The 57,671-nt window shown below is 43.2% G+C and carries 48 protein-coding genes (1 of these 48 running past the window's edge); 27 read left to right on the forward strand and 21 right to left on the reverse strand.

Translation table 11 applies throughout. The annotated features are described in order from the left end of the window. The first annotated feature begins 106 nt into the window (after window positions 1-106). The 3 genes from CXF61_RS12785 (at window position 107) to CXF61_RS12795 (ending at window position 3,833) form a co-directional block, all read left to right on the forward strand. The gene (locus CXF61_RS12785; protein ID WP_227526704.1) at window positions 107-1,039 is read left to right on the forward strand and encodes a TatD family hydrolase; all 933 of its coding nucleotides are present in this window, start codon (window positions 107-109) and stop codon (window positions 1,037-1,039) included. A 100-nt stretch (window positions 1,040-1,139) separates the two neighbouring features. Next, window positions 1,140-2,000, forward strand: coding sequence for a tRNA threonylcarbamoyladenosine dehydratase (locus CXF61_RS12790; protein ID WP_165598478.1), 861 nt, complete (start codon window positions 1,140-1,142; stop codon window positions 1,998-2,000). A gap of 30 nt (window positions 2,001-2,030) precedes the next feature. Further along, the gene (locus tag CXF61_RS12795) at window positions 2,031-3,833 is read left to right on the forward strand and encodes a GAF domain-containing hybrid sensor histidine kinase/response regulator (RefSeq protein ID WP_227526698.1); all 1,803 of its coding nucleotides are present in this window, start codon (window positions 2,031-2,033) and stop codon (window positions 3,831-3,833) included. Window positions 3,834-3,991: 158 nt separating this feature from the next. Here the strand turns inward: CXF61_RS12795 and efp are convergent, their stop codons facing one another. After that, window positions 3,992-4,564, reverse strand: coding sequence for an elongation factor P (efp, locus tag CXF61_RS12800; protein ID WP_160022040.1), 573 nt, complete (start codon window positions 4,562-4,564; stop codon window positions 3,992-3,994). Between the two features lie 160 nt (window positions 4,565-4,724). On the opposite strand from efp, the gene epmB reads away from it, so the two are divergent. From epmB to CXF61_RS12840, 8 genes are all read left to right on the forward strand, one after another. After that, window positions 4,725-5,732, forward strand: a complete 1,008-nt coding sequence (gene epmB, locus CXF61_RS12805; protein ID WP_165598480.1) for an EF-P beta-lysylation protein EpmB — start codon at window positions 4,725-4,727, stop codon at window positions 5,730-5,732. Between the two features lie 367 nt (window positions 5,733-6,099). After that, complete coding sequence (locus CXF61_RS12810) at window positions 6,100-7,857, forward strand: hypothetical protein (RefSeq protein ID WP_165598481.1); 1,758 nt, start codon at window positions 6,100-6,102, stop codon at window positions 7,855-7,857. 322 nt (window positions 7,858-8,179) lie between these two features. Continuing rightward, window positions 8,180-10,267, forward strand: coding sequence for an EAL domain-containing protein (locus tag CXF61_RS12815; protein WP_165598482.1), 2,088 nt, complete (start codon window positions 8,180-8,182; stop codon window positions 10,265-10,267). 88 nt (window positions 10,268-10,355) lie between these two features. Then, window positions 10,356-10,790, forward strand: coding sequence for a c-type cytochrome (locus CXF61_RS12820; protein WP_228706802.1), 435 nt, complete (start codon window positions 10,356-10,358; stop codon window positions 10,788-10,790). Window positions 10,791-10,832: 42 nt separating this feature from the next. Continuing rightward, window positions 10,833-11,858, forward strand: a complete 1,026-nt coding sequence (locus CXF61_RS12825) for an AAA family ATPase (protein ID WP_165598483.1) — start codon at window positions 10,833-10,835, stop codon at window positions 11,856-11,858. A gap of 247 nt (window positions 11,859-12,105) precedes the next feature. Then, on the forward strand, window positions 12,106-13,122 hold the full coding sequence (locus CXF61_RS12830; RefSeq protein WP_165598484.1) for a DUF58 domain-containing protein: 1,017 nt from the start codon (window positions 12,106-12,108) through the stop codon (window positions 13,120-13,122). Then, window positions 13,119-15,383 carry a transglutaminase TgpA family protein gene (locus CXF61_RS12835; RefSeq protein ID WP_165598485.1) on the forward strand — a complete coding sequence of 755 codons (2,265 nt, stop codon included), beginning with the start codon at window positions 13,119-13,121 and terminating at the stop codon, window positions 15,381-15,383. Before CXF61_RS12830 ends, CXF61_RS12835 begins: the two co-directional genes overlap by 4 nt. A 95-nt stretch (window positions 15,384-15,478) precedes the next feature. After that, window positions 15,479-15,766 (forward strand): DUF4031 domain-containing protein, encoded by a 288-nt coding sequence (locus CXF61_RS12840; protein ID WP_057761296.1) that lies wholly within the window; start codon window positions 15,479-15,481, stop codon window positions 15,764-15,766. A gap of 90 nt (window positions 15,767-15,856) precedes the next feature. Here the strand turns inward: CXF61_RS12840 and CXF61_RS12845 are convergent, their stop codons facing one another. Continuing rightward, a complete protein-coding gene (locus CXF61_RS12845; protein ID WP_165598486.1) occupies window positions 15,857-16,375 on the reverse strand; it encodes a DUF302 domain-containing protein in 519 nt (172 codons plus the stop codon). A gap of 111 nt (window positions 16,376-16,486) precedes the next feature. Further along, window positions 16,487-17,407, reverse strand: a complete 921-nt coding sequence (locus tag CXF61_RS12850; RefSeq protein ID WP_165598487.1) for a LysR family transcriptional regulator — start codon at window positions 17,405-17,407, stop codon at window positions 16,487-16,489. A 292-nt stretch (window positions 17,408-17,699) separates the two neighbouring features. On the opposite strand from CXF61_RS12850, the gene CXF61_RS12855 reads away from it, so the two are divergent. Further along, a complete protein-coding gene (locus CXF61_RS12855; protein WP_165598488.1) occupies window positions 17,700-18,830 on the forward strand; it encodes an S-(hydroxymethyl)glutathione dehydrogenase/class III alcohol dehydrogenase in 1,131 nt (376 codons plus the stop codon). A gap of 124 nt (window positions 18,831-18,954) precedes the next feature. Here the strand turns inward: CXF61_RS12855 and CXF61_RS12860 are convergent, their stop codons facing one another. Next, window positions 18,955-19,650 (reverse strand): haloacid dehalogenase type II, encoded by a 696-nt coding sequence (locus CXF61_RS12860; RefSeq protein ID WP_165598489.1) that lies wholly within the window; start codon window positions 19,648-19,650, stop codon window positions 18,955-18,957. A gap of 44 nt (window positions 19,651-19,694) precedes the next feature. Then, the gene (locus tag CXF61_RS12865) at window positions 19,695-20,348 is read right to left on the reverse strand and encodes a DsbA family oxidoreductase (RefSeq protein ID WP_057761286.1); all 654 of its coding nucleotides are present in this window, start codon (window positions 20,346-20,348) and stop codon (window positions 19,695-19,697) included. Between the two features lie 411 nt (window positions 20,349-20,759). Here CXF61_RS12865 and nfsB point away from each other — a divergent pair, with 411 nt between their 5' ends. From nfsB to CXF61_RS12900, 7 genes are all read left to right on the forward strand, one after another. After that, complete coding sequence (gene nfsB, locus CXF61_RS12870; RefSeq protein WP_165598490.1) at window positions 20,760-21,416, forward strand: oxygen-insensitive NAD(P)H nitroreductase; 657 nt, start codon at window positions 20,760-20,762, stop codon at window positions 21,414-21,416. A 334-nt stretch (window positions 21,417-21,750) separates the two neighbouring features. Beyond that, complete coding sequence (locus tag CXF61_RS12875) at window positions 21,751-22,422, forward strand: 2Fe-2S iron-sulfur cluster-binding protein (protein ID WP_165598491.1); 672 nt, start codon at window positions 21,751-21,753, stop codon at window positions 22,420-22,422. Next, window positions 22,419-23,411 carry an FAD binding domain-containing protein gene (locus CXF61_RS12880; RefSeq protein ID WP_165598492.1) on the forward strand — a complete coding sequence of 331 codons (993 nt, stop codon included), beginning with the start codon at window positions 22,419-22,421 and terminating at the stop codon, window positions 23,409-23,411. Before CXF61_RS12875 ends, CXF61_RS12880 begins: the two co-directional genes overlap by 4 nt. A 2-nt stretch (window positions 23,412-23,413) precedes the next feature. Then, the gene (locus tag CXF61_RS12885; protein ID WP_165598493.1) at window positions 23,414-25,852 is read left to right on the forward strand and encodes a xanthine dehydrogenase family protein molybdopterin-binding subunit; all 2,439 of its coding nucleotides are present in this window, start codon (window positions 23,414-23,416) and stop codon (window positions 25,850-25,852) included. A 111-nt stretch (window positions 25,853-25,963) separates the two neighbouring features. After that, window positions 25,964-27,313: an XdhC family protein gene (locus CXF61_RS12890; RefSeq protein ID WP_165598494.1), complete on the forward strand. Its 1,350-nt coding sequence runs from the start codon at window positions 25,964-25,966 to the stop codon at window positions 27,311-27,313. After that, window positions 27,310-28,032 carry a nucleotidyltransferase family protein gene (locus CXF61_RS12895; protein WP_165598495.1) on the forward strand — a complete coding sequence of 241 codons (723 nt, stop codon included), beginning with the start codon at window positions 27,310-27,312 and terminating at the stop codon, window positions 28,030-28,032. Before CXF61_RS12890 ends, CXF61_RS12895 begins: the two co-directional genes overlap by 4 nt. A 48-nt stretch (window positions 28,033-28,080) precedes the next feature. Then, entirely contained in the window at window positions 28,081-28,656 is a 576-nt protein-coding gene (locus CXF61_RS12900; protein ID WP_165598496.1) for a GNAT family N-acetyltransferase, read from the forward strand. Window positions 28,657-28,675: 19 nt separating this feature from the next. Here the strand turns inward: CXF61_RS12900 and CXF61_RS12905 are convergent, their stop codons facing one another. The 6 genes from CXF61_RS12905 to CXF61_RS12930 all read right to left on the reverse strand — a co-directional run bounded on the left by CXF61_RS12905 (window position 28,676) and on the right by CXF61_RS12930 (window position 33,063). Beyond that, on the reverse strand, window positions 28,676-29,356 hold the full coding sequence (locus tag CXF61_RS12905) for a class I SAM-dependent methyltransferase (protein WP_165598497.1): 681 nt from the start codon (window positions 29,354-29,356) through the stop codon (window positions 28,676-28,678). A gap of 418 nt (window positions 29,357-29,774) precedes the next feature. Then, window positions 29,775-30,389, reverse strand: coding sequence for a hypothetical protein (locus CXF61_RS12910; RefSeq protein WP_165598498.1), 615 nt, complete (start codon window positions 30,387-30,389; stop codon window positions 29,775-29,777). A gap of 140 nt (window positions 30,390-30,529) precedes the next feature. After that, the gene (locus tag CXF61_RS12915; RefSeq protein WP_165598499.1) at window positions 30,530-31,153 is read right to left on the reverse strand and encodes a hypothetical protein; all 624 of its coding nucleotides are present in this window, start codon (window positions 31,151-31,153) and stop codon (window positions 30,530-30,532) included. Window positions 31,154-31,276: 123 nt separating this feature from the next. Further along, window positions 31,277-32,026, reverse strand: coding sequence for a PhnD/SsuA/transferrin family substrate-binding protein (locus CXF61_RS12920; protein WP_165598500.1), 750 nt, complete (start codon window positions 32,024-32,026; stop codon window positions 31,277-31,279). Between the two features lie 3 nt (window positions 32,027-32,029). Beyond that, a complete protein-coding gene (locus tag CXF61_RS12925; protein WP_101205202.1) occupies window positions 32,030-32,524 on the reverse strand; it encodes a PAS domain-containing protein in 495 nt (164 codons plus the stop codon). 176 nt (window positions 32,525-32,700) lie between these two features. Then, window positions 32,701-33,063, reverse strand: a complete 363-nt coding sequence (locus tag CXF61_RS12930; RefSeq protein WP_010201036.1) for a roadblock/LC7 domain-containing protein — start codon at window positions 33,061-33,063, stop codon at window positions 32,701-32,703. Between the two features lie 623 nt (window positions 33,064-33,686). On the opposite strand from CXF61_RS12930, the gene gdhA reads away from it, so the two are divergent. Further along, window positions 33,687-35,033 carry an NADP-specific glutamate dehydrogenase gene (gdhA, locus tag CXF61_RS12935; protein ID WP_165598501.1) on the forward strand — a complete coding sequence of 449 codons (1,347 nt, stop codon included), beginning with the start codon at window positions 33,687-33,689 and terminating at the stop codon, window positions 35,031-35,033. Window positions 35,034-35,148: 115 nt separating this feature from the next. Here gdhA and hutI read toward each other — a convergent pair whose 3' ends face one another. The 4 genes from hutI to hutU all read right to left on the reverse strand — a co-directional run bounded on the left by hutI (window position 35,149) and on the right by hutU (window position 40,950). Then, window positions 35,149-36,426 (reverse strand): imidazolonepropionase, encoded by a 1,278-nt coding sequence (gene hutI, locus CXF61_RS12940; RefSeq protein ID WP_227526706.1) that lies wholly within the window; start codon window positions 36,424-36,426, stop codon window positions 35,149-35,151. A gap of 110 nt (window positions 36,427-36,536) precedes the next feature. Continuing rightward, a complete protein-coding gene (hutG, locus tag CXF61_RS12945; RefSeq protein ID WP_227526699.1) occupies window positions 36,537-37,571 on the reverse strand; it encodes a formimidoylglutamase in 1,035 nt (344 codons plus the stop codon). 44 nt (window positions 37,572-37,615) lie between these two features. After that, entirely contained in the window at window positions 37,616-39,178 is a 1,563-nt protein-coding gene (gene hutH / locus CXF61_RS12950; protein ID WP_165598504.1) for a histidine ammonia-lyase, read from the reverse strand. Window positions 39,179-39,240: 62 nt separating this feature from the next. Beyond that, window positions 39,241-40,950 (reverse strand): urocanate hydratase, encoded by a 1,710-nt coding sequence (hutU, locus tag CXF61_RS12955; protein ID WP_165598505.1) that lies wholly within the window; start codon window positions 40,948-40,950, stop codon window positions 39,241-39,243. Between the two features lie 304 nt (window positions 40,951-41,254). Between hutU and CXF61_RS12960 the strand changes: the two genes are divergently transcribed. The 4 genes from CXF61_RS12960 to CXF61_RS12975 all read left to right on the forward strand — a co-directional run bounded on the left by CXF61_RS12960 (window position 41,255) and on the right by CXF61_RS12975 (window position 44,873). Further along, the gene (locus tag CXF61_RS12960; protein WP_165598506.1) at window positions 41,255-42,028 is read left to right on the forward strand and encodes a UTRA domain-containing protein; all 774 of its coding nucleotides are present in this window, start codon (window positions 41,255-41,257) and stop codon (window positions 42,026-42,028) included. A gap of 447 nt (window positions 42,029-42,475) precedes the next feature. Continuing rightward, window positions 42,476-43,312, forward strand: a complete 837-nt coding sequence (locus CXF61_RS12965; RefSeq protein WP_057761253.1) for an amino acid ABC transporter substrate-binding protein — start codon at window positions 42,476-42,478, stop codon at window positions 43,310-43,312. A gap of 74 nt (window positions 43,313-43,386) precedes the next feature. Continuing rightward, complete coding sequence (locus tag CXF61_RS12970; protein WP_179797881.1) at window positions 43,387-44,070, forward strand: amino acid ABC transporter permease; 684 nt, start codon at window positions 43,387-43,389, stop codon at window positions 44,068-44,070. Between the two features lie 59 nt (window positions 44,071-44,129). Next, window positions 44,130-44,873, forward strand: a complete 744-nt coding sequence (locus CXF61_RS12975) for an amino acid ABC transporter ATP-binding protein (protein ID WP_057761251.1) — start codon at window positions 44,130-44,132, stop codon at window positions 44,871-44,873. 112 nt (window positions 44,874-44,985) lie between these two features. Here the strand turns inward: CXF61_RS12975 and CXF61_RS12980 are convergent, their stop codons facing one another. The 5 genes from CXF61_RS12980 to CXF61_RS13000 all read right to left on the reverse strand — a co-directional run bounded on the left by CXF61_RS12980 (window position 44,986) and on the right by CXF61_RS13000 (window position 49,540). After that, window positions 44,986-45,939, reverse strand: coding sequence for a DMT family transporter (locus CXF61_RS12980; RefSeq protein WP_165598507.1), 954 nt, complete (start codon window positions 45,937-45,939; stop codon window positions 44,986-44,988). A 299-nt stretch (window positions 45,940-46,238) separates the two neighbouring features. After that, window positions 46,239-46,973, reverse strand: a complete 735-nt coding sequence (locus tag CXF61_RS12985) for a lysozyme inhibitor LprI family protein (RefSeq protein WP_193834237.1) — start codon at window positions 46,971-46,973, stop codon at window positions 46,239-46,241. A gap of 18 nt (window positions 46,974-46,991) precedes the next feature. Next, entirely contained in the window at window positions 46,992-47,639 is a 648-nt protein-coding gene (locus tag CXF61_RS12990; protein WP_165598509.1) for an anthranilate synthase component II, read from the reverse strand. A 92-nt stretch (window positions 47,640-47,731) separates the two neighbouring features. Further along, window positions 47,732-49,150, reverse strand: a complete 1,419-nt coding sequence (locus CXF61_RS12995; RefSeq protein ID WP_165598510.1) for an anthranilate synthase component I family protein — start codon at window positions 49,148-49,150, stop codon at window positions 47,732-47,734. A 114-nt stretch (window positions 49,151-49,264) separates the two neighbouring features. Continuing rightward, a complete protein-coding gene (locus CXF61_RS13000) occupies window positions 49,265-49,540 on the reverse strand; it encodes a Trp family transcriptional regulator (RefSeq protein ID WP_165598511.1) in 276 nt (91 codons plus the stop codon). Between the two features lie 496 nt (window positions 49,541-50,036). Here CXF61_RS13000 and CXF61_RS13005 point away from each other — a divergent pair, with 496 nt between their 5' ends. The 3 genes from CXF61_RS13005 (at window position 50,037) to CXF61_RS13015 (ending at window position 56,814) form a co-directional block, all read left to right on the forward strand. Then, complete coding sequence (locus CXF61_RS13005) at window positions 50,037-52,109, forward strand: TonB-dependent receptor domain-containing protein (protein WP_165598512.1); 2,073 nt, start codon at window positions 50,037-50,039, stop codon at window positions 52,107-52,109. An 888-nt stretch (window positions 52,110-52,997) separates the two neighbouring features. Further along, a complete protein-coding gene (locus CXF61_RS13010) occupies window positions 52,998-55,319 on the forward strand; it encodes a FepA family TonB-dependent siderophore receptor (protein ID WP_165598513.1) in 2,322 nt (773 codons plus the stop codon). 163 nt (window positions 55,320-55,482) lie between these two features. Continuing rightward, window positions 55,483-56,814 (forward strand): PepSY-associated TM helix domain-containing protein, encoded by a 1,332-nt coding sequence (locus CXF61_RS13015; protein WP_165598514.1) that lies wholly within the window; start codon window positions 55,483-55,485, stop codon window positions 56,812-56,814. Between the two features lie 429 nt (window positions 56,815-57,243). Here CXF61_RS13015 and CXF61_RS13020 read toward each other — a convergent pair whose 3' ends face one another. Further along, window positions 57,244-57,671: the 3' portion of an iron ABC transporter ATP-binding protein gene (locus CXF61_RS13020; RefSeq protein ID WP_165598515.1), read on the reverse strand. Its footprint extends 343 nt past the window's final position; only the last 428 of its 771 coding nucleotides appear in the window; its start codon lies off the right edge, out of view; the stop codon is at window positions 57,244-57,246.

A 57,671-nucleotide genomic window follows, 5' to 3' on the forward strand; every position in this document is an offset into this window, starting at 1 on the left:
ATAAAAATACTAATATAGAAAAAATTGTTCAGTGTTTATTACTCAATTCTATGTTCTGAAAAGTCAGTTTTGGAGTTTATTGATGTGTGGCAACGAATCAGCGACTATGGCTGAGAGAATATACGCTAGAGAAGCTTTAAAAAATATCTATCCTCTTATAGATACGCATACACATTTTGACGCTCCTGTATTCGATACTGACCGAAGGCAGCAGGTAGAGCAGGCTTATAGTCAAGGTGTCTGTCACTTAGTGCTAGTAGGTTATTTATACCATTATTTTGATCGAATGTACGATACTCAAGACTCCATCAATGAACTGTCGCAATCGTCTGCGACCAAGGCAAACAACCAAGATAAATGCAATGTTACAGCCCATATCGCACTTGGCTTACACCCATTTTATATTGAGCAGCATACTTACGATCATTTGATACAACTTGAGCAAATGGTGATAGAGCGTCGTCCATTAGCTATTGGTGAGATTGGATTAGACACCTTTACCGATGCAATGAAGCAGCCTGATGTATTTGTTAAACAAAAAAGGTTCTTTGCGGCGCAGTTGGATATAGCAGTGGCCCATCGACTTCCAGTAATGCTGCATATTCGTAAAGCGCATGCTGAAGCGCTCGCAATATTAAAAGCGCATAAATACGATGCGCATAAATTAGGTGGTATTGCCCATAGCTTTAGTGGTGGCGAACAAGAGGCGAAGGCTTTTGTAAAATTGGGGTTTAAGCTCGGTATTACTGGTCAGATAACCAATCCGAATGCCAAAAAACTGCGCCGTGCTATTCAAGTAGCAGTTGAGAGTCATGGCATCGAATGCTTGGTCATTGAAACGGATTGTCCAGATATGACACCTATTATGTGTCAGACAACGGATAATACTGATTCACATAATAGGAATGTACCAGCCAATCTCCCATGGGTATTGGCAAGCTTGAGTGAGCTATTAGAAATACCACATGATAAACTTGCTAAGCAGTTATGGCAAAATAGCTGTGATGCTCTGAAAGTAGACTGGGCTTATTCAACGTAACTATACTATTTATAAGAAAAGCATCGTTGTAATTAGACGCTAAAAAGTACTAGCCAAATAAATGACAACCAAAATATTTGAAAAGAGAATTTGATCTGTTATGAGTGACACGCGACAATTTGAACAACCAGAATCCGTCGAAGACAGTCTTGCACAAGACGAATCGAGCCAACAAGATGAGCAGTACGATCGTCGTTTTCAAGGTACACGGACACTCTATGGTACCTCAGCGGTTGATACTTTTTCGGCAGCTCATGTCTACATTATTGGTGTAGGAGGAGTGGGCTCTTGGGCAGCAGAGGCGCTGGCTCGGACAGCAGTGGGAACGATTACGCTGATTGATTTGGATGTATTGGTTGCGTCTAATGTCAATCGCCAACTGCCTGCACTAGACAGCACGTTTGGACAAAGTAAAATTGAAGCAATGGCAACTCGTATTAGAGAGATTAATCCCACAGTAACCTTAAATTTAATCGATGACTTTTTGACAGTAGATAATGTCGCTACACTCTTACCAAGTCGTGAAGCAGTTAAATCTGCCAATGCTCAGGGGAAACCGATTGTTATTTTAGATTGCGTAGACGATATGAATGCGAAACTAGCAATCGCTTTACACTGTCGTTTTAATAAACTAAAGTTGGTCTGTGCGGGTGGTGCAGGTGGTAAGATAGATCCAAGTCAGATTAGAGTAAGTGATTTGCGTGACTGTTATCAAGACCCACTATTAGCAAAGTTACGCAACAAGTTACGCCACGAAAAAGGCATTAATAGTGCTTTAAAAGAAAAATTTGGTATCAAATGTGTCTATTCGACAGAGCCACCGATTGTAGATAAAAGCTGTCAAACAGGCGGTTTACAGTGCGGTGGTTATGGCTCAGCAGTGGTCGTTACGTCAGTGGTGGCGATGATTATGGTGAGTGAAGCATTACAATTATTAATAAGACAGACGAGTCGTAACTAATGTGTCTGATATTATTTAATGGAGTTTACCTTGTCTATATCTAACTCACCTCAGCAGAGCTATCCAGTAACGGCAGATGAATCAGAACGTGTTCATAAACTGAGAAAATATGATGTGCTCAACAATAACGAGGAGTCTGCATTTGAGCGTCTCATTGATCTTGCCAAGCTGTTTTTTGATGTGCCAGTTGTCATGATCAGCTTTATGGATGAGAAAACCCAGTATCTAAAAACAGGCCGTGTACCCGATCGCTTGTTTGGTAATATCTGTCAAACACCACGTAATATTGCTTTTTGTAATTATACGGTACTGACAAATGATGTCTTCGTCGTACCAGATGCATTAGAAGATAGCCGTTTTAATCAAAATCCACTTGTCATAGAGCCTCCTTATTTACGGTTTTATGCAGGTGCACCCATTATTTTATATGAAGACAATAAAACCTATCGACTGGGTTCATTATGTTTGATGGATATCAAGCCTAATCATAGTTTTAATGAACAACAATCAGAGATCTTGGCAGAGTTTGCCAAAATGGCAGCTGATGCTTTGCAATTACAGGATAAGCAGCGTGATGCTAAGCGTGCTAATGAAATGAAATCGAGCTTTTTGGCTAATATGAGTCATGAAATTCGCACACCGATGAACGGTATTATCGGTATGGTAGAGATGTTAGGCGATACCCAACTCAGTAATGAACAGCGAGAATACGTTGATAATATAAAAGTTTCTAACGAGCATTTGATGGTCATCATTAATGGTATTTTGGACTTATCAAAAGTTGAGTCTGGAAAAATGACGATTGATTCTATTCCATTGAATTTATCTAGCTTATGTAATGAGGTCGTCAGTTTATTTGCAATAAAGGCACGTCAAAGAGGCCTGACCTTAGATTATAATTATACTGAAACGCTATCACCTTATGTAAACGGTGATCCTGTACGTCTAAAACAGATTATTGCAAACTTGGTCAATAACGCGATTAAATTCACGCGTGAAGGTGGTCAAGTAAGTATCGATGTTAAACATATGGACAATTGCTACTGTCCAAATAACATCGATGAAAAATTTGTGAGTACGAGTAAAGAAAAAGAGGCAAGCAAAATAGAATGCGATAAAACTGGTCAGAACATGACTTTGTGTATAGAAGTGAAAGATACGGGTGTTGGTATCAAAGAAGAGTCATTAGAGGCGATATTTGATGCTTATGACCAAGCAAATAAGTTTACCCATCGTATTTATGGTGGTACTGGACTTGGACTGTCTGTTTGTAAGTCCCTAGTCGATTTGATGGGTGGTCAGATTCACGTAAACAGTGAAGTAGGGGTTGGTACGACATTTAGTGTTTTATTACCGTTGACTACTATTGATGAAGACAAGTATGAGGTATGGCAAGACTCTAACGATATGACGATGATTGAACCTACGCATGAGCGGTCTGGCCATATCTTGTTGGTTGAAGATGATACTGTTAATGCGATTATTGCCAAAAAAGCACTAACCAACAGTGGTCATACCGTCACTCATGTTACTGATGGTCAGCAAGCAATTGAGGCTTTTGCTTTATTCCCTGAGCGTTATGATGTGATATTAATGGATCATCACATGCCGATTTTGGATGGGGTACAGGCGACTATTAAATTGCATGAATTATATGATCCTCAAGTATTGCCGCCCATTATTGCCTTGACTGCCAATGCAATGGACGGCGAGCGTGAGAAATATCTGAAAGTTGGTATGCAGGATTATTGCACCAAACCTTTTAAGCAAGAGCAGCTAAATGCCTTAGTACAGTATTGGCTGATACAAAAGCAATCATTGGAAGAAGAGTAACTTACTAAATATTAGTATTGGCGCCATTGATTAGCATTTTAATGTAACTATGATCGGTAAATATAAAAAAAGCTTAACCGCCTATATGGTGGTTAAGCTTTTTTATTGATGATAAAGATATCAGTAAATATCAACTACCAGTCATGTTTAGAGCGATATTAGTTCACGCGAGTTTGGTAGTCGCCAGTACGCGTATCAACACGTACCACTTCACCTTGTTGCACGAATAATGGCACACGTACAACAGCACCTGTCTCTAATTTAGCAGGTTTGCCACCACCGCCTGAAGTATCGCCGCGTACGCCAGGATCTGTTTCTACAATTTCTAACTCAACGAAGTTAGGCGGCGTGACTGACAGAGGAGCGCCATTAAATAACGTAATGGTACATAGAGCATTGCTGTTTTCTTTTAACCACTTGATTGAATCACTCATTGCGTTTTTGTCCGCTTGAATCTGCTCAAAGCTCTCAGGATGCATAAAATGCCAAAACTCGCCATCGTTATATAGATAGTTCATTTCAGTATCCATCACATCAGCAGCTTCTAGGCTGTCACCTGACTTGAAAGTTTGTTCCAGTACTTTGCCACTACGAAGATTGCGCAACTTAACACGGTTAAAGGCTTGACCTTTACCAGGTTTGACAAACTCGTTTTCAAGAATGGCACAAGGGTTGCCATCAAGCATCACTTTTAGACCAGCTTTAAATTCATTAGTAGAAAAACTTGCCACAAGAAACTCCTAGGGGTTGTAAATATAATAGTAAGACATAGGGCTGACTGTACCAAAATTTTCTGTTATGCCAAGTATTTACGGATTAACGAGGATACTTTGATAGGCTAGACACTAAGGGCGTATAATATCGGATTTTGGGCACAGGTAATAGGCTGTCATGATAAACCATTTAATCACACAAAAAAACTGGCAAACGCAATTATCGGAAGCTATTACATCTGTTGATGAGCTATTGAGTAACCTACAGCTTGAATCAATGCGTGCAGAAGTTTACGTACCTAAGCATTTTGAACTGCGTGTGCCGCGTGGCTTTGTGGCAAAAATGGCTATTGGCGACCGTAATGATCCCCTGCTTAAACAAGTGTTGCCAGACCAGCAAGAGCAAATCAATGTCACAGGCTACGTAGCAGATCCGCTAAGCGAAAACACTCAAAACCCTGTGAAAGGCTTGCTTCATAAATATCAGTCGAGAGTATTGTTAACGATTACAGGCGCGTGCGCTATTCACTGCCGTTACTGCTTTCGTCAGCATTTTGACTATAGTGCCAATATGCCGACTGCTGATGCAAAAGAAAATATCATCAATTATATTAATGCAAATCCTGAGGTCAATGAGGTAATTTTAAGTGGTGGTGACCCACTAAATGTGACCAATCGACGTTTGTTTTCATGGTTAGATACTTTGGAATCTCTTCCGCAGATTACTACCATTCGGCTGCATACGCGTTTGCCATTGGTGATACCCGCACGCTTGGACGCTGCATTGTTAGAGAGGTTATCTCAAAGTCGCTGTCATATTGTCATGGTCATTCACTGTAATCATGCCAATGAGCTAGATGTACCAACCGCTGAGTATTTGCAACGTGCTAGAGCAGCTGGAGTTACGCTATTAAACCAAGCCGTGTTGTTAAAAGGTGTCAACGATACTCTTGACGGGCAAGTGAAGCTTAGTCAGCGTTTGTTTGCTTCTGGCGTGCTACCATACTATTTACATGTGTTGGATAAAGTAGCTGGTGCAGCGCATTTCGATAGTAGTGAGCAAGTAGCGATTGAGCTGTATTGGGCGTTACTAGCATCATTGCCAGGCTACCTCGTCCCTAAGTTGGTCAGAGAGTTACCGAATAGACCTTTTAAAGTACCGATTGATATTTACAGCAATAGCTAATGTAGGGCACTATATTAGCTTAGAGAAATTAGTAAACAAAGAGCGGCTCTTAAAAAAGATGCGGATAGTATCTTTAAAAATCAAAATCTAGGATTTATGCTTTTTTATAAGTGTAAATAGATATATGATTGGAACAGAATATAGGTTGTCGATATACCAGTTAATCAAAAGCATATAACGCTAGTTTCAAGACTCTGCCAGTATGTAGGTATTGTCAGAGCGTACTGCTAGATTTAGGCTCACAATAAATAGATATCATCACTTTTCTATAGTCGAGCTTGACAAACATTTTTTATGCCATGCATGTATTTGTACTGCTGCATATTACTGATTGCTTCAGAGTGACTAATAGAGAGTAAAGATACTGATGATAACGTTATCAATGCTTCAAGAGCATTTAGATTCTACAGAGCCACTACCTCCGCTATCTAATCGCTCAGTAAATGGTCAAGAACGTTACTTGTTAAAAATGTTGGCAACGCTACCGGCGCTCAGCCAAGAGCAGCAAACAGAACATTTAGAGAGTCTACTGACAGTATTACGTGAATCCAATATGGATGAACAACAGCGTCTTAAATTAATGGCAACAGTCATTGATGCTTCAGACCGGCTGATTGCAGCTTTTAGGCAGCACTATATCTATGAGACAGGTGCGCTTAGTCAGGATCAGATGTCTTATATCGCTCAAATGCAATCGCTGCATTATTTAATTATTATGGTTTACGACAAAGTCATACGTCGTGAGACGCAGTTGTCAGAAGCCTCCTTAAACCAATCTTCTGGTAAAGGTTGGCAGCGTTTTTTTGGTGCTGAGACTACACCTGATAGCACGCTTGCTATTGCGATTTATCAATCACTATTAAGATACCAAAAACTATTAGCAGAAGAAACACTGTGCTATCGAAAGCCATCAGATTACCTGTGGTCTAAAGTCAATCAGTTATATTATCTGGCTCATCAGAAAAAAGTAGCTGATATGGATTTAAGTCTACATACTGTCACCAATCAAACAAACAGTATCCATCAGCTATATTGCCAAATCTGTTTGCATCACTTGTTAAATTTGCGTGCTATGAGGCGCCCGAATATCTTACTCGTACAGCGTCTATTGCCTGACTGGGCTAAACACATGGTCGCGACAATGGAGCCCGCCACCGAGACAAAAGTTTTCGTTGATCTTCATAGTAGTAAGCCACCAAGCTATTTGACCGTCAACTCTCATATCAACCCCTATGAAGATCGTCATGACTGTCTATTTATAGAACTGACACCGATAATTGAATATTTTGAGTCACGTAAAAAAGCCTTTATCGATGAAGGCAACACAGCAGAATATAGTCTGCTTAATGCTATTTCGATGACCATTAGCTATCGCTATTTGCAGCCGCCACCTACCTTACCAACCAAATATACTAGCAAGCAGCAGGCAAAATTAATCACCAATTTTAATGATATACACTACCATGTAGGTCATTCAAAAACTTTTGCCAATTTGATCGCTATCAAACATCTACGAGAAGAAGACAGGCCTTTATACGATACATTTGATAGCGAGCGTAGTCGCAGTAGCGTTATAAATATTGAGATATTTGACGACTATGAAAGTTCTTCAGCATATCGCAAACTGCATTTGTTGCCAAAAAATGGTAAGCCTAATGAGAAGGTTGCAGACAAAAATATTTTCAATAAAGAGAGGCTTATTGTAGAAAAACATGACTCTGACCTTTCTCTAACGGCACCGCAGCCCTTACACATAATGAGTTTAATTTTGGTCTATGGCTCTGAAAATACAGAACAACCTGATTGGTCAATAGGGGTGGTACGCTGGTTCAATGTAGATACTAAAAATCCAGAAGTGGAATGGCAAATACTCGGGCATAAAATTGTGGCATGTGGATTACGTTTGGAAGGCAGTAAAACGCGAAGTCATCATTTTGTACCGGTATTTATTCTCGGTAAAGATGAACAGCTACAGACGACTGGCACGCTAATCGTACCGCCTTTTTACTTTCAAGCTGATGATAGAGTCGTCATGCGTATTGGTAATAAACAAACCACTCTACGATTAGGACGCAGGCTAATGATGACTGATAAGTTTAGTCAATATGAGGTGGCGCAGTTATAGCGCTTAGAGGTACTTAGATGCGACAAGTATTTCAGGCCATAACGGAGAGTTTATACAGATTTTCGTCAGTAATATAGTAGGCGACAAAGGGCATAAGTTAATCTGCAGTTGGTCTAATTATTGTCTATAATGATAAATATTGTTACTCTGACTTTTATGATATCTCTAACTATAAAATAATTATCATAGTGAAAACTCAGTCTATACTGATAGGGTTAATAGAATATTAACGCTAGCATGTTTTATGTGCTAGGTTAGTTTTAGGCAAAGATGTAAAGTAACAAAATAAAAGATAACAATACGTACGACTAAAAGGCTCCTTATGCGCTCTCAATCTCTTTTAAATTTATTGGTAATCAATGATGATCAGCTCTACGCTGAACGTCTTGTGCAGTTATTGAGTCCTTATTACGATAATGTAAATTTAGGGTTTTTGGACGATAAAGAAGAGCTATTGAAACTCTTACGCCAACCGTGGGATATCTTGGTATTTGGTAAGGCTTATGATATGAGCTTTACGGATGTAGTGAGCCTAGTACAAGAGCAAAATATTGATCTGCCGATGATTTGTCTAGTGAACGAAGAGATAGCGACGACAGCTTGTAATGAGGAAGGACTACCTACTGTTATTAGTGGCACAATGGTCAAAGCGCTCACCATCGATCAAGAAATGCCTGTCGTCATGGCTATTTGTCTACAGCATAGTAGTTTGCGCAGTCGTCGTGAGCTAAAAACTTTACGTCAAGTACTGTCTGAAGCAGAACAACGTGCTAATGTGCTGATTAAGAACTCCAAGAGCGCGGTTGCTTATATTGATGAAGGGATTCATATCTTTGCTAATGATCCCTATCTCCAATTATTCGGTTTCAAATCAATGAATGAAGCGGTAGGCGTGCCTATTATTGATCTGATTTCGGGTGGTGATAGTGTCAAAGGATTTAAACAGTTTTTACGTCAGTTTGACAAAGGCAGTCGCCAAGACGTTGAGTTTAATTTTGAAAGTGTGCGGACAGATGGCAGCACTTTTGAAGCGAAACTACAATTAGCATCAGCCACGTTAGAGGGCGAGCCAGTCATTCAGATTATTATTCAGCAGAATAGTAATAATAGTGCGGAGGTTGCTAAGCGTTTAGCTGAAGCTGAACGTAAAGATAATTTAACTGGCTTAGATAATCGTCGTGGTTTTGAAGAGCAGATGATAGCAATACATCAGCAGGCGTCCCAAGGACTAATGACCGCAGCCCTGCTATATGTGCAGGTTGATAATGTAGGAAAAATAAGAAGTAGTTTAGGTCTACAAGGAATAGATGCAACGGTCAAACAAGTTGCCCACACATTAACTGAGCTAGTACCTGATGGGCATGTGAGCCGTTTTAGCGATACAGCATTTACGATTTTAGTAAAAAACAAGATGACGAGTGATCTTGAAGAGATTGCTAAACATATCGGTTCGTCAATCAAGGGTATGTTTATTGAAGTTGATAAACGTACAACGAGTACAACAGTCAGTATTGCTGTTGTCAAAATTGAAAAAAATCCTGTAGAGCCTGTCATTATATTAGAACGCGCCATGGATGCTATCAGCCAAATCATGGTAGAGACTTCTAATAGTGGCGGGTCTTACCGTATATATGACCCAAGCGAACATGCCAATAGTGACGATCATGCACTTGCTGAGTCATTAGTGGATGCTATTACTAATAACCGCTTTGAGCTATCATTTCAGCCAATATACGACATCAACAACGATCGTAGCGACTTCTTTGAAGTGTATCTAAGGCTACCATTGTCCGATGCTGACAATACGGTATTAACCCCTGATCAATTTATGGCAGTGGCTAAAAAGCATCAACTGTTAGAGAAGATTGACCGATGGGTGCTTATCAATGCCTGTAAGAAAATCAACGATGTCCGCAAATTTCATCCTGAAGCCAAATTGTTAGTACAATTAACCAATGCTTCACTGGTTGATAAAAAATTGCCGATTGTTGCCAGTCAATTAATAAAAGCAGTAGGCGGTGCAGCTGGTGTATTGACACTCCAGTTCAATGAAATAGATATCTCTGATCATCTAACCGTCGCAAAATCTCAATTTTCCGCGCTTAACGATGTCAATTGTCAAATCGGTGTTAATAACTTTGGCTCGTCTGCCAAATCTATCGAAATTGCCAATTTTGTCCAGCCTGATATGGTACGCTTGGCACGCAGTTATATTCAAGACATTGGTTCAGCAGAAAATTTAGAAACGGTCAAGTCTATCATCATGCGCACTAATGATATCAAAGTTGATGTGCTCATGCCTTATATCGAAGATGCAGCAACGATGTCGGTCGCTTGGAGTGTGGGCGCACGCTATTTGCAGGGGTATTATTTAGAAGAGCCTAGTAGCACAATAAAGGTAGCGAGTTAAAAGGCCAATATGTCATATCGTTTATGTCATAGCGATAATATTCTTCAACTAAAGATTGCTAAAAATGTCCCTTATTAGTAGATATCAAATGAGCAGCCTTTTGGCTGCTGTTCTGTTGCTCACAGCTTGTGAGAAAACACCACCTGACCACCGCGCTCCTGTGATTCTGCCCTTATATACCGACGGGGATGCGGACAACGGCTCAATAATTTATAAAGATGCTTGCGGTCAATGCCATCAACGTAATGCAGGTCTGAATAAAAAAGGCCCACAATTAATGAATATATATGGTGCGCCGGCTGCCGAGTTAAAAGACTATACCTACAGCAAAGGGTTAGAAGATTCAGGTTGGGTATGGGATGCAGAGACACTCGATCCATACATTGCAGATGCACAAAAAGCCATGCCAGACTCCAAAATGCTGTCTGACCCGATGCCAGATGCGAAAGAGCGTGCTGATATTATTGCTTATTTATCTACGCTCCGTGCCGCTGCACCAACCGTTACAGATGATGTAAACTGACTTATCATCGTTATGACCTAAAAAATGAGCCAATAACCTACTATGACCCATGCAGCTAACGATAGATCATTATCTACCTCTCATATAACAGCGAATCCGCTTAGCCAGTCCATCCCTAGTACGGCTGATTTTCAACGCAATCAGCAGCAAATTGCACAGCTGTTAGCGCAATTAAATCAGATTGTATTGGACAAGCCGCAAGCAGTTAGGCTAGCACTCAGTTGTATCTTAGCAGGTGGTCATTTGTTATTGCAGGACTTGCCTGGTATGGGTAAGACGACTTTGGCACAGGGCTTGGCACAGCTGTTAGGTTTGAGCTTTAGCCGAGTGCAATTTACCAATGATATGTTGCCTGCTGATATTTTAGGTATGAGCATCTACGACCAAAGTAAACAGCAATTTGAGTTTCGTCCGGGCGCTATCTTTACACAGTTATTACTTGCTGATGAAATAAACCGTTCCAGTCCCAAAACGCAGAGTGCGTTGCTTGAAGCGATGGAAGAGCGCCAAGTCACACAAGATGGCCAGACTTATCCTTTGCCACAGCCATTCTTTGTCATTGCCACCCAAAATCCATTGCAACAAGCAGGTGTTTATCCGCTCCCAGAGTCGCAGTTAGACAGATTCTTGTTATGTTTATCGTTAGGTTATCCATCGCCTGCCGCAGAGCGTGAGCTGCTAAAAGGTAAAGATCGTCGCGAGCTGCTCAAAGATTTGGATACGGTGCTTGATACTGAAGCTGTACTATTGGCTCAGCAGGGTGTCAGGCAGGTTTATGTGGCAGATACTGTATTGGATTATTTGCAAAGACTGGTTGCAAAAACTCGTGCAAGCCAAGAGTATCATGGTTTATCACCTCGCGGCGTATTGTCACTACAACGTGCTGCCCAAGCGCATGCCTATGTATCGGGATATATGGAAGTGACCCCTGAAGATATCCAAGCGGTGTTTGCTGCGGTCACTGATCATCGCCTCGGTCAGCGTTTCGTACCTGCACATGTGACTGGTGGACAAGCGACAAAAACCATCGCCCAACGTATCCTAGCAGAAGTGTCAGTCGTTGCTTAGCAGCTGGCAGACTGTTTGACCGTATTGATTAACTGCATCGGTGAAACGTAGTTCTACACATAGTCAAAGCTATATAACTTAGAAAAAATATCAAAGTCACTCAGTTTACTATTTACGGTATTTTCCCCCGCTTTTCTTGTATTCAAATTGTCCTGAATCAACTGTATCGTTCTATTCGTGAGTTTGTTTGTCAGTCAGATACAAATACTGACAGCATTGTTATTTAGATGGTAATAATAGGGTAGTCATGAGCTTGTTACCAAAGACATTAACCGCACCAATAAAATCAGCTCTGAGCCGCTGGTTTGCCGCGCGTGCACCTAAGAGTGATAGTGCTACGCTTAATTTGCGTAATGTCTATATTTTCTTTAGTCGTGAAGGAGTGCTATTCGCCGTATTGTTAGTAATTACCTTTATCGCGGGTATCAACTATGGCAACAACTTAGTGCTTGGTTTGTGCTTTTATCTGGTCAGTATTTGGCTAATTAGTTTTCATGTTACTTTTGCTCATATATCTGGTCTGCAAGTGCGTCTGCTAGAAGTCACTATGACAGAAGCTGGCTTGCCTGTTTGGGTTACGCTACAGTTGAATAGTGATAGTCGCCAACCAAGGCGCCAGTTGCTATTTGAATTTGAGCAGATAACCAATAAAAAAACCAAAAATGGCACAAACACGCAAAGCTCAATACTCATCACACGATTACAAGGTGAGCAAGTCATTCGACTTCCTGTCCAGACTTACAACCGTGGCCAACTTGAACTACCACGGTTAAAAATAAAAACAGTTTATCCCTTAGGTATCATGCGTGCATGGTCTTATGTCTACTTTGCGCGTACAGCTTGGGTATATCCAAAACCTGAAGTCTTCGACTGGCAAGCAAAATATGCAATCGCAAGCTTAGAGGACTTACCAACAGGTGGACAGTATAGACAGGGTCAGGACGACTTTGAGCGATTAGATAACTATGTCGAGGGTGAGTCATTGGCCCGAGTCTCTTGGGGGCATGTAGCGCGGGGACAAGGCATGCTGACCAAGCACTTCGCTGATCCGGTCGGTCATGAGCAAACGCTTGATTATGCAGATATGCCAGCTGCACATCACGAGCAAAAACTTGCACAATTGGCTTATGGCGCATTGACGCTAGGTCAGCTAGGCGTGCCGTTTCAAATGCGTTTACCTAGTGATACTCCTGCTACTACGGAGATGGGTAACGGAGAATCCTTTGCGCAAGCATGCTTGCTAAGGCTTGCGAAAGCACCATGACCAATTCTAAACGCTTATCTTCTGCTGATGTTGATACACTGTCCACAGAGTATTCTGCGGTCGATGCTACAAAAACGGCCAGCTTTGAGCAGTTGGCTTTAGGTCAAAAAGTCTCAATTCGACCTGAGCGAAATGACGCTAAATGGTATCGTAAATTATTTGCACTGCCAGCTTATTATTGGGTATTAATTGCTCAAGTCGTCGTTGTGTTACCGCATGCCGCACATTTGCCATTATGGCTGATAGGATTTGCCGCCGTCAGTATCGCCGCTCAATTGCCTCATATCAAAGCTAAATTCAAGAAACTATCGCACCTAAAACGTATTTATCAAAGTGTACAAATGCTAGGCTTTCTGCTGGGGCTATTAGGTCTGTGGCTAACCTACAATACAGCGTTTGGATTGGATATGGGCGTGGCGTTTTTAGTACTATGCTTAGTTAGTAAGCTATGGGAGCTATATAAGCGCCGCGATGCCTATGTGGTTTTGAATTTATCATTGTTCGTGCTTGCGGCATTATTTTTGATGGACCAAGGTTTACTGACTACTTTAGAAGTGATCGTTGGCGCAGTCATTGTATTGCTAGCATTTATTGCGCTTAATGATGATAGCAATGCTAGCGGTGATGGACGCTTGCGTACATTGGGTGTGTTAGGGGTTGGCGCGTTACCATTATTGGTGGTGCTATTTCTGTTTTTTCCGAGACTGCCGCCGCTGTGGTCAGTGCAGCTCTCAGGTCAGCAAGCCGTTACTGGCGTCTCTGACAGTATGTCGCCTGGTGATTTTGCTAATTTAGGACAGTCTACTGAGCTGGCTTTTCGGGTAGAGTTTGCAGATGAGCGTCCACCGCAGCAGCAGCTGTATTGGCGTGGTTTGGTATTTAGTGATTTTGATGGGGTTACATGGCGACTAGCCTCTCGAAGGGATCAATGGTCGTCGAGATTGCAAGCACCTGCATGGATTCAGAATGCCTTTGCTACTGTACCTGACGAATTAAGGGCGGCACCTGTCAATTACAAGGTTATCTTAGAACCCACTCAGCAAAATTGGCTATTTGGTCTTGATTATCCGTTCTCTGAGCAGCCAGATATCAATACTACCTCTGAATTTACCTTATCAAAGGGTCAACCTGTTACGCAGCAGCTTCGCTATGATGTGCTGCAGTTTGCACAGATGCGTATTGATCCAGTTCTGATAGAGGCATCAAGACGTGAGAACCTTGCCTTGCCTAACGAAGGTAACCCTCAATCGCGCGCGCTTGCTAAGCAGTTATTTGAGCAGTCAGGTTCAGACCCTGTTCGCTACATCGCTGCTATTGAGCAATGGATTAATCGAACAGAGTTTCGCTATACGTTGTCGCCACCACGGCTCAATACCAATCGTATTGACGAATTTTTATTTGAAACCAAAGCAGGGTTTTGTGAGCATTATTCGTCAAGCTTTACCTTTATGCTACGCGCCGCTGGTATTCCTGCACGAGTAGTAGCGGGCTATCAAGGCGGTGAGCCGAGTCGCAATGGTAACGTATGGGAAGTGCGGCAAATGGATGCGCATGCATGGACTGAGGTTTGGCTTGAGGGTCAAGGCTGGGTACGTGTGGATCCGACAGCCTTTGTGGCGCCTGAGCGAGTAGAGCAAGGTATGAATACGATGACCCAGCAGCAAGGGGCGGCTATGTTTGGCAATGGCGCCAGTGCACAAATCAGCTATCAGCAGTATCAAATGCTGCAAACGCTACGCCGACTATCAGACCAAGCGAGCTACTACTGGCAAAAAGACGTAGTCGGCTATGACCAAGACAAACAGGTCGACTCGCTACTCAAATGGTTCAATATCAGCTCAATCATGCAGCAAATCATTTGGTTAGCCACCAGTGCGGTTTCCGTTATGGCTATCTTAGTATTTGTCATTTGGTATCGCCGCCGCAAGCGTTGGCATCCAGCAGACCTACCTCTTGCTCAGCTCTCAAAACGTGTTGCCAAACACGACAAATTATTAGCCCGCAATGATAATGAAGGGCAGCTAGCGTGGCTGGAACGTTTGGCATCAGCTATTGATAGCCGTCAGGGTGACAATACCCAATCTGCTACGAGTCAGCTAACAGATAGTAGCGACCCAATCGTTATTCAGACAAAGCTTATTGAAATTAGACAAAACTACCGTCAGTTACGCTATGGACGACTGAGTACATTTGATAGCAGTCATAGCGAGTATCAAGAACGACTCAAACAACTTAAAAAAGATGTACGCGCATTATTATAGAGATTTTTGATCATAGTGTTATTAACTTGCTAAGGTGTTTTGAGCTAATTAAAAAATAGATAAGCGAATTAGTGAATAAGTAGAGAGGTGGTTATATGGCGATATATGTAGATTTTGTACAGATAAAATTCAAAGGCCATAAGTGGTGTCATATGTTGGCGGATAGCTTGCAAGAGCTGCATGATTTTGCGGCATTTATTGATGTGGATGCGCGTCTATTTCATCGTAACGCTAGCTATCCTCACTATGATATCACGGTTCAAATGCGTGAAATCGCTATTGCACAAGGTGCTATTCCTGCCGATAGAAAAAAGATTATCGAGTGTGCAAAGAAATTAAAAGTAGAGCTGAATGACCAGATAGAGCAATCTAGTCATTCTTAATATGAGGATTTTTCAAGTAAATAAGTAATGTTTCAATTGTCTGTTCACTTATCTAATCGAATGTATATTTATTCAACTATACCAAACACATTATTTTGCCGTTGCTGCAGTACTGATAGCGTTAAGTGCTTTTGAAATATTAGCAATCTCAGTATCGCAACCTTTGATATTGTGACGTGTCTTGAGGTAGTCAGGGTTGTTGTATGACAGCCATACTTTCTTATCAGCATCTTCGCTAATTAAGATTTTTTGCGGCAAATCAATGGCAACGGTTTGCTCACAGTTCATTAATGGCGTACCCGCTTTAGGGTTGCCAAACATAACGACTTGCGTTGGTCTCAATGATAAGTCGGCACTCTGTGCATTTTTCTGATGATCGACTCGTGCAAATACTTTCATACCCTTGCTTTCGATCACTGAGACCAGTTTGTCTGCGGTATCTTGGACGGAGTGATTACTTTGCATGGTCACCAAGCCTTTTTCAGCATTGATAGAGGTTGTTGTGTCTGTCATAGCACCAGTGCTATTGGTTTTATCCAGCAGCGTATCGATACTGGCACAAGAGGAAACGGCCACTGCTAGCGCAGCTATAGAGACGATTTTAATCATAATTACACCTTTAAGTTATCTGTAGTATGGTCAGTCCTAACTATAATGAGCAACACCGAATATTCATTGTGCGTAATCAGGTTTGTGATTGCAATACGTCTTAATAGAACGTTAAACCAAATGTTCTGCCAAATAATCTACGAGCAGCCTAATCTTTGGTGATAAATGGCGGTTATGCGGATAAATGGCCCAAATGCTTTCTTCGGGCTCTCTATAGTCATCAAGTAAACTAACTAACTCGCCAGACGCTAAGTACTTTTGCACATAATAATCAGGCAGCTGTACGATACCCAGCCCTTTTAGCGCAGCATCGACCAGACTATAGCCGCTGTTATATTGCACCGTACCAGAGACACGCAGGTTCCTTTCTACGCTCGTTTGTTGGTTGTCCGTCTTACCATGAGTATTACTGTTCTCTTTTGTTTTAGTGGTATCTATAAAGTGCCAGTAGTCACGAGTACCCAATAGGCAGTTATGTTGACTTAAATCACTTAAATGATGTGGTATGCCGTGTTTTTTTAGATAAGAGGGCGCCGCGCAGACAAAATTAGTACGCAAGCTAAGTTTCTTTGCCATCATCGTCGAGTCGTGCAATTTGCCAATACGAATGGCCAAATCATAACCCCCTTCAATCAAGTCGATTTTCTGATTACTCAAAAAGGCAGTCACTTCGATATCGTGATACTGCATCATAAAATCATTGATCAGTGGTAATAACTGCTGCTCACCATAAGTAACGGGTGCTGTTAGTTTTATCCTGCCTTGAGGCTTTGACTGTAAGTTGCTTACGGCTTGCTCAGCGGCATCCAAGCCATCAAGTACACTGCGGCAGTGCTGATAGAATACACGGCCTTCTTCAGTTAGTGAGACCTTACGCGTGGTTCGATATAGCAGCTTTATGTTTAAACGTTTCTCTAACGCGCTGATCTGGCGGCTGACTTGTGCAGTCGAGATACCCAGCTCTTTCGCACCACGTGTAAAGCTCTCGTATTCTGCAACATAGACAAACTCACTAATCCCTTCCCAGCGCATGATTATTACCAATATGTAAAAGATATTTGCAAATATAGCATATTGTTATCTGCTCAGAAATAAATATAATGGTTAGTATCAATGTAAATAGATGCTGCTTTATGGTCATCAATGCTTGCCTACAGAGGGCAGGCAAGATAAGCTCAGTCTATCTTTATTTGTTTTAACTGTAGATATAGTGACCGCTAAAATCCATAAGATGGGTTAGCAAACTTTTAGAACTGCTTGTACTTATAACAAAACTGTTATGTCGTCACCCATAAATAACAATCAATTAAAAAGAGAGATTCTTATGTCTGATAAATTTATCAAATCAAAAGCCGCCATCGCGTGGGGTCCAAAGCAGCCACTATCTATCGAAGAAGTGGACGTCATGCTGCCACGCAAAGGCGAAGTATTGGTCAAAATCGTCGCCAGTGGTGTCTGTCATACCGATGCATTTACCTTATCTGGTGAAGACCCAGAAGGCGTGTTCCCTGCGATCTTGGGTCATGAAGGTGGCGGTATCGTTGAGCAAGTCGGCGAAGGCGTGACCAGCGTGCAGGTCGGTGATCATGTTATCCCGCTATATACCGCAGAGTGCGGCGTTTGCAAAATGTGCCGCTCAGGCAAAACCAATCTTTGCTCAGCAGTACGCGAGACGCAAGGTAAAGGCTTGATGCCAGATGGCACGACGCGTTTTTACAAAGACGGCGAGCCTATCTACCATTATATGGGTTGCTCGACTTTTTCTGAGTACACGGTTTTACCAGAAATCTCATTAGCCAAAGTCAATAAAGAAGCGCCATTAGAAGAAGTTTGCTTGCTTGGTTGCGGCGTGACTACCGGCATGGGCGCAGTCATGAATACAGCAAAAGTCGAAGAGGGCGCAACCGTGGCTATCTTCGGTATGGGCGGTATCGGACTGTCAGCAGTGATTGGTGCGGCGATGGCAAAAGCCAGCCGTATCATTGTCATTGATATCAATGAAAGCAAGTTTGAATTGGCCAAAAAACTAGGTGCAACTGACTGCATCAATCCAAAAGACTATGACAAACCAATTCAAGAAGTCATCGTTGAGCTAACCGATGGCGGGGTTGATTATTCGTTTGAATGTATCGGTAACGTTGATGTCATGCGTTCTGCGCTAGAGTGCTGTCACAAAGGCTGGGGCGAGTCAGTCGTCATCGGTGTCGCTGGTGCTGGTCAAGAAATCTCAACGCGTCCATTCCAGTTAGTGACAGGCCGCGTCTGGAAAGGCTCAGCATTTGGCGGTGTAAAAGGTCGTACAGAACTACCAGGCTATGTCGAGCGCTATCTAGCGGGCGAGATTCCTTTACAGGATTTCATCACGCATACGATGCCAATAGAAGATGTCAACGAAGCGTTTGACCTGATGCACAAAGGTGAGAGTATTCGTACGGTTGTACATTTCTCGGAGTAATCAACAAAGACAGCAACGACGTTATTGTCTTAGAAATACTTTATTAAAAACAAAAAGGCTGCTTCAATATTGAGGCAGCCTTTTTGTAATATTATTTCCACACATAGCTTAGTGATTGAAAGTCTCAAGCACTCTTTTTGCTAATGATTTGATCCGCTAATGTCGATAAGTCTGATGAGGTCAAGTCTGGAACTGGTACATTTGGCGCGTTTAGCATCGCATTATAAGGACGGGTCAAAAATGCACCGCGACAACCTGCCGCTTGTGCGCCTATGGTATCCCAGAGGTGACAGGCGACAAGGCATAAATCTGACGTATCAACGGCTAGCGTATCAGCCACCAATTGGTAAGTATCAGGTGCTGGCTTGAATTTGCCAACAGTCTCAATACTAAAGTGCTGCTCAAAGAATTGACTGAGTCCTGCTTTTTCTAATGGCGTTGGAGACGCACTGCTTGCTGAATTGGTCAGCGTGACCAGTCGAAACCCTGCATCACGCAAACGAGTCAGTGCTGGCGCTGCATCAGGATGCGCAGGCAACGCACTCATTCTTTCTTTGAACTCATTGATATCATCGTCTGTCAAAGTCACTTGTCTGATATCAGCAACCATTTGCAGAGCACCAACGCCAAGTTCACCAAAAGGCGTATAGAGGCCAGACAATGTCATAGTCTGTGAGTACAGTACTAGCTGAGCGAACCATTCTCGCAGTACTCTTTGCTTGCCAAAGACGCGCGTGAATAAAGGCGTTAGCGTGTCGATATCGAGCAATGTTTCATTGACGTCGAACACAATAATCGAGGGAAAGCGTTCAGAAGACATAAAGTATCCTTTTATAGAGTGACATTTTTATAACGTCAGGTGGTTTACTCAGTCATGTTGGCCAACTGCTCTAAGATACTGATGTAGTTCTCGACCCCTTGCGCGCCGCTGACCAGATGACGCTCATTAAAGATAATCGCTGGTACACTTTGGATGCCTTGCTGTTGCCAATGCTGCTCTTCTGCTCGTACTTCTTTTGCAAAAAATTGACCTTCTAACACTGCCAATGATTCACTACGATCAAGCCCAGTCTCTGCTGCAATATCGGCAAGCACATTAATATCTGAGATGTCTCTGTTATTGGTGAAATGTGCGGCAAACAAGGCTTGCTTTAATTCATGCATGCGGCCTTGTTGATCAGCGAAATGTAGCAGCTGATGCAAATTAAAGGTGTTGTGCATACGTGTATCATCATTGAAATTAAATTCAAAGCCAACTTCCTGTCCAGCTTCAGTCATTCTGACTCGGCTAGCATCTGATTCTTGCTTGGTAGAGCCGTACTTTTCAATAATATGCTCACGTAGATTTTGACCTTCGCTTGGCATGTTTGGGTTTAGCTCAAACGGATGCCAGTGGATAGTGTGAGCGGTATTGGTTTGCTCAAGTGCTGCTGCTAATTGGCGATAACCGATGACGCACCAAGGGCAGACGACATCTGAGACGATATCTATTCGGAGTGGTTTTTCTGATGTGCTCATATTTCCTCGCGGGTATTATTATTTATGTTTTGTTTGGGATGTATGGATAGAGGCATATCAGTTGGAATCAAGCAGATATACCTAGTTATCAGACAACTATAACTAGTTACCATGTATCAAGTCAGTTCATACTAAGAGAATGACTAAGTGATTACAATGTAGTCTGCGCAGTCGGCGTCGCCAATTCGGTAGCGTAATTGTAACCATTACTAATAAGAAAGTAGGCGTTTTTGCAATACTCTGACTCAGTCATAACAAAACCTACGAATACTTAACCAAGCAGGCATGGTCACAAAATAGCTTTTTATTTAAAGTGGCTTCGTTGAAATGATAATTGAAGAAGAAAGATTCTAATAAAGAATAAAAATTCTAATAAAGAATAAAAAATTAATATCAATAATGGAGTCACAGATGAAAAATATCACTGAAGCAATGAACTGGCGCTATAGCACAAAAGAGTTTGATACCGATAAGAAAATATCAACAGAAGATTTCCAAAGTCTAAAGGATATTTTGCGCCTCAGTCCTTCGAGTACCAATATTCAGCCTTGGTATTTTGTCATTGCTGATGATGAAGCTGGTAAAGCCCGAATCGCAAAAGGCACGGAGGGCATGTACGAGTTCAACGATGCCAAAGTAAAAGGTGCCTCGCACGTCATTGTATTCTGTAGCCGTGTCTATGCCGATGATGAGTTTCTAGATGACATCTTAGAAAAACAAGATGCAGATGGTCGTTTCGCAGAGCCAAAATTTAAAGAGCAAATGCATCAGACGCGTAAAATGTTTTTGGACATTCGTCGTTATGAGCAAAAAGACGAGCCACATTGGTTGATAGAGCAATTGTATCTCAATATGGGCGCTTTGCTACTAGGGGCGGCAACTTTGGGTATTGATGCGGTGCCGATGGAAGGGGCGGATTTGAAAACGCTCGATGAAGAGTTTGATTTACGTAGTAAAGGCTACACCGCTGTGGCAGTCGTATCACTTGGTTATCGTAGTAAAGAGGACTTTAACGCTGAGCTGCCAAAATCACGTTTTGATGAAGAAACCATTATTACGAAAGTCTAGCCAGTTATTAGCTAAGCAAAGAACGTGTTTAATAGACATATCTACTAAATACTATACGTAAAAAGTCTATTTAAGAGCCTCATAAACTGACCGTTTATGAGGCTTTTTTTTAGGGATTTCCTTTGAAATAACGTTAAAAACTGATGATAAATCACATACCATCTATTAGCAGCGCTAACATTTCGATACTCTCGTAGATTAGAAACTACACTGGAACCCCTACAAAGTAAAAACAAAACAACTGTTTTCATACGTCATAATAAATTTATTAACGTTGTCATTTTGAAGCGTATTTCACCATTCCATTATATTCATCTGCCAGCGAGAAGCCAGCATGTCTACTTTGACCTTAACAATCAATAAGCAAGATTATCAGCTCGAGAATCTTGACGCCCGTACGACACTGCTCGACGTATGTCGTCAGCACCTACAAATTACTGGACCCAAAAAAGGCTGCGACCATGGTCAATGCGGAGCATGTACCATGCTCATCAATGGACGACGGGTCAATTCCTGTCTGACACTCGCCGTTATGCATGATGGTGATGACATCACAACAATTGAAGGTATCGGAATGCCAGAGTCATTATCGGCATTGCAGCAAGCGTTTAAAGACAATGACGCTTTTCAGTGCGGATATTGCACGCCTGGTCAGATTTGCTCAGCGACCGCATTGATAGAAGAAGTAAAGCAAAATTGGCCAAGCCATGTGAGCACCGACTTAAAAAATCCTGATGGTCGCCTTGTACAAGAAATTGCTGAGCGCATGAGCGGTAACATCTGCCGCTGCTCAGCTTATCCAAATATTATCAAAGCCATTTCACAAGTGCTTGAGAGTCAGGTTTCAGAGAGTCAAATACAAGAATCTAGTACTCAAAAAATAGACAATACAGTGCAAAACTCAAGCGTGACAGGTATCTGGTCACCGCCACCGAGCGAAGCGCAACTTGGCAAGACCTCAGCGAATAATAAGACAGTAACTGCTACAACAGGAGGCCGCTCATGAAACGCTTTGAATACAGTCGTGCTGATGCACCAGAGCAAGCGGCAATATCTGCCAGTACTGAAGATGCGTCTTTTATCGCAGGTGGTACTAACTTATTAGACTTGATGAAATTGGAGATTGAGACGCCAATCAAATTGGTTGATATTACCCGTTTAGAATTAGAGCAGGTTGAATCCACTGCCGACGGCGGTTTGCGTATCGGTACGCTTGTGACCAATAGTGATTTGGCAGCGCATCCTGAAGTTATTGCCAATTATCCCGTATTGTCCCGAGCAATTTTGGCAGGGGCGACTGGACAGCTGCGTAATAAAGCAACGACTGGCGGCAATTTCTTACAGCGCACACGTTGTTATTATTTTTACCAGACAGATAGCGCATGCAACAAGCGTGAACCGGGCACAGGTTGTCCTGCTATCAATGGTGAGAACCGTACGCTAGCTATTTTAGGTACGAGCGATGCCTGTATTGCGCAGCATCCATCTGATATGGCAGTGGCTATGCGCTTACTGGATGCCACTATCGAAACAGTTAAAGCGGACGGTTCGACTCGTTCTATCAATGTAAAAGACTTTTATTGTCTGCCAAAAGATACACCGCACATCGAAAACGTATTAGAGGCAGGCGAGTTAATTACTCACGTTGTATTACCTGCACCTATCAAAGGTATGCACACCTATGACAAAGTTCGAGATCGTGCCTCTTATGCCTTTGCACTCGTATCCTGTGCCGCAGTAATAGACGCTGATGATAGCGGCAATCTGAAAACGGTACGATTGGCATTTGGTGGTATCGGTACGGAGCCATGGCGTAATGAGGAAGTTGAAGCACTGTTAACGGATACCGATGGCAATAATGACGTTATCGCGCAAGCCGCTGATCTGTTATTGAATGATGCTAAAGGTAATGGTCAAAACGACTTTAAGATACCATTGACGCGTCGCCTACTAAAACAAGTCATTCAGCGCGCACTAGCGGGCGAGGGAGCATAATCATGTCATTATTTGAATCAATCACTCAGTCAGAACCGACCAAAAAAATGACCATGGATGAGCCTGTTGAGTCTTTATTTAGCACAACAGCGAGCAAACTGGTCGGTAAGCCAATTAACCGTGTTGACGGCTCGTTAAAGGTTAGCGGTCAAGCGCATTATAGTTCCGAAATCCACTTAGACAATAAAGCGTACGGTGTCTTGGTCGGTGCGACCATTGCCAAAGGACAGGTTGAGAATATCGATAGTAGTTCTTTAGACGGCATTCCTAATATTATTAAGGTCGTGACAGATCCTAAGCACTTCTTGCGTAATTCTCAGCAAGGCGGATTGAAAAAAGCCCCGAAGCAGGGAGCGACTGAGATTTTTTATCATGGTCAACCTATCGCTGTTGTAATCGCTGAAACCTTTGAAGCAGCAACAGAAGGGGCAAATGCGCTTAAAGTCACTTATAAAGATGAGACTGACCAAGCGGCATTAAATTTTACTAAAGAGTTGTCTAACGCCCATGAAGTTGATGAGAAAAAAGGCTCTGACAAAAATTATGTCCAAGGCGATCCTGAGCAAGGATTGGCTGATGCTGAGGTAACGCTTGATCGCTTTTATCATACGCCAAGTCAAAACAGCTCGGCGATGGAGCCACATGCAACATTGGCACATTGGGAAGGGGATAAGCTCGTTCTTTATACGGCCAATCAAATGCTCGCGTCTTGCAAGCAACAAGTGATGGATGCGCTAGACTTAAATAAAGATCAAGTTCAGTTGATCGCGCACTATGTCGGTGGCGGGTTCGGTAGCAAGCTCGGTATAGCGCCTGAATCTATTGCCGCTGCTATTGCGTCAAAAGATCTTGGTCGTCCAGTATTAATTACCATGACGCGTCCACAAGTGATGGAAGCCACAGTTAGACGCTCAAATACTCGTCAGCGCATTGCAATTGGCTGCGATAAAAATGGCGTTATCGATACGTTAATTCACGATACTATTTCTAGCAATTTGCCAGATGAGGCGTTCTTTGAGCCAACTGCCTTGTCTACGCACTATCTATACAGTGGTAAAAACCGCCGTGTAAATTATGAAATGGTCGATATGAACCAAGTGTTATCAGGCTCGATGCGTGCACCTGGCGAAGCGGTCGGTATGATTGCCGTTGAATGTGCAATGGATGAATTGGCTGCGCAGTTAGACCTTGATCCTATAGAGCTGCGCCGCCGTAATGAACCCGAAAAAGACCCTAGCAAAGACATTCCATTTTCGACGCGCCAGCTAATTGCCTGTATGGAGCAAGGTGCCGAGCAGTTTGGTTGGAGTCAGCGAAACGCGAAGCCTGCCAGTCAGTTAGAAGGCGACTGGTGGATAGGAACGGGCATGGCTGCTGCCGCACGTGGTAATCAATTACAGTCTTCTGAAGCGCGAGCAACTTTGCAAATCGATAAGTCAAAAGCGCTCGGTGTCAAAGCCGTTATTGAAACAGATATGACAGATATCGGTACTGGGTCTTATACGGTGTTTTCTCAGGTAGCTGCAGATTTATTAGGACTACCTATTGACCATATTGAGATGAAATTAGGTGATAGTGCCCTGCCGCCTGCATCAGGTTCAGGTGGTAGCTGGGGCGCTGCGAGTGCAGGTAGTGGTGTCTACCTTGCTTGTGAGCAGCTGCGTGAAATGTTAGCAGAAAAAGTCGGTCTATACCCTGATACGATTCAGCTAGATAATGGTCAAATTAAGCAAGCAGGCAAGCACGATCTGACTGCGGTAGAGGCAGCCAAAGAGAACGGTCAAGCGTTCGCTGATAGCACTATTGATAAAATATCTGAAACGACCGGAGTCTCATTTTCAGAGAATATATTAGAAGAACAGTTAGAATCGGAAAAATATGATTTTGACAATACAGAATCATATGCGCTTGCTGACGTGATCGCAGGCTATGAGGAGCAAAAAGTCAGTGCTAAAGGACAGATAAAGCCAGGTAAAAATGGTAAAAAGTATCGTCAATCTTCTTTCGGTGCAAACTTCGCTGAAGTAGCCGTACATAAAGTCACTGGTGAAATTCGAGTAAAACGTATGACGGGTGCATTTGCCGCAGGTCGTATTCTTAATCATAAAACAGCGACTTCGCAATGCTATGGCGGTATGGTATTTGGTATTGGTTCAGCGTTGATGGAAGAGGTCATCCATGATAAACGTGACGGACGCCTGTGTAACCATGACCTCGCTGAGTACCATGTGCCAGTTAATGCTGATGTACCACAGTTAGATGTGATATTGGTCGAAGAGGATGACCCTTATACCAACCCGATGCATATCAAAGGTATTGGTGAGACGGCTATTGCCGGTGCTGCTGCCGCGATTGCTAACGCTGTCTACAATGCCGTCGGCGTACGCGTTTATGATTTTCCGATTACGCTTGATAAGCTGCTTTACGAGATGCCAGAGTAATTTTTTAAGCCATATGTACGATAGGAACCCGCTTAATGAGCGGGTTTTTATAACTCAATCATCAGTATATTTCGTCATTATCAAGAAAATAACTACCAAATAAGAGGCGTTATGAATCAGGTCGCTGACATTCTTAAGCTGGCAATCAAAGCTAAGCAACAGGGTATTGATGCTGTATTGGCAACGGTCGTACGTACTGAAGGCTCAGCATATCGCCGTGCTGGCGCGATGATGCTCATCTGTGAGGATGGTCGCTCAGTTGGGATGATTAGTGGTGGTTGCTTGGAGCCGCACATCATCAAACGTGCCTTTTGGCTTACTCGTAACGGTGCCAATGTGCAAGTTTATCAGACGGGTGATGACATTCACTATGCTGACGATGGCCAAACGCAAGCAAGTGCTAAAGAAACTAAGTCTGATATATATGATGAGCTAGATAGCGATTTAGATAACGACTTAAATAGCGGCTTAGATGGCGGTTTAAATGAAGCGGATTTTGATGAGCTAAATTTCGGACTGGGCTGTAATGGGCGAGTGCATGTATTATTTGAGCGACTAACGACAGCAACGCCATTGCTAGAGACCATCCGTAATGTTCGACGTACTCAGCAGCCGATTACTGTAGCGACTCTAATTCGTGTTAATGACTATCAGCATCAAGATTCTATATCGCAAAACAGTGATAATTTGCAAACTGGGATGCGGATTAATTTAGATGAACATCGCAACTTGGGAAGTATTTCTGCACAAGGGAAAACAGCTCTTTCCAGCATACTTGCCAATACTGTAGAAGAATTAGCAGAATATAAGCTGTCTGATAAAAATGCCGAATATGTGACGGTGGAAAACGGCAAGGTAACAACAGAGTGGCTTGTACAACGCCTGCAACTACAATTGCGTCTATTGATTTGCGGGGCAGGTAACGACGTGATGCCACTAGTGACCATGGCCAAGCTGCAAGATTGGCATGTGACAGTTATAGATAGCCGCGCGCAATATGCGACGCGTATGCGGTTTCCTCAAGCGGATGTTGTGATGTCGCTATCTTTAGATGACAGTGAGACTTTGCTTGAGCTTAGTAACAACGCAGCAGTTGCTTTGATGTCACACAGCTTGAGTCAAGATCGCGCTCGCTTAGCAATACTGCTTAAGCATTCAGACAATTATAGATACTTAGGACAATTAGGGCCGCGCTATCGTACCGAACGTTTAATTAATGAGATTAGCATGAACCTTAGCAATCCTACTATGTTAGAAGCGGGCATTCATAAACTACATTATCCGATTGGTTATAAGCTGGGTGGAGATGGCCCTGAGGCACTCGCACTCGGTATCATGGCACAGATTAATGCGGTCATGTACAATCAAGATGCTCCAGTGAATGGTTCACATAGTAATCTCTCAAATATCACAGCGGTGAGTAGTGATATGGATGCCAATAATGTCCAGAGTGGCGTATGAGTAAGCGTGTATTTACAGAAGGTACTGAACATACAGAAAGTACTGAACAGCATAGCCAAAACCATGCGATCATTATCTTAGCAAGTGGTCTCAGTCAGCGTCTCGGTCAACCCAAGCAGCTACTCATTAAGAATGGCGAGCCGTTGATTACTGATATGACTCGATTGGCAATAACGACCAATCCGCAAGTTATTGTCATTGTCATTCCTGATAACCATCGTTTGATTGCTAGTATGATGACAGAGTTGGCTGATCAATATCCAACGGTTCAAATAGTGGGGAACTCGCAAGCTAATACTGGTATGGCGCATAGTTTGAGTTTGGGTATTGAGACAATTGCTGCTATTGAATCGACTTCAATCGATCGGGTGCTCGTCATGGGAGTCGATCAAGTATTATTAGATGAACCACATCTAATGGCTTTACTAGCGGGCGAGCAGCCAGTAGTAGCCAGTCGCTATCACAGCTGGCAACGTTTAGAAAAACATCAAAATCGAGATAAAACGGTATCTGATATCATAGGTCTGCCTTTAGCAATTAACTGTAAACTGCTGAGACAGTGGCAGCCAGAGTTGATAGGAGATAAAGGGCTTCGTCACCTCATTAGAGGATTGCCCGCTGATCAAATAGTTGAGGTCGATAACGACCAACTCAGCTACGATATTGACACAGCGGAGCAGCTAGCTTATGCAAAACAAGAAGGCTGGCTTGATAGCTAGCCTGATTAATTTAATTTATTTTGAATAGTATTCATTTTGAACAACGAAATGCGAGAGAATAAAATTATAAATACGATAGAAACCGAACGACTGTATCTTAGACAATGGCAAACGAGCGACTTTGCGCCATTCGCTGAGATGAACGCTAACCCTGAAGTAATGGAATACTTTCCTAAGTTATTAACTACTTCGATGAGTAATGCTATCGCCAAAAAATGCCAGTCGCTGATTGATGATAATGGGTGGGGTTTTTGGGCGGTTAGTCTAAAAGAGACAGATACTTTTATCGGTATGGTTGGATTAAATAACGCGTATGCCGATATGCCGTTTTCTCCTGCTGTCGAGATTGCTTGGCGCTTAGATAATGACTATTGGGGATTAGGGTATGCGACTGAAGCTGCCCGAGCATCTCTGAATTTTGCCTTTGTTGAGTTAGGGATTGAGGAAGTAGTTTCATTTACAGCAGTCATTAATAAGCGCTCACAATTGGTTATGGAGCGCCTTGGTATGACCAATACACAAGAAAACTTCTATCACCCTATGATTAATCCTAATCATCGGCTCGCTGAGCATGTGCTGTACAAAATCACTCGGCAGCAATGGCAGGATACTGTGCTCACTTAATTGCATTGACGGCTGGCTTTTACTCTGTTTGGCTACTATTATCTCGCGAAAACGTCAGAATATGCCCTTTAAAAGGTAAGTCTAGATAAGTAGTATTTTCAGGTTTGACATGCTTACTACTAAAGCCAAACTCAGTCATCTTGTTGGTTAACTTGTTTTTGCGACCGCGACCAGGATCGACCACGATGACCTCGCAAGTCGGCATAGCATGACGGTCAATGAACTCAGCCAATATATCAATGTGTTGGTCTTCATATAGCAAGTCACTGCCGATAATCATATCAAATTTACCAAGATGGCTATTGTCTTCTGCCCAATCTAAACGCTCAAAATTAATCTCTTTGTTATTGTTCAGCGTGGTATTCCTATCAAGGAAATACTCAACCGTTGGATGATAGTCAGTCGCTGTGATGTCCGCATGTCTATGATTCAATAGCAGACTAGAGAGCGCCATACCGCAGCCAACTTCCAAAATACGTTTGCCTGCAATATCGTAATCGAGCATATGATTGGCCAGCACCAAGCTTGACGGCCATATCACCCCAAACATCGGCCAAGAAGCAGAGCAGATGCCAAGGTTTAACGCTTCGTCATCAGGGTCGCTAAATTGTTGATTGTCACGCAAAGTACAAATATGAATGTCGGTGTTGCCAATTTCAATCGTTTGATAACGCACGCGCACAGTGGTCAGCGAAGTCATAAACTGTCCTAAAAAATAAGCAAGAATGCAAGGTTTGGCAGGGGTTGCCGATTTCGGTAGGGTACAACGTTGGAAAAGATAATTAAAATATTGGAAGCGGTATAGATGTTTGAATGATTAGAGATTTGTGGCAACTTAAGTTGTGGCAAGAAAATACCTAAGTGTATGAGAAGAGTATGACCTAAATTCTGACAAGTTATTGTTAATTCTGAGAGTATTGTTATTGCTGCATAGAGTTAGCCGATATCAAAGAGTGATATAGGTAAGAATGGTACGAACAGTTTCATATAAGCATAAGTAGTGTGCTTAGCTAGAATTAAGCACACTGCTTATGCTCGCGTAAAAGATTGAGATTAGGCATCAAATCAGTCGATGCAACGGAATCAACTAAGTGAGTTAAATCAGTTAAGCAACCTCCTTAATTAAGAAATCTCAATCCAGAGGTTTTGAGTGCCCATACCAGCTCGACAAAGGCACGACTGTTGGTCAGAGGTTCGCCATCGATGATGAGAACGTAGCCTGCGTTATCTATCCATAAAAATACAAAGCTGGTCTCAGGAATGAGTAGGTCTACCTGCTGAAAAAACGAGATTGCTTGGCTTTCTACCGCCCATCCACGTTGCTTTTGGCGAAGCATAAAGCCTGAAAAATCAGCGGCGGCGACACTGAGCATATCTGCTTCTTCTTGACTATAGCCCACTCGCGCCAAACAAAATCCTTCATCAGAGCCGATCGCGGCACGGCGTTTACCAGATAAGCTCGCCACGACATAAGGCAAGAACTGGTCCAATGGTAAGTTAGGTGCTGGTAAAAGTAGCGACAGCTTTTCAATCCAACCTTGTTCTATAAAGCTCTGTAGCCATTGTTCAGAATAGCGCTGAAGCCAGTCAGCAGCGAGCAACGTCTGATCATAAGACAGCAAATCCTGTAATGCCAACTGCTCATCAGTTGGTTCGTTCTGTGAAAACGCCTCAAAAATACCAGCTGGCGTCAGGGTGAGATAGGTTTTATCAGCATTTAAGTAAGAAGACATAGTAACTACCATTATGATAAAAGTGATTAATAAGTGACAAATTAGGCTTTCATATCGTTGAGTTCAAATAATTTCGATACAAGGAAATCGAGCGTAAGTTATACATTAGTATGCTTAGCGAGGATAATGATGTAGCGGATTTATATGGATTTGACTATAGTTTGATCGAGATGTTGTTGGCAGTTGTCCCAGCGTGCATCGAACTGCCAATCACTTCTACCCAAGCGGAACCATACCAGCGAAAACGCAAGGCGATCATTGCGCGCAGTACAATGGGCAAAAAACTCATTTTCGATTTGCTCGATCGTACCCCAGTCTTCGTCCTCACGCGCTTGCATCAGCTCAGTAGTGATGTCTTTAGCGATTTCTCGGGCATCGTCGCTGCTGATACGCAGCCGTTGCTTTTGCTCATTGAGAGAAGGAGATATCAGCACACTCCAACGAGTGGCCAACATACTATTGCGCTGGATGTATCTTTTTTTATCAATGCACTCGCGAAAGCCTTGCTGGACATGAGGATACAAACGATCTTTGATACGGGTAAATAGGTTGTTTACATCGTATGGGATATCAAACCAGCAACCATAAAAAAAGTCTGCCACTGCACCCTGTAGCGGTTCTTTCTCCGTCAATAACAAAGCTGCGTTGATACGCTGCTCATGAAAATGACGGTTGTTAGGAGCTAAAAACACTTTACGAGAGTAAAACCGAAATACTCGGTGCGCGACTCTTTCATTTTCTTTGATCAGGTCTGAATCAGACATAATAATACCCTCCTGTCATTGCTATCATTACAACGGTGCTTGCTTCAGTGATATGATGTCATACGACAAGCGATAATGTAATCCAGAGAAATAGCGCTTGATATCAATATAATGATTGAGCGACTAATCCAATAATGTCTGCATCAAATCAATCATAAATTCGGCATCTTCTTCGCTCATTGGCTCAAACCCTTGAGGCATGCCAAGCTCAGCCAAGGCCTCTTTACCATCTGCATCGTTGTGCAAATTCAGGATGGCTTCTAGGAAGATTTGTGCATCGGGAAAGTCTTCTTTGACTAGTAACACATGACTGATATCAGCCAAATCACTTTCGATAAGTACTGACAGCTGAGTCTTGGTCAAGCGTGAGAAGCTATGAAAAATCTCTGCCAAAAAGAACGCGACTTGGGCTTCACCTTTAATGACCTTGCGGGCAGCCGCTTGATAGGTCTCGGTCACATCCCAGTTGAGATCAGAGGCTTCTATATCGACGGCTTCTAGCAATCGCAAACCAATCAGTTTGACATCTCGGTTGTCCGCCATCGCGACAGTAGCCCCTGCTCGAATGTCTTCCAAACGGCTAATAGCGCTATTAGCTGCGGCTGCAATGACCATCTCATCAGATTTGCCGATAGGTCGGGCAATGGCTCGATAGCCTTGCTCTCGGATGAGAGTGGCTGCATCAAAAGGGTTGGCATAAATGATTTGAATGTCACCAGCATCAATGACCTGCTCTTGCTCAGCGTGAGAGGCAGGGATATTGAGATGCATGTTTAAGTTGGCACGTTTTTGAATCAAGGTGTTGAACATGTGCCAGCCTGCAAAGCGATCAGGTGAGAAATCAGGGGCGATTAACATATTGTGTGTCGTCATGAGTTAGCCTTCCTCATCTTGTTTCATTTGGGCATATTGAGTCATCGCCGCTTCAATTTTGCTGCGTGATGGTTTGCGTCGTACCGAGGTGTAGCCGACGGTTTCACCGCGACGCACGTTAGGCACCACAGTGGCATAGACCCAATAATGACTGCCGTCTTTGCATAAGTTTTTGACATAGCCATGCCATTTTTGTCCAGACTCGGCAGTACTCCATAAGTCTTTATAGGCAGCTTTTGGCATATCAGGATGACGCAAAATATAGTGCTGTTGGCCAATCAATTCATCTACATGATAGCCACTGATTTCGACAAAGGCGTCGTTGACGTGAGTGATGATACCGTCGAGATTGGTACGCGAGACAATCAGTTTGCCATCTGGGTAGGGGCGCTCTATACCAGTATCATAGACAGTCCGTGACGTGCCATCATGATAAGTCATCGTGATTTGCTCAGCAGGCATATCGGGTTTGTGTGCATCAGGGATTGGAGAACCCATGGTCATCTCCTTCGTTGATCGTTATATCGTCAATCCTCTATAAGTTAGATACGGTGTCAGCCTTGCTTAGCCTACTACTTGTAGTACTTTCACTCGGCTTCCTTGTATCCAAATTATATTGAATCAACTATGTTTATAGTAATTAAAAGCTAATAAATTCGATAAGCAGTCGCTAATCAAATGAGCTTTGCCAACGCTTCTGAAGCGCGCTTAATATCTAGGAATATCAAGCCAAGCTTGGCATTGGGCTTTGCCATGATGGTGAGTACGGCTTCATCGCCTGATGAGGTCATGATGACGTAGCCTTTCTCGCCTTGAATCATAATACGATCGATACTACCGCGTGCCAACTCGCGGCCTGCACGGTCACCTAATGATAATAATGCTGCTGACATAGCACCCACACGATCTTCATCCACGCCGGTTGGTAGAGCTGAAGCAATCATAAGACCATCGTTAGAGATTAGCGCAGATGCTTCAACATCTGCTGATGAACTGTTTAAGTCTTCCAATATCTGCTGAAATGAATCTGTACGCATATCGCTTTCTCTGTACTGGTGATTGGTTTTTTATTTATGAACTAATGAAGTTAGTCAAAAATATCCTTGTTTAAAGAAAGGTATTATAATTCCTTCCTAATAATATTGATATACATTTGCCCAATTAAAAGTAAATTTTTTGGAATTTTATGCCTTTTGTCATCAAATCATTACCCTTTATCTTTATTTTTTCGAGGAAAATGGTGGTTTTTTATTATGTCTAGTCGATGAGCGGTTGAAGACCTAGCAAGATCCTTGGTATTTTTTTTCAATAGAGATATTCTTTGTAACTATAGATTAATGTCCATCATTGCTATCAAACGGAGCCGCTGAAATTTAGCTAATAAAAATCGCTTATAGATTCTTATGATGAAGATATTTACTAGACTTATAAGTCTCAAAAATGATATACAGTCATGAGGGGATAAATGTTGACACTTCTAAATGCGTTATAAAAATACAAATTGAGTCAGCTTTTTTGATCCTATCAGTCTCTATACATAATCTTGTATAGGGGCGATTTCAGTTTTACATCAACGTTTATAATCCTTTTGTTTACTCAATATATTGTAGCGTCGATGTAAATAATTACTATCACCAGTTTTATCCTAAGGAAGAAATACATGAGCATCAGTGAAGCCATCCAAAAAGTCGAAGCACGTTATGCCCATCAGCCCGAATTCATTCAAGCAGTAAAAGAGGTGGCAATTACGATTCAACCTTTATACGATGCGCATCCTGAATATAGTACGTTAAAGGTATTCGAGCGTTTGGTAGAGCCTGATCGGGTATTTGGCTTTCGTATCAATTGGGAAGATGATCAAGGCGTGGTACAAGTCAATCGTGGTTGGCGTGTGCAGTTTTGCAATGCTCTAGGCCCTTACAAAGGCGGTCTTAGATTCCATCCTACCGTCAATCAATCCGTATTGAAGTTCTTAGGCTTTGAGCAAATCTTTAAAAATGCCTTAACTGGCTTGCCTATTGGTGGCGGTAAAGGTGGGTCAGATTTTGATCCTAAAGGTAAAACAGACAGTGAGATACGTCGTTTTTGCTATGCCTTTATGCGTGAGCTACATCATTACGTGAGCAAAGACATGGATGTGCCTGCTGGTGACATCGGCGTCGGTGGTCGAGAAGTTAGCTATATGTTTGCGATGTATAAAAATTTAACACGCGAATCAACAGGGGTTATCACTGGCAAAGGCGTGGGCTTTGGTGGCAGCTTGATGCGTACAGAGGCGACTGGCTACGGTGCAGTCTACTTCTTAGAAAATATGCTCATCGCTCAGAACGATAAGCTTCAAGGCAAAAAGGTGCTGATATCAGGAGCAGGTAATGTCTCATTACATGCTGCCGAAAAAGTGAATGCGCTAGGTGGTATAGCAATAACTGTCTCTGATTCACAAGGGACGTTGCATGATGAAAATGGTCTCAATCAAGAAAAAATTGATTGGCTCAAAAAACAAAAGCAGCAAAACAAGCCTTTAGCAGAGTATGTTGATGTTTATGGTGGCGAGTGGCTTGCCAAACAGAAACCGTGGCAGTTTGAAGCTGATATTGCGATTCCATGCGCTACTCAAAATGAAGTCAATGAAGCTGATGCCAAATTGTTGGTCGAAAATGGCGTGAAGTATGTGGTGGAAGGCGCTAATATGCCACTCACTGCGGAAGCAATTGATTGTATCCGTTTGCACCGTGTTCATTATGCACCTGGTAAAGCTGCTAATGCGGGCGGGGTAGCAGTATCTGCGCTTGAAATGTCGCAAAACTCTGTCCGTCAATATCAAACCTTTGAGCAAGTCGATGAGCGTCTAAAAGGTATTATGAAAGATATCCACGACAGTGCTGCGAATGCTTCAGAACAATATGGTCAAACTGACAATGGTTATGTCGACTATATGGCTGGTGCCAATATGGTTGGTTTCAAACGTGTGGCTGATGCGTTGGTTGCTTTTGGTATTTTGAACTAGTCTTACTTATAAGTGGTAAACAAGCCTTAGCGGTTGGTTCATACGGACAAATAGCAAAGCCCCAGTCACTGAATGATTGGGGCTTTTTTAATTGAGATAAACAAAGGTAGGTTGATTACAGTGTCTCGCGCCATTGTCCTTGAACCATAATGCCTTGGGTAGGATTTAGTCCCATCTGATAGGCCAAGTCAGCAGGACGAGCGATATCCCATAGCGCTAAATCAGCATCACAGCCCACTTCCACTTTTCCTTTGTTGGACAGCCCTAACGCTTGTGCTGCATAAACGGTTGAGCCTGCCAATACTTCTTCAGGCGTGAGGTAAAATAGCGTACAACCCATATTCATCGCCAACAACAGCGACGTCAACGGTGAGGTGCCAGGGTTACAATCGGTTGAAATAGCCATAGGAACGTGATGTTTACGTAAAGCTTCAATCGGTGGCAACTTGGTGTCACGTAGCGTATAAAACGCCCCTGGCAATATCACGGCAACGGTATTGCTAGCCGCCATTTTTTTGATGTCTTCTTCTGATAAGTGCTCTAGATGGTCGCTCGATAGCCCTTTATATTCAGCAACTAAGGCACTACCACCTATATCAGACAGCTGCTCAGAGTGCAGTTTGACTGGTAGATTTAATGAGCGAGCCACTTCAAACACTCGTCTGATTTGCTCAGTACTAAAAGCGATATTTTCACAGAAACCATCGACCGCATCGACCAAGCCTTCTTCATGCAGAATGGGTAGCCACTCGCAGACTTGCTCAATATAGTCATCTGCACGATTTTTATACTCAGGTGACAAGGCATGAGCCGCCAAATACGTGGTACTTACATGAATGTCGTATTTTTCTCCCAGTTGACGAGCGACCGTGAGCATTTTGCGTTCAGTGTCCAAGTCCAAGCCATAACCTGATTTGATTTCGATACTGGTGACGCCTTCTTTCATGAGCGCGAGTAGACGTTTTTCACTTTGTGCAAATAGCGATTCAATACTGGCAGCGCGGGTAGCCGTGACCGTCGCGACAATACCACCGCCTTGTGCTGCAATGTCTTGATAACTAACGCCCTGCAAACGTGCTTCGAACTCATTGCTACGGTTGCCACCATAGACGATATGCGTGTGACAATCGATAAGCCCTGGGGTTATCCATTTACCATCCACGTCTGTGATTTGGCTAGCTTGATATTTAGGCAGATGAGCAGTGATTTGATCCTGTGTGCCAACCCAAGCGATTTTACCGTTTTTAATACCGATAGCCGCCTTTTCTAACTGACCGTATGGAATGCTATCAGTGTGCTTATTTTCATCATCACTTGTCTCAATACCAAAACCATAATGCGCTGAAAAAGTGGCAAGATTGGCATTGATAATAATATGATCAAATGATGACATAGTAGATGCATCTAGCGTCTTTTCTATAGGACTTTTCGATACGGAGTTCTTTGATTTATTCATAATATGCTCCTGATTTTTGTGAAGTCGATGATCTTTATTGGCAAGATCTAAGCGCTAAGTAAGTGCTGCTCTACAATAGTGGCTAGTAAGCGAGCAGCAACTTTGCAGCTACGACTATCAACGTCAAAAGTAGGATTAATCTCAGCAATGTCGACCGTTTTTACTTTGCCTGATGCCATGATGGTTTTGACCATACGCTCAACAAAACCTAGCTCAATACCAAAGGCGGCAGGTGCGCTCACACCTGGAACGACACTGGCAGGTAAGCAGTCCATATCGATGGTTAAATACACGATATCGACTTGATTCACAAAGCTTTTGACCCGCTCAGCAAGTGTATCCCAAGGCTGATAATGACAGTCTTCATCACTAATGACCTGTACGCCCAATTGCTCGGCACGATCGAAAAGCGCCGCCGTGTTAGAAAAGCGACTGACGCCAATACAGCAATAATGAAAGGGCTGGCTATGTGCATCAAGGTGCTCGGCAATTTGGCGAAACGGTGTCCCAGAAGTTGCGACATCCGACTGACGAATATCAAGGTGGGCATCGAAATTAATAATTCCGATAGTAAGCGCTGTGTTTGTGCTGATAGTTGCTTCGCTTGTATTTTCTAAAGCCTGCCATAATCCTAAAAAGCTACCATAAGCAATAGCATGACCACCACCAAGCCCGATGGGTAATCCACCTTGCTTAACGATAGTGCTCACTGCATCAGCATATTTGAACTGAGCTTGCTCAAGGGTGCTCTCGGCAAAGCCATCATTATCATTACAATGAATGTCACCAGCATCACCCAATAAGGTTGATAATTGACCATCAAAACGTTGTTGTAAATCAGCGATGACTGGCAGTGTAGCAAAAGCTCGACGAATCAATGGGGGAGCAGCTCTAGCACCTACGCGGCCTTGGTTGCGTCTGACTCCTTGATCACAGGCAAAGCCAATTAGCCCAATATGTTGAGCCTCATAAGGCTGAGTAAGCTGATACCAATAGCGGGCACGCGCAGTCTCAAATGGCTCTGCACGTCCTGTCCACTGGCTCATATCAGCAGGTGTATGGCTAATGCGTGAGGTAGTCATTGGTGTTCTCGCTATTGTCATTGCTGCTCTCCACCCATTAATCTTTATTTAGACTCGTACCAATCGCTGCGTAGTGACTGCCAATGCTCAGCAAGCGTACCGTCTAATACCAATTGCTTGGCTGCTTCGATATCAGGGGCTAGATAGCGATCTTTGTCATAGAAAGTCACTTTCTCACGTAGTTTCTGATGTGCCACAGTCAGCGGCTCTGACGTATCTAGTCCGCGATGGAAGTCGATGCCTTGACCAGCAGCCAGAAGTTCAATACCAATAATGGTGGCAGTGTTTTGCGCCATCTCGTATAGGCGACGTGCGCAATAAGTTGCCATTGAGACATGGTCTTCTTGGTTGGCAGAGGTCGGGATACTATCGACGCTACCAGGGTGGGCGATAGATTTGTTTTCTGAAGCCAGTGCTGCGGCGGTCACATGAGCAATCATAAATCCTGAGTTTACCCCAGCGTTATCAACCAAGAATGGCGGTAAGCCACCTGATAGCGTCGCATCGATTAGCAAGGCCACACGGCGCTCAGACATCGAGCCAATCTCAGCGATTGCCAAGGCCAAAATATCGGCGGCAAAGGCGACAGGCTCAGCATGGAAGTTACCACCTGATATAGCAACTGGCCCATCTTCGTTATTGAAAATAAGTGGGTTGTCAGTTACTGCATTAGATTCTATTAGCAGAGTTTTCCCTGCTTGGTTGATGATATCAAGACAGGCACCCATGACTTGCGGCTGACAGCGTAAGCAGTAAGGGTCTTGCACTCTATCGTCTTGCTCACCATCATGTGAGGCACGGATAGCACTGCCTTTGATGAGTTGACGATGTGCTTTGGCGATTTCGATTTGACCATGATGGCCACGTACTTCGTGAATACGCGCATCAAATGGTGAGTCCGAGCCTTTTGCCGCATCAATTGATAGTGAGCCGACAATGGTCGCAGTCTCAAGCAAATCACGCGCCAAGAAATAACCACGTAATGCCAATGCGGTTGATACTTGCGTACCGTTGATCAGTGCAAGGCCTTCTTTAGCTGCAAGAGTAATTGGCTCAAGTCCATGCTGGGCTAGCGCGTTTGCTGCAGGCACTTTTTTACCAGCGACAAACACATCACCTTCACCCATCATCGCAAGCGTCATATGTGATAATGGCGCTAAGTCACCAGATGCACCAACTGATCCTTTGGCTGGGATATTGGGTGTGATTTGATTGTTGATTAAGGCAAGTAAACTATCAACTACCTCGCGGCGTACACCAGAGACGCCTTGCGCCAGACTGGCAATTTTCATCACCATAATCAGTCGTACCACGCCTGCAGGGAGAGCTTCACCCGTGCCCACTGAGTGAGAAACGATCAGGTTACGCTGAAGTAGCTCAAGTTGATCATCACTGATACGTGTCTTAGCAAGTAGGCCAAAACCAGTGTTGATACCATAAGCGCTTTTGTCTCGCGCAATGATGGTACGTACATCTTCGTGCGAGGCATCTATCGCCTCATAAGCGCTCTCAGGTAGTGTCAATATGACAGGCTGCTCGTAGATATCACGTAGCATCTCAAAGCTAAGCTGGCGAGGATGTAGGGTTAGTTGTTTGATATTGCTCATAAGGGTAATCCTAGTTGCATAGTTATCTAGCTATTTATTTTTATAAAGTAAAATGATTCGAACTATTTAATCATTGGTAAATTTAGACCATAATCTCTCGCTGTCTTAATCGCCAACTCATAACCTGCATCTGCATGACGCATAACCCCTGAGCCGCAATCATTGACTAATACGCGTGACAGTCTTTTGGCCGCGGCGTCCGTGCCATCCGCTACGATGACCATACCTGAATGCTGCGAATAGCCCATGCCGACACCGCCGCCATGATGTAGTGATACCCAAGTTGCGCCGCCAGCCACATTTAGCATACCGTTTAATAATGCCCAATCAGATACCGCATCTGAACCATCTTTCATGCTCTCTGTTTCGCGGTTTGGACTAGCGACAGAACCCGTGTCTAAGTGATCACGACCAATGACGATTGGGCCTTTTAGTTCACCGTTTTTGACCATTTCATTGAATGCCAAACCTGCTTTGTCACGCTCACCAAGACCTAGCCAACAGATACGAGCAGGCAAGCCTTGGAATTGAATACGCTCTTTTGCCATATCTAACCAGCGATGGATATGTTTATTTTCAGGGAATAGCTCTTTGATTTTTTGATCAGTCTTATAGATATCTTCTGGATCACCTGATAACGCTACCCAGCGGAACGGGCCTTTACCTTGGCAAAATAGCGGACGAATATAAGCAGGGACAAAGCCTGGGAAATTAAAGGCATCTTTGACCCCTTCATCAAAAGCGACCTGACGGATATTATTACCGTAATCAGTCGCTGGAATGTCCATCGCTTGCAAGTCTAAAATCGCTTGGACGTGTACGGCACAAGACTGAGCAGCGGCTTTGGTCAGTGCTGCATGTTGGTCTGGATTTTCTTGTGCTGCTTTCCATTCTTCAACTGTCCAGCCACTTGGTAGATAGCCATTAATCAAGTCATGCGCTGAGGTTTGATCAGTAACCAAGTCAGGTTTTATCTCGCCTGCATTGGCGCGCTTGACCATCTCAGGCAAGATATCAGCCGCATTGCCAAGTAGCGCGATAGAGACGGCTTCACCTGCGTCAGTATGCTGCTTAATCAGCTCATAAGCATGGTCAAGGTTGTCAGCTTGCTTATCGACATAGCCTGTACGCAAGCGAAAATCAATACTAGACTGCTGGCACTCGATGTTTAGAGAAGTCGCACCAGCAAAGGTCGCGGCTAATGGCTGTGCCCCGCCCATACCGCCAAGACCAGCGGTCAAAATCCAACGTCCTGCCCAGCTGCCATCATAATGCTGGCGACCGGCTTCGACAAAGGTTTCATATGTGCCTTGGACAATACCTTGAGTGCCGATATAAATCCAGCTACCGGCAGTCATTTGACCATACATAAATAGGTCTTTGCGATCGAGCTCGTTGAAATGCTCCCACGTCGCCCAGCGGGGCACAAGGTTGGAGTTGGCAATCAATACACGCGGCGCATTTTCGTGAGTCTGAAAGACGCCAACCGGTTTGCCTGATTGCACCAATAAGGTCTCATCGTCTTCTAATTCTTTGAGTGACGCTAGGATTTGATCATAGCTTTCCCAGTTACGGGCTGCACGTCCGATACCGCCATACACAACCAAGCTTTTTGGGTTTTCGGCCACATCAGGGTGTAGGTTGTTTTGGAGCATACGATAAGGGGCTTCAGTCAGCCAGCTTTTGCAATTTAATGTGCTACCAGTCGGCGCAGCGATTTCGCGGCTCTCATCACGGCGGGTAGGTTTGTTGCTATCGGTATCAGTAGTCATGGTCAAATCCTTATGAAATCTTTTTAGACAATAAAGTAATCAAAGTAAGCGTTTTACAGTCAGTCTATAAATTCGGCGAAATATCGATTAGATGACGCAGATTTTTAGCACTACTGTAAATTTGTATATACAAATTATCAAAGATTATTTTCACACGCAAGTACTTTTTTATAAATGACTCAATTATTTTTGTGAGTGTTTTGGCAGATAGACAGAGGTGAAGGGGTTTTGCTGAGGTTCATGAAGTTATCTCGTGATATTATGGCCTCATTATTATTGATGAAACTAACGGTTAAAGACGAATATGACAAAGACGATTCCAGCCTATCAGCGGATTAAAAATGCCATATTGGATAATATCCATTCCGGAAAATGGCAGGCGGGCAATGCAATCTCTACCGAAATGGCCTTGGCAGAAGAGTTTGGGGTATCGCGTATGACGGTCAATCGTGCCTTAAAAGAGTTGAGTGAAGAGCGGGTATTGGAGCGCCGCCAAGGGTCGGGGACATTCGTCGCCCAGCAGCAGTTCAATCATACCTTTGTAGAAGTGCGTAATATTGCTCAAGACTTAAAATCAGCCAATCGTGACTACCAAGCACAAGTCGTGAGTAAGCGCAGTATTACCGCTAGCATGCTGGACGATGAGCTACGCCGTAAGTTTGATATTGATGAAGAGTCTGTGATTGATGAAGGGTCTGTGCCTGCTAATACAAGCGCTCAGACAGATGCTAGTGATGAAGCTGTCCTGTATGAAGTAAAAATTATTCATTTTGCTGATGGTCAGCCTATACAGTTTGAAGAGCGTTGGGTCGATGCCAAAAAAGTGCCGAAGTTTATCGATCAGGATTTTAGTGTGGTCAATACCAGTGATTACTTAATTGCCAAAAGCCCTCTAGAGAGTGGTAGCTATACCATCCGAGCATTGGCAGCTCCTGATGAAATTGCTAAGTTTTTGCAAATTGCGCCGCAGTCACCAACGCTTGTGCTGCGTCGGCAGACCTATTCGGCTGGTCAGGTCGTTACCTTTGTAAAAATGTGGCATGCAGGAGATCGCTATCAGTTCTCAGGCGAGTTGTAGCAGATATAGTCAAGCCTATATCAATCCGCTACATCCTCATCCTCGCTAAGCATACTAATGTATAACTTGCACTCGGTTTCCTTGTATCGAAATTATATTGAACTGACTATAGCTTACGTATGTTCACTGATTGTGTACGTTTTTCTGTCTAAAGTGAGATACTATATCCATAAGCTGCTATTTAATAAGGTAGCAATTGACGTTAATTAAACTCGTCAGAATATTTGAACAATCGTTAAAAATTAAAATATAATATAGAAACAGTATTGAAAAATAGCCCGAATAACCTCAAATCGGGCAACCAAAGCCGAATATCATAGAAGAGCTTATATTGTTCTTCTGTGTCGGCTTGCCCTATTTATTAGCACCGTATATTTTATTAGTGCTGTGTGTCTTATTAGCATTATACGTTTTTACTTTATTCATTCACTCTTATAAGGACGTCTTATGAAACGTCGTACTCTTTTAGCCCTTGCCGCCAGCACTATGTTCCTTGCCGCTTGTGGTCAATCTACTACCAACGAAGCCGATACTAGTGCAACTGACAGCGCTGCAACAGGCGGTTCTGATTTGCTACAACGTATCAACAACGGCGGCACCATCAACGTCGGTACAGAGGGTACTTATCCTCCGTTCACGTACCATGATGAGAGCGGCAAACTAACGGGTTATGATGTCGAAGTAACGCGTGCAGTAGCGGATAAACTAGGCGTAGACGTTGAGTTTAAAGAAACCCAATGGGATGCGATGCTGGCTGGTTTGGATTCAAAACGTTTTGATATGGTGGCTAACCAAGTTAGTTTGACCACGCCTGAGCGTAAAGCAAAGTATGACAAAGCAATGGCTTATAGTTGGTCAGGTGCGGTTGTATTGGCACCTACTGATGACAACCGTTATAGCTCGTGGGAAGGTCTAAAAGGCCTACGTACGGCGCAATCACTTAGCAGTAACTACGGTGAGCTTGCAGAGCGTTATGGCGCAGAGATCGTTCCTGTCGATGGTATGGCGCAAGCGATTCAATTAGTGAAGCAAGACCGTGCTGACTTTACGATGAATGACAATCTAGCGGTGTTAGATTATCTCAAAAAATTTCCAGATTCTGATCTTGAGATTAAACTGACTGCACCTGCTAGTGAGTTACGTGGTTCAGGCCTAGTGCTTATCAAAGGTGATGATGAAGTCGTAGCGAAACTGGATGAAGCGATGGCTGAATTGGCGGCTGAAGGCACGCTAACTAAGCTTAGTGAACAGTTCTTTGGTGCTGATATAAGTCAACAAAAATAATGTCAGTTTCTATCATGTCAGCTTCTGTAATGTCTACGTCATGGTTCGCGGACTTATTGGCAGTATTGCCATTTATGAGTCCTGATCGAGCGCAGATTGTTATCTCGTCGTTTTGGCCAATGCTCAAAGGCGGTATCTATTATTCGATACCGCTGGCGTTGATCTCATTTGCGATCGGTATGGCCATTGCACTGACAGTGGCATTGATTCGTATCATTCCGCGTGCCACTTGGTTCCATGAAATCATTTATCGGCTCGCTCGTGTCTATGTGTCCGCCATTCGCGGTACACCGATGCTGGTTCAGCTGTTTATTATTTTCTATGGTCTGCCAAGTGTCGGGGTGAAGCTCGATCCCTTTCCCTCAGCGATTATCGCGTTCTCACTGAACATCGGTGCGTATGCATCGGAGACAGTGCGTGCCTCGATTTTATCGATACCAAAAGGACAGTGGGAAGCAGGCTCGACGGTTGGCTTGACGTATCTACAGACGTTTCGTCATGTGATTTTGCCGCAGGCGCTTAGAGTATCGGTACCGCCGTTATCTAATACCTTTATCAGTCTGGTAAAAGATACCTCACTTGCTTCACTGGTGCTAGTCACTGAGCTATTCAAACAGGCGCAGATTATCACAGCACGTAACTATGAGTTTATGCTGGTCTATACCGAAGCGGCAATTATCTACTGGGGTATCTGTCTGTTCTTGACCTTTATCCAAGGCAAGCTTGAAACTCGGCTAGACCGTTATGTGGCAAAATAAGCTACGTAGTAAAATAAATTATGGCTCAATAGACACTCCCTAGCACAACAGGAATTTTTATGATCAAAGTCACTAATATTCATAAAGCCTTTGGTGGCAATCAGGTGCTAAAAGGCATTGACTTGACCATCAATAAAGGTAAAGTAGTCGTAATATTAGGACCTTCAGGATCGGGTAAAACCACCTTTTTGCGTTGTTTAAATGCGTTAGAGATTCCTGATCAAGGTGTGATTGCTTTTGATGACGATAGCTTGAGCGTCGACTTCGCAACTAAGCCAAGCAAAAAAACGCTACTAGCTTTACAGCGTAAGTCAGGTATGGTGTTTCAGTCTTATAACTTGTTTCCACATAAGACAGCCATTGAAAACTTGATGCTTGGGCCTACAGTGGTACAAGGGCAAAGCAAAGCGCAAGCCCGTGAGCAGGCATTGGTACTGCTAGAGAAAGTTGGACTGTCGGACAAAGCAGATCTCTATCCATTCCAGCTATCTGGTGGTCAGCAGCAGCGTATTGGTATTGCCCGTGCGCTTGCTATTGAGCCGTCATTGTTACTATTTGACGAGCCAACCTCTGCACTTGACCCAGAGTTGGTACAGGATGTGCTTGAGACGATGAAACAGCTCGCCTCTGAAGGTTGGACCATGGTCGTAGTAACTCACGAAATCAACTTTGCTCGTGACGTTGCCGATCATGTTGTACTGATTGAAGACGGTCATGTGGTTGAAGAAGGCAGTGCCAAGCAGCTCTTTGAGGATTCAAAGCACCCTCGTACGCAGGCATTTTTGCAACGTATTGAGCAGTAAAAACATTTGTTTTTGCGTAAGTAATAAAATAAGAAGCTCCAATCACGATGCCATGGTTGGGGCTTTTTTATTGAAATAAATTGGACGTATCTCAAATGAGCAGATAGTAACACTATGCCCTTTGTCGTTGTTTTAACCAGCGAGGTACGCGAGTGGCGGTACCATTTAACACAGCATTTAATAGAGCCGCTAGCAAAATAAGCGCCACGCCTAGATATTGAATCCAAGACAAAGATTGATGCAGTAATAGCATCGCGAGCGCAATTGCAGTTAATGGCTCAAAAATCGTAAATACCGATGCACGAGTGGCGGGTAGCTTTTCCAATGCCTTCATATATAGCCCAAATGGTACGACGGTTCCCAATAATGATAATCCTAAAACATAGCCCCAAGTCATTAAGGGCAGACTCAATAACTGATCATAAGTGTTATAGGTCTCAGGCAAGAGGAGTAGTACGCCAGCACTAATGATAATGGAAGTGAAAAATACCAGAGGGGCAGGGTGAGCGTAATGCATCGCGCGCTTGCCCAGTACACCATATAACGAATAGCACATCCCTGCTGACAGACCGAGTAAAATGCCCCAGTTAACTTTTGCTTGTTCACCTAACATCGTTAAGCCAACGCCAAACACCGCCATTAGGGCTAGCAACACTGATTTACGAGTAATGGACTCACTCAGTAAGAATTTTGAAAACAATAAGCTAAATACGGGCGCGGTATAGAGTAAGGCAACGGCAGGGCCAGCACCAACATAACTGACCGCAAAAAAATAGCAGACAGACATGCCAAGGACACCTATCAACGACTGCATCGCCAGTCCGAGCCATTGTTTTGACTGTAATTTGATAAGGTGTGGCCACAGTTTTGGTAGCATGGCTAAAATGATAAAGGCCGCCGTGACGATACGTAATATGGTTACTTGCCAACCACTAAATCCAATTTGGTTTAGGTAAGTCGAGAATATACCCAACGTACCCCAGCAGATAGCAGCCGTGATGATTTGGATGGTGCCTAGCCATGATTGATGCGAGTGGGTCGTCATTCCGTTGTCGATGTTTGCCATACTGTTTTCTTCTTACGATCTAAGTGACACAAGATGTTGTAAGATTGCTATTGATACAATCTCTCCAAGCAATACTGAAATAAGAAAAGACAACCTGATTAAAGGCTGTCTTTTGTTTATTCTTTTGAGTCTATCACTAAAAGATAATAAATGACTACTAGGTCGTGCGCTAAATTCAATTGATAGTTATTCCAATGGCTCAAAAATGGCTAGCGTTTACTAAATAACCTAAACAATATCGAATCATTAACTCATATCATATTCTTGTTCGCATCACTTTTTTATTTCTACAGTCTCTGTTAATCAATCCATAAAAAGAATGTTTGCTCTCGGAGAGCATTTCGCTGAATAAAGCACACTTTTTCCACTTGGGTTCTTGGTAAATGATCCGTATCAGCTCCGCAATTTTTTGAGCGCTGTTTTATCCACTGAGTCTGCTCTTTCTTAAGATCAGCCGCCATATCTTCACCGTACAAGCGTCTGACTTCATTTCGCGTTACTCTATAGCTTTCATTCAATGCTTTATCAGACGTGTTATATATCTGATCAATCAGAGCAGCTTGTGATGCTAATGGCAGATAAGTCGCATTTTCTTTGTAGGTAGCACTATAGGTATCGACTGTCCATTTACTTCTTATAGATATTTCATGGTTTGATGTGTCTATAAACCCATCAAAATCTTCGCCCTCAAAGGTACAACCCTGAAATCGACACGGGGTCACGCCATCTTTACATAAGCTATGCTTGGTTTCCGCAGAGTAGTATTTAACAGCGTAGGGCGACTTACTAGGTTCCGGTGTTGTCTGCAATAGCCGTCCTAAATCGGGAGCGACTAGCAGCATATTGTTGCAAGTAACGCTTCCTTCTGCACAGCTCTCATAAAGGTTAAGACGTTGACCTTGGATGTCCATGCCCATTGTAAAGTTTGCCTGTACAGGAGCTACAGCCGAACTGATAGATGTCACTAGCGTTAAGCTCAAGAGCAACGCAGTACGTCTGAGTAAGCTGGAAGTATTTAGGCTTGAGGCAGACATGGAGACGGACATATAGGTTTATACCTGTAGCAAGAAATTACTCAGCAATCGCTTAGCGCCTTCAGTGGCAAACGACTCAGGGTGAAACTGTACTCCTTGGATTGGGTACTCTTTGTGCGCCAGTCCCATAATCTCATCACCAGTCAATGCTGACTCAGCAAAGCTCAATTCAGCACGGCTGTCATTGGCGACTACTGAGGTAATTGTCAGACAGCTTGGTATAGTGTCAGCTTTTACCACCAGTGAGTGATAGCGCATGATCTCAAGCTCTTGTGGCAAGCCTTGATAGATACCTGAATTATCATGGCGAATTGATGAGACCTTGCCATGCATCGGCACACTGGCGCGTACCACATCACCGCCGAACACATGAGCGATGCCTTGCATGCCGAGGCACACACCCAGTAGTGGCGTCGTTTTACCCATTACTTCGATCACTTCGGCACAGATACCAAAGTAGGCCGGATCATCGGGAGAGCCTGGGCCAGGTGAGATAATGATTCTATCAAGATTCATCGCTTCTACGTCTGCTAAAGTAATTTCGTTATTGCGTTTAACGATGACGCTGGCTTCTTCATCACGGTCTAAGGTTTGCAAAATCTCACCCACGTATTGGTAGAGATTGAAGGTAAACGAGTCGTAGTTATCGATAATTAAAACATTCATGGGTCATAAACTCTTTTGTAAAAATATAGCTAGGTAAAATATGGTCAATTTATGCAGTACGTTTGGTATGTATGAGTTATGGCTGATACGAATTACGACTGCATAAAGCTGTCTAATACGACTTTCATCGCCGACAGTTTACGCTGAATCTCTAAGTATTCATCTGCTGGGTTGGAGTCGTAAACGTTACCACCACAAGTTTGAGCGTAGGCAGACTCGCCATTGATAAAGAGGCTGCGAATTGGAATGGCAAAGATACAATCACCATTAAAATTGAACGAGCCTAATGCACCACCGTAAGCTCCGCGACCATCTGGCTCTAGCTCATTAATCACCTTAATGGCTTCTACTTTAGGTGCGCCTGATAGCGTCCCAGCAGGGAAGTTACTGGCAAGGGCACTAAACATATCTTCGTTAGGATGCAAGATACCAACGATTTCAGAAGAAATATGCTGCACGTGAGAGAAGCGTTTGATATCCATCAGGCTACGGACTTTTACTGTACCAAATCGTGCCACACGGCCAATATCATTGCGATGTAGGTCGACTAGCATATTGTGCTCGGCAATCTCTTTGTCATCGTTGAGCAAGGCGCGGGCAAGCTTACGGTCTTCGATCACATCGGCGCCGCGCTTGGCAGTCCCTGCGAGCGGATAGGTTTCCATTTCACCTTGGCGCAAGCGAAATAGCAGTTCAGGAGACGCACCGATGATGCACTGCTGGGCAAATTTCATAAAATACATATGCGGTGATGGGTTGACGGCACGCAACTTTTCATAAATCGGCATCTTATCACCAGCGATACGATATTTAGACTTAAAACCTACCTCACACTGAAAGATACGCCCAGCGATGATGTCTTCTTTGACTTGCATGACGACATTGGCATGCTCCTCTTGGCTCATACCATCGCCCAAAAATTCAACTTTAGGCGCTTCATAGCTAGGCGTTGGCTCATCGAGTAGGGCTTTGATTTGCTCGATGCGGTTTTCTTGTTGAGCGGTTGAGTAATAAAAGTAGAAGATTTCCCCAGTCATCTTATCTAGGGTCAATCCATCTAAATACACGCCAAACTTAAATGGTTCAAAGTCTTCACTGGCTTTTGCATTGAGGCTAGGTTCAAAGAAGTTCACGCAGTCATAACCCAAATACCCGACCAGACCACCACTTTGATCGCGAGCAATGACGTGCTGCGGTGTTATGTCACGCAGTAGCTGATAAGGGTTGTCAGTTTGATAATGGCTTGTTTCAGCAGTTTTATTATCGGTAATGGCAAGCGTGTTGCGGTCTAAGGCTGCGATAGTTGTCACAGGGTCAAAGCCAATCGCATGGTGGCGCGATATATGGCTGTCTTCACCTAATGATTCGAGTAAATAGCAGGTATCAAACGCGCTTTCGATACGTTTGAATAATGCAAAAAAATCGATATCTTGCGTCAGTTTGATGCGTTGTGGTTTGCTCGGAATATCGATAGGAGCAGGTTTGGTCTGTGTGCGAGTACTAGAGGTCATAACAAAGTCCGAAATGGTTCAAATATGTGTTGATTAATAAGTGTCGATTAATAAGTGTCGATTAATAAGTATAAGTTTCGTCAGTAAAAAGCTAGATAGTATCGTCGTCAGAGGCTAAGAGCGGTCTCTATGAGTGGCCAGTAACGCGCTGACATCATGGCTTTGCTTGGCCTTGGCACCGCGAGAGACAGTGGCGATACCAACGCCTAGCTGCTCAGAGATATCACGTTGGGTGATGCCACGATCTAGCAAGTCAAAAATGCGAATACGATTGGCGATGTCATGCTGTTCTTTATCGGTCAGCAAGGCACTGAGCAGCTTTTCGATATCTGCGCTATCAGTACAGTTTGCCAGATGACTCAGTAAGCTGTGATAAGGGTCAGTACTCATAATTTATCGTCTTATAATCAGTCGTCTTAATCAAAAATAGCCAGGGTAGCCATGAAGCTCTCGGCTTGTATCAGCATTCTAGTACAGTAGTACAAGAAATACAAGTGATGAGCTAAGTTAATAACAGGCTGCTATAGACGTGATGATTTTTAAGCTTTGTTTATATAGATTCAACTCGTGGCCAGCGTCATATTCGATAGCATATTTATAGTTGGTACCAAGCGTTGCTGTGTTTCCTTGGCATACTAAGCACTAGAATTGAGAATGTATAATATTAATTATTGCCAAATTGTTAATACTTAGTTATTATGCCTCTCATTATTTAAACGCTAATTATTATCATTAACATTAATCATGTTATTCGCACGATGAGTTAAGTGTTTTAAGGTGTTTAATCTTCTGGTGAGCACTATTTTAAGGGTTATTTGACGACAACTTTTAAAAATAATTTTAAAAATTCTAAATTCTGACAGTAAACAAAGTGAGTAAATGTGTTATGCGCGAAGTAAAGTTATCTAGTCAATTGACAGTATTGTCTATCGGTGTCGCCGCTGTATTGTGGACGCAAGCTGCCAGCGCTGCAACGGCAGCAGATATGCCAAACACGACATTACAGACTATCACTGTAACAGCAAATAGCTCAGTACGTGACGCTGTACAAGAAGACTCTGTCTATATAGATGACTACACCCCAGCTGCACAAGCCAGCCATTTGAGCGATTTTCTGGACGTTGTACCAGGGGTGAGCGTGGGCGGTACCTCATCGGTCAACCAACGTATTCGTGTACGTGGTCTTGATGATACCAATCTAAAAGTAACGATTGATGGCGCACGTCAAGAAGGCGCGTTGTTCTACCATATGGGTGATGTCACTATTGATCCAGATCTGCTAAAACAAGCAGAAGTATCAGTGGGCAATAACTCAGTGACGCTAGGTAATGATGCCATCGGCGGTGCGGTTGCTTTTGAGACGGTCGACGCGGCAGATTTGCTTAAGCCAGGTCAAAAGGTAGGTGCTAAGCTGCATACAGGTTATGCTAGCAACAATGATGAACTGCTAACTTCAGCTACTGTATATGGTGCGCCAACAGAAAATGTTGATTTACTGGCTTATTATGGTAAACGCAATGCGGACGCTGGTGAAGACGGTAAAGGCCGTAAAATCCAAACGGAAGACAGCGAAGGCGAAAACATCCTATTAAAAGCTGGTGCTTATGTCGGTAGTGATCATCATGTAGGCGCTAGCTTTAGCCGTACCGAAAACAAAGGCAAGTTCCCATTACGTCCAGATTTTCCTGCTGGTGGCTGGAACCCAATCATCCCGCAGGAAGTCAAACGCGATACCTATGCACTTGACTATGCTTACAATCCTGCCAACCAATTGGTCAATGTAGATGCCAATGTATATCAGACCAGCACGCAGATTTTGCGTAACTCTGATGGCGTACCTGGGTTTGAGTTTGATGCAGAAGTCCAAACCACAGGCGCAAAAGTACAAAACACTAGTATCGTTGATAGCAGTATCATCAATGGTGTGCCAGGGGTTCATAAGTTCATCGCTGGGGTTGAGCATTACAAAAAAGAATCTGAGATGACACGCGACTTTGGTAATGCGAGCACCGATGAGGCAACCAATACGTCTGTATATCTAGAAGACCAGTGGCAAATGGGTAAGCTTAGCTTAACGCCAGGCGTCCGTTATGACCGTTATGAGTCTCCAGAGTATGTATCTGCTGGCAAGACTTATGACAATGTCGTTGGCGCACTAGCTGCTAGCTATGAGATTGCACCGCGTACCCAGCTATTTGCAAGCTATACGCAGTTATTTAATGGTCCAGATCTTAGCCAAACCATCTTTAATTCCGATGGTGTCGATACATATGTGAACAATGACCTAAAAGCAGAAGAAGGTGACAATGCAGAAGTCGGTATTGCTACAACGCTGCGTGGTCTAACAATGGCTGATGACTCTTTAAAATTAAGTGCTAAATACTTTGAAACCAATATCGAAAACTATATTGAGTTTGTACGTGCAGGTAATGGTAGAGTTGGTTTAGATTGTGCAACTGGACAGTTAAACGGTAGCTGCCAAGGTGTCATTAATAATGACGAAGATTTTAAAATCAAAGGTGTAGAGCTATCAGCCGACTATCGAGCAGATAACTTCAACATGGGTCTAAGCTATGCTCGTGCGCGTAGCAAAGGCGAGGATACGGGTTATAATATCTCTTCTGTCAGTGGTAGTGGCTCTGAGTCTGGCGATAAGTACATGGTCAACCTAGGTTATGCTCCAACCAATACTACTGAGCTTGGCTGGCGCAGTACTTATGTCGCCGATGTGACACCGAATACCGCTGATGATGACAACGAAAAACCAGGCTATGACGTACACGATATCTTTATGACTTACACGCCAACTCAAATCGAAGGTCTAAAGGCCACACTAGGTGTGTACAACATCTTTGATGAGACTTATGCAAGCCATGCGTCACGTAACTCTATTGATGATGACTATACTGATTTTGAGATGGGACGTAATATCAAAACGTCTTTAACTTATCAGTTCTAATCTAGCTTATCGAATTTAAGTCTAATCGTACTTATAAAGTCAGCTGTCTTACACGGGAGCTGGCTTTTTTTACGAGATTTTTGAGAGTGCGATTTATCTAAGAGTAGATGTTAAGTTGCTCGTTTGGTAGAAGGTGAGGCTACCGTATAAATAGCATATGAGTTAAATCGTATGCGAGCACTACGCCAATACTCTAAACAACAGCGAGATATCATCGAAGCTCATTTATATCTCCCAAATTATCAGGAAATAATTGTGAGTGAATACGGGCATAGAGTAAGTAAACGTCGAAATTCTGAATCTGACGCATAATGTTTCTAACTGGCCGAATTATCATATTGGATATATCGACAAGGTTTGACAGTGTAGTGCTTATACAATTGAAACTATTAGGCATTTCTATAGATATATTGAGCATTAATTAAACCGTTAACTAAACCGGATATAATAATGCAAACATTAATGATAATTATTATCATTAATGTTTGCATTATTATATGTATCTTGCTAAAGTGTGTTTCGTTCATTACAGAACAGTTAATGGCTCTTTGCTTTATTCTATTTATAGAGACTTTTTTACGTTAAATATTTAATTCGTTGGCTAATGATAGTTACAGCGTCATCAAACTTTTAACCCTACTTAGTAGATACCCTTATTCGTTTACTCTCAATAGCTAAGCCTCTTGGCGATATTTTAGTCATGTTTTTATAACACATATATTTACGGACACGTCTATCCGACAATCGTATGTCAATTTTAGACGTTTATTTATGTGTACTTGCACCGAGAATGCATCCGAAGCATCGCATAAAAAATGGCTAAAACCATTCACTGACGATGAGATAAACAGGTATTAACGAAATTGTGCGCTTCAAGGAATATTACTTATGTCAAACCAATCAGGTTGCTCTGATTTCTCAGTCATCACTTCTCCAAAAAAACTTCAACGCGTCGTGACTGGTAAGCTTTTACTAAGTATCGCTGTGACTTCTATTCTTAGTAGTACAGCCGTTGCTGCAGACAGTGATGACAATATGATACAGGGAGCAAGTGGGCAGGAAGCTGTGCCTACAGCTACATTGGATACAATTGTGGTGCGGGCAGCAAGGGACGAGCTAGAACAAGCAGCTGGGCTGTCTATTATTAGTGAAGAAGCCATCGAAAAAGCATCAGTTTCTAATGATATCTCGGAAATTGTACGTAAGATGCCAGGTGTGAATTTGTCGGGTTCATCAACGTCAGGTCAGCGTGGTAACCAACGTCAAATTGATTTGCGCGGTATGGGGCCAAACAATACACTTATCTTAATTGACGGTCGTCCTGTCACTTCTCGCAATTCCTCACGACCTAGTCGTGGGAGTGAGCAAGACACGCGTGGTGACTCGCAGTGGGTACCACCAGGTGCTATCGAAAGCATCGAAGTATTGCGTGGTCCAGCAGCTGCCCGTTATGGCTCTGGTAGTATGGGCGGCGTGGTAAATATCATTACTAAGAGCCCGACTGAGCCAGAATTTTCTATCAGTGGTCACTATGAGGCACCAGAGAGCGATCTAGAAGGCAGTAGCTGGCGTACCAATATCAATATGGCAGGTGCATTGACGGATAAACTGTCCTCTCGTACCACTCTTGGTTATCACGATAGTGAAGGCGATGATCCTTATATCAATGCCAAAGATGCACAGATTGTTGACGGGCGCAGTGGTCCGGCTGCCTCGGTAGCGGCAGGTACTGAAGGTGTCGAAAATATCGATGTGCGCCAATTGTTTGAATACGCGATGGATGCGATGAATACGGTCGGTTTTGAAGTGAATTATAGCCGTCAAGAAAACCGCTGGGCGGGTGATTCATTGTTCCAAACCGTGAACCAAAATTTGTTAGATGAGTTAGAAGGTGAAACAACGAGCAAAATGCAGCGCTATGGCGCGGCAATCACGCATCGCGGTGAGTACGATGACGCTAGTAGCAACAGTTTCATTGAGTATACTCGGACAGTTAATGAGCGTTTGGGTGAAGGTAGTGCGGGTGGTGGTGAAGGTCAAATTCAAATACCTGACGAAGGCGAAGATTTTGAGTGGACAGAGGCGACTTACGATACGCTGAATGCCAAATCAGAATGGGATATTTACTTTGATCGTCATACCTTGACTGCTGGTGCAGAGTTTCGCGGCGAAAAGCTAGATAACCCCGTGGTATCTGATTTGGCATTTGCAGAGGGTTTTGATTTTGGTAATGTAGAAACCGATCCTGAACAGCGTGATCCAACTTCAGATGCTTATCTTATTGGTGTATATCTAGAAGATAACTACGAGATCACACCTGACTGGTATGTGACTCCAGGTCTACGCTTCGACTATCATAGCGAGGCTGGTAGTAATTGGTCGCCTAGTATCAATACTACTTGGCACTTTAGTCCTGATTGGTCAGTGAAAGGCGGCGTCAGTCGTGCGTTTAAAGCCCCATCGTTATATCAGCTTGATCCAAACTATATTTACTATACTGGTGGCAATGGTTGTCCATCTTGGGTACCTCTTGATGAAAGAGGTTGCCACGTATTAGGGAACCCTGACCTAGAAAATGAGACATCTTGGAATAAAGAGATCACCTTTACTTATGATGATGGTACTGGACTGAATGCAGGCTTGACTTATTACCATAATGCCTATGATAACCGCATTGGCGCTGGTACGGATCGTGTGGCGGTAGATACAGCGACAAATCGTTCTATCTTTCAATGGGACAATCAAGGTGAAGCAATTGTCGAAGGTTTAGAAGGTTTTGTACAAGTACCAGTCACTGACAATGTAAGATGGTCTTCTAATATCACTGGTAACATCCGCTCAGAGCGAAAAGACAATGGCGAGCCATTATCGCTCATTCCTAAGTTCACTGTGAACACGGGTGTGGATTGGGATATTACGCCTCGCTGGAATGCCGACTTTGATGTGAGCTACTATGGTGTGATTGAAGCCCCAACGATTTCAGTTACGACTGGAGAAGATAGTGGTGACCCGTTGCTTGATCGCGAACCGTATGCCATTGCCAATGTGAGCACTCGCTATGATCTGACAAAAGCGATTACTGTTGGTGCTGGTATCAAAAACTTATTTGATGAGGGTGTTTATCGTGAGGGTACCGCTACGAACGCAGGTGCACGTACGTTCAATGAACCTGGTCGTACTTATGTGTTCGACGTTAGCGTTGATTTTTAGGAGGTAGACACAGGGTTTGTTAAATTAGAAAAAGGTCTGAGCTATTTGCTTAGACCTTTTGTGTTGTTAGGGCAGGTTCTTATTTTCAAAATAAGCCCATGCCCTCGTAAATATTTTTAATAATTCAATAACTTACTATCACAATATAACAGCAGATTTATTTATGTCATTTAATTTTCGCTATAGCTGTCTTTGGCTCCATCGTTATACTGGGCTTGCCATGGCAGCTTTTTTAATTATCACTGGTATTACTGGCACATTGCTGGCATTTCATGACGAGCTAGACGATGTCTTCAACCATAAACTGGCTCAGGTTGAGAAACAAAACGCATCACATCTGCCTATTGCCGAGCTTCATGACAAGGTCATCAGTGCGTACCCTCAATATGCTTTTTCTAGCATGCCAACCTCGATAACAGCAGAGAGGTCAGCCGTATTTTCGGTAGATAGAGCACGAGGCAAAGCCGCCCAAAACCAACCAAAAGCACCGTTTCAACAAGTTTATGTCCATCCTTATACTGGCGATATCATTGGTACTCGTGATAGAGATGAGTGGGCATGGCACAACACCATGTGGAAAGTGTTTTGGTTACATCGCGATTTATTACTGGGTGATATTGGAAAATTGCTACTAGGGATTGTCGCGCTCGTATGGACGATTAATTGCTTTATTGGCTTCTACTTAACATTTCCTAGGGCGGTTAAGAAAAAAGCACAGAACCAAACCTCGCCTAAAAAACGTGCCTCCTTTTTAAAACGCTGGTTACCAGCGTGGAAAATCCGCCGCAAAACCAATCTCTTTAAGCTCAACTATGATCTACACCATGCCTTTGGGTTATGGCTTTGGGGGATTTTATTTGTCATCGCATGGTCCAGTGTTGGTTTTAACCTAAGAGAGGTATATCAACCTGTGATGCACGCTGTCGTAGGGCTTGAGGGTAGAGATGAAAGACAGGAGAACTCAAGAAAACAATCAGAAAAAGCAGAGCAGGCGTCTGGTGCAGAACCAGCGACTAGAGTTGAAGTTGTAAGCAATGAAGTTGTCGATGACGAGGCTGTTGATGTGGTCAACAAAGCCAATAGCATTGCTTATTTAAGTGAGCAGGCAAACATCGCTGCCCAAAGTAAGGGTATGCTAGTACGAGAGTTTTTAGGCATACGCTGGATTGAAGATGAGGGTCAATGGCAGCTGCGTTTTAAAACAGATAGAGATATTGGTAAAAAAGGCGGCGCTTCGTCTATTACCGTCAATGCAAGGACTGGTAGCATCGAGCGTGTAAATTTTGGCTATCAAAGTTCATCATTTGGCAGCAAAGCCGATCAATGGCTATCGACCTTACATATGGGGCATATCAGTCAAGGTATTGGCCATTTGCTGTATCAAATATTTTTAGCATTGATAGGTTTGGCTGTGACAGTGTTGTCTATTACTGGTGTTTATCTATGGTGGAAAGGTCGACAGCAGCGACTTAAAGCGTCGCAAAAAGGTAGGTAATATAGTGATATTTCTAGGGTATATTTTTATTTAGATAGCTATCTGTTGAATCAAAGGTATGCCCTAGTTATAAATTTAATTGCAAGAATATTGTGTATGCTATCGAGACAGTAAAAATGAAGAAAGCAAACGTTTCACCTATCATGACCCATCTATACCAACTACTATTTTCATCATAGTTCTTTGTGTAATCTACTGAAGAAATGTCTTGAGTAAAATCCATAGGAATAACCACCAATCTTAGACCATATAAGGTCATTCCTAACCAAAAAAAGGTATTTGATATCTCCTTATTTAAAGCATTAAAAATGAATAAGCAAAAGCTAATTACTAAAACTAGTAGAGATAAGTTCTTGTAGTTTATCCATCGATTATTTAATAGCGCTCTATACATCTATAATTTCTTTTATTATTTGCGAAGTTCTTTATTTAAACCGTATCAACAATCACTGGACGACCCTGATGACTTAGGACAGTGACATCGACGTTGTATAAATCTTTCATCGTCTCTTTAGTAATAACATCAGCAGGGCAACCTATAGCGGTCACTTCTCCTGCTTTCATCGTAACTACTGTATCTGCAAACTGTGCCGCTTGGTTGATATCATGCAGGACGATTACCACGGTTTTTTGCTGATTGTGGCTAAGCTGGCGTAGCTCACGCATGAGTCGACCAGCATGATACATGTCTAGGTTATTTAGTGGCTCATCGAGCAATAGATAGGGCGTATCTTGACAGACAATCATAGCGATCAGCACGCGCTGTCGCTGTCCACCCGATAGCGTTGACAAGAAGCGCTCGGCAAGTGGCTCAAGCTCAAAGCGTTCGAGGATTTCCTGTACTTTTTGCTGATCGT

Source organism: Psychrobacter sp. 4Dc, assembly GCF_002836715.1.
Classification (GTDB): domain Bacteria; phylum Pseudomonadota; class Gammaproteobacteria; order Pseudomonadales; family Moraxellaceae; genus Psychrobacter.

Coding starts and splice junctions, on each gene's coding strand:
- CXF61_RS12785 (WP_227526704.1), top strand. CDS start 107: ATGGCTGAGAGAATATACGCTAGAGAAGCTTTAAAAAATATCTATCCT.
- CXF61_RS12790 (WP_165598478.1), top strand. CDS start 1,140: ATGAGTGACACGCGACAATTTGAACAACCAGAATCCGTCGAAGACAGT.
- epmB (WP_165598480.1), top strand. CDS start 4,725: ATGATAAACCATTTAATCACACAAAAAAACTGGCAAACGCAATTATCG.
- CXF61_RS12810 (WP_165598481.1), top strand. CDS start 6,100: ATGATAACGTTATCAATGCTTCAAGAGCATTTAGATTCTACAGAGCCA.
- CXF61_RS12815 (WP_165598482.1), top strand. CDS start 8,180: ATGCGCTCTCAATCTCTTTTAAATTTATTGGTAATCAATGATGATCAG.
- CXF61_RS12820 (WP_228706802.1), top strand. CDS start 10,356: ATGAGCAGCCTTTTGGCTGCTGTTCTGTTGCTCACAGCTTGTGAGAAA.
- CXF61_RS12825 (WP_165598483.1), top strand. CDS start 10,833: ATGACCCATGCAGCTAACGATAGATCATTATCTACCTCTCATATAACA.
- CXF61_RS12830 (WP_165598484.1), top strand. CDS start 12,106: ATGAGCTTGTTACCAAAGACATTAACCGCACCAATAAAATCAGCTCTG.
- CXF61_RS12835 (WP_165598485.1), top strand. CDS start 13,119: ATGACCAATTCTAAACGCTTATCTTCTGCTGATGTTGATACACTGTCC.
- CXF61_RS12840 (WP_057761296.1), top strand. CDS start 15,479: ATGGCGATATATGTAGATTTTGTACAGATAAAATTCAAAGGCCATAAG.
- CXF61_RS12845 (WP_165598486.1), bottom strand. CDS start 16,375: ATGATTAAAATCGTCTCTATAGCTGCGCTAGCAGTGGCCGTTTCCTCT.
- CXF61_RS12850 (WP_165598487.1), bottom strand. CDS start 17,407: ATGCGCTGGGAAGGGATTAGTGAGTTTGTCTATGTTGCAGAATACGAG.
- CXF61_RS12855 (WP_165598488.1), top strand. CDS start 17,700: ATGTCTGATAAATTTATCAAATCAAAAGCCGCCATCGCGTGGGGTCCA.
- CXF61_RS12860 (WP_165598489.1), bottom strand. CDS start 19,650: ATGTCTTCTGAACGCTTTCCCTCGATTATTGTGTTCGACGTCAATGAA.
- CXF61_RS12865 (WP_057761286.1), bottom strand. CDS start 20,348: ATGAGCACATCAGAAAAACCACTCCGAATAGATATCGTCTCAGATGTC.
- nfsB (WP_165598490.1), top strand. CDS start 20,760: ATGAAAAATATCACTGAAGCAATGAACTGGCGCTATAGCACAAAAGAG.
- CXF61_RS12875 (WP_165598491.1), top strand. CDS start 21,751: ATGTCTACTTTGACCTTAACAATCAATAAGCAAGATTATCAGCTCGAG.
- CXF61_RS12880 (WP_165598492.1), top strand. CDS start 22,419: ATGAAACGCTTTGAATACAGTCGTGCTGATGCACCAGAGCAAGCGGCA.
- CXF61_RS12885 (WP_165598493.1), top strand. CDS start 23,414: ATGTCATTATTTGAATCAATCACTCAGTCAGAACCGACCAAAAAAATG.
- CXF61_RS12890 (WP_165598494.1), top strand. CDS start 25,964: ATGAATCAGGTCGCTGACATTCTTAAGCTGGCAATCAAAGCTAAGCAA.
- CXF61_RS12895 (WP_165598495.1), top strand. CDS start 27,310: ATGAGTAAGCGTGTATTTACAGAAGGTACTGAACATACAGAAAGTACT.
- CXF61_RS12900 (WP_165598496.1), top strand. CDS start 28,081: ATGCGAGAGAATAAAATTATAAATACGATAGAAACCGAACGACTGTAT.
- CXF61_RS12905 (WP_165598497.1), bottom strand. CDS start 29,356: ATGACTTCGCTGACCACTGTGCGCGTGCGTTATCAAACGATTGAAATT.
- CXF61_RS12910 (WP_165598498.1), bottom strand. CDS start 30,389: ATGTCTTCTTACTTAAATGCTGATAAAACCTATCTCACCCTGACGCCA.
- CXF61_RS12915 (WP_165598499.1), bottom strand. CDS start 31,153: ATGTCTGATTCAGACCTGATCAAAGAAAATGAAAGAGTCGCGCACCGA.
- CXF61_RS12920 (WP_165598500.1), bottom strand. CDS start 32,026: ATGACGACACACAATATGTTAATCGCCCCTGATTTCTCACCTGATCGC.
- CXF61_RS12925 (WP_101205202.1), bottom strand. CDS start 32,524: ATGGGTTCTCCAATCCCTGATGCACACAAACCCGATATGCCTGCTGAG.
- CXF61_RS12930 (WP_010201036.1), bottom strand. CDS start 33,063: ATGCGTACAGATTCATTTCAGCAGATATTGGAAGACTTAAACAGTTCA.
- gdhA (WP_165598501.1), top strand. CDS start 33,687: ATGAGCATCAGTGAAGCCATCCAAAAAGTCGAAGCACGTTATGCCCAT.
- hutI (WP_227526706.1), bottom strand. CDS start 36,426: ATGTCATCATTTGATCATATTATTATCAATGCCAATCTTGCCACTTTT.
- hutG (WP_227526699.1), bottom strand. CDS start 37,571: ATGACTACCTCACGCATTAGCCATACACCTGCTGATATGAGCCAGTGG.
- hutH (WP_165598504.1), bottom strand. CDS start 39,178: ATGAGCAATATCAAACAACTAACCCTACATCCTCGCCAGCTTAGCTTT.
- hutU (WP_165598505.1), bottom strand. CDS start 40,950: ATGACTACTGATACCGATAGCAACAAACCTACCCGCCGTGATGAGAGC.
- CXF61_RS12960 (WP_165598506.1), top strand. CDS start 41,255: ATGACAAAGACGATTCCAGCCTATCAGCGGATTAAAAATGCCATATTG.
- CXF61_RS12965 (WP_057761253.1), top strand. CDS start 42,476: ATGAAACGTCGTACTCTTTTAGCCCTTGCCGCCAGCACTATGTTCCTT.
- CXF61_RS12970 (WP_179797881.1), top strand. CDS start 43,387: ATGAGTCCTGATCGAGCGCAGATTGTTATCTCGTCGTTTTGGCCAATG.
- CXF61_RS12975 (WP_057761251.1), top strand. CDS start 44,130: ATGATCAAAGTCACTAATATTCATAAAGCCTTTGGTGGCAATCAGGTG.
- CXF61_RS12980 (WP_165598507.1), bottom strand. CDS start 45,939: ATGGCAAACATCGACAACGGAATGACGACCCACTCGCATCAATCATGG.
- CXF61_RS12985 (WP_193834237.1), bottom strand. CDS start 46,973: ATGTCTGCCTCAAGCCTAAATACTTCCAGCTTACTCAGACGTACTGCG.
- CXF61_RS12990 (WP_165598509.1), bottom strand. CDS start 47,639: ATGAATGTTTTAATTATCGATAACTACGACTCGTTTACCTTCAATCTC.
- CXF61_RS12995 (WP_165598510.1), bottom strand. CDS start 49,150: ATGACCTCTAGTACTCGCACACAGACCAAACCTGCTCCTATCGATATT.
- CXF61_RS13000 (WP_165598511.1), bottom strand. CDS start 49,540: ATGAGTACTGACCCTTATCACAGCTTACTGAGTCATCTGGCAAACTGT.
- CXF61_RS13005 (WP_165598512.1), top strand. CDS start 50,037: ATGCGCGAAGTAAAGTTATCTAGTCAATTGACAGTATTGTCTATCGGT.
- CXF61_RS13010 (WP_165598513.1), top strand. CDS start 52,998: ATGTCAAACCAATCAGGTTGCTCTGATTTCTCAGTCATCACTTCTCCA.
- CXF61_RS13015 (WP_165598514.1), top strand. CDS start 55,483: ATGTCATTTAATTTTCGCTATAGCTGTCTTTGGCTCCATCGTTATACT.